Annotated in this window: 54 protein-coding genes, 1 pseudogene and 1 CRISPR repeat array (1 of these 56 running past the window's edge); of the genes and pseudogenes, 8 read left to right on the top strand and 47 right to left on the bottom strand. The window is 34.1% G+C overall.

The window, feature by feature from the left end; translation table 11 throughout:
* From F5ESL0225_RS01130 to F5ESL0225_RS01055, 16 genes are all read right to left on the bottom strand, one after another.
* Positions 1 to 672: the 5' end (the start) of an MMPL family transporter gene (locus F5ESL0225_RS01130; protein WP_122047697.1), read on the bottom strand. The gene continues 2,193 nt to the left of window position 1, outside the view; only the first 672 of its 2,865 coding nucleotides appear in the window; it begins with the start codon at positions 670 to 672; its stop codon lies off the left edge, out of view.
* A 14-nt stretch (positions 673 to 686) separates the two neighbouring features.
* A complete protein-coding gene (locus F5ESL0225_RS01125; protein ID WP_122021271.1) occupies positions 687 to 1,250 on the bottom strand; it encodes a TetR/AcrR family transcriptional regulator in 564 nt (187 codons plus the stop codon).
* Between the two features lie 136 nt (positions 1,251 to 1,386).
* Positions 1,387 to 2,289 carry a serine hydrolase gene (locus F5ESL0225_RS01120; RefSeq protein ID WP_122021270.1) on the bottom strand — a complete coding sequence of 301 codons (903 nt, stop codon included), beginning with the start codon at positions 2,287 to 2,289 and terminating at the stop codon, positions 1,387 to 1,389.
* A gap of 14 nt (positions 2,290 to 2,303) precedes the next feature.
* Positions 2,304 to 3,221, bottom strand: coding sequence for a magnesium transporter CorA family protein (locus F5ESL0225_RS01115; protein ID WP_122021269.1), 918 nt, complete (start codon positions 3,219 to 3,221; stop codon positions 2,304 to 2,306).
* Between the two features lie 108 nt (positions 3,222 to 3,329).
* The gene (locus tag F5ESL0225_RS01110; protein ID WP_122047696.1) at positions 3,330 to 4,634 is read right to left on the bottom strand and encodes an extracellular solute-binding protein; all 1,305 of its coding nucleotides are present in this window, start codon (positions 4,632 to 4,634) and stop codon (positions 3,330 to 3,332) included.
* 296 nt (positions 4,635 to 4,930) lie between these two features.
* The gene (locus tag F5ESL0225_RS01105) at positions 4,931 to 6,241 is read right to left on the bottom strand and encodes an extracellular solute-binding protein (RefSeq protein WP_122047695.1); all 1,311 of its coding nucleotides are present in this window, start codon (positions 6,239 to 6,241) and stop codon (positions 4,931 to 4,933) included.
* Between the two features lie 49 nt (positions 6,242 to 6,290).
* Complete coding sequence (locus F5ESL0225_RS01100) at positions 6,291 to 7,586, bottom strand: MBL fold metallo-hydrolase (protein ID WP_122047694.1); 1,296 nt, start codon at positions 7,584 to 7,586, stop codon at positions 6,291 to 6,293.
* Positions 7,570 to 8,394 (bottom strand): carbohydrate ABC transporter permease, encoded by an 825-nt coding sequence (locus tag F5ESL0225_RS01095; RefSeq protein WP_090093678.1) that lies wholly within the window; start codon positions 8,392 to 8,394, stop codon positions 7,570 to 7,572. Before F5ESL0225_RS01095 ends, F5ESL0225_RS01100 begins: the two co-directional genes overlap by 17 nt.
* Positions 8,394 to 9,260 carry a carbohydrate ABC transporter permease gene (locus tag F5ESL0225_RS01090; RefSeq protein ID WP_122021265.1) on the bottom strand — a complete coding sequence of 289 codons (867 nt, stop codon included), beginning with the start codon at positions 9,258 to 9,260 and terminating at the stop codon, positions 8,394 to 8,396. The genes F5ESL0225_RS01095 and F5ESL0225_RS01090 overlap by 1 nt, the downstream gene beginning before the upstream one ends.
* Complete coding sequence (locus tag F5ESL0225_RS01085; RefSeq protein WP_122024403.1) at positions 9,260 to 10,345, bottom strand: ABC transporter ATP-binding protein; 1,086 nt, start codon at positions 10,343 to 10,345, stop codon at positions 9,260 to 9,262. Before F5ESL0225_RS01085 ends, F5ESL0225_RS01090 begins: the two co-directional genes overlap by 1 nt.
* A 348-nt stretch (positions 10,346 to 10,693) precedes the next feature.
* On the bottom strand, positions 10,694 to 11,557 hold the full coding sequence (locus F5ESL0225_RS01080) for a DNA/RNA non-specific endonuclease (protein WP_122047693.1): 864 nt from the start codon (positions 11,555 to 11,557) through the stop codon (positions 10,694 to 10,696).
* A 95-nt stretch (positions 11,558 to 11,652) separates the two neighbouring features.
* Complete coding sequence (locus tag F5ESL0225_RS01075) at positions 11,653 to 12,606, bottom strand: exonuclease domain-containing protein (protein ID WP_122021262.1); 954 nt, start codon at positions 12,604 to 12,606, stop codon at positions 11,653 to 11,655.
* Positions 12,606 to 13,433 carry a Sir2 family NAD-dependent protein deacetylase gene (locus F5ESL0225_RS01070; protein ID WP_118898279.1) on the bottom strand — a complete coding sequence of 276 codons (828 nt, stop codon included), beginning with the start codon at positions 13,431 to 13,433 and terminating at the stop codon, positions 12,606 to 12,608. Before F5ESL0225_RS01070 ends, F5ESL0225_RS01075 begins: the two co-directional genes overlap by 1 nt.
* 13 nt (positions 13,434 to 13,446) lie before the next feature.
* A complete protein-coding gene (locus F5ESL0225_RS01065; protein WP_199688754.1) occupies positions 13,447 to 14,082 on the bottom strand; it encodes a DUF421 domain-containing protein in 636 nt (211 codons plus the stop codon).
* Positions 14,083 to 14,094: 12 nt separating this feature from the next.
* Positions 14,095 to 14,544 carry a DUF3290 domain-containing protein gene (locus tag F5ESL0225_RS01060; RefSeq protein WP_118898278.1) on the bottom strand — a complete coding sequence of 150 codons (450 nt, stop codon included), beginning with the start codon at positions 14,542 to 14,544 and terminating at the stop codon, positions 14,095 to 14,097.
* Positions 14,545 to 14,737: 193 nt separating this feature from the next.
* The gene (locus tag F5ESL0225_RS01055; RefSeq protein ID WP_122047692.1) at positions 14,738 to 15,424 is read right to left on the bottom strand and encodes a PAS domain-containing protein; all 687 of its coding nucleotides are present in this window, start codon (positions 15,422 to 15,424) and stop codon (positions 14,738 to 14,740) included.
* Between the two features lie 161 nt (positions 15,425 to 15,585).
* Between F5ESL0225_RS01055 and F5ESL0225_RS01050 the strand changes: the two genes are divergently transcribed.
* Positions 15,586 to 16,500: a proline-specific peptidase family protein gene (locus F5ESL0225_RS01050; RefSeq protein ID WP_122024401.1), complete on the top strand. Its 915-nt coding sequence runs from the start codon at positions 15,586 to 15,588 to the stop codon at positions 16,498 to 16,500.
* A gap of 103 nt (positions 16,501 to 16,603) precedes the next feature.
* A CRISPR array of direct repeats spans positions 16,604 to 17,761; the repeat unit is 36 nt; unit sequence GTTCTAATCATCATTGATCTAACAACCATCTAAAAC.
* Positions 17,762 to 17,793: 32 nt separating this feature from the next.
* Here F5ESL0225_RS01050 and csn2 read toward each other — a convergent pair.
* The 4 genes from csn2 to cas9 form a co-directional block, all read right to left on the bottom strand.
* Positions 17,794 to 18,462, bottom strand: a complete 669-nt coding sequence (gene csn2, locus F5ESL0225_RS01045; protein WP_122047691.1) for a type II-A CRISPR-associated protein Csn2 — start codon at positions 18,460 to 18,462, stop codon at positions 17,794 to 17,796.
* Positions 18,459 to 18,764: a CRISPR-associated endonuclease Cas2 gene (gene cas2 / locus F5ESL0225_RS01040; protein WP_199692567.1), complete on the bottom strand. Its 306-nt coding sequence runs from the start codon at positions 18,762 to 18,764 to the stop codon at positions 18,459 to 18,461. Before cas2 ends, csn2 begins: the two co-directional genes overlap by 4 nt.
* Complete coding sequence (gene cas1, locus F5ESL0225_RS01035) at positions 18,742 to 19,653, bottom strand: type II CRISPR-associated endonuclease Cas1 (protein WP_122047690.1); 912 nt, start codon at positions 19,651 to 19,653, stop codon at positions 18,742 to 18,744. The genes cas2 and cas1 overlap by 23 nt, the downstream gene beginning before the upstream one ends.
* A gap of 228 nt (positions 19,654 to 19,881) precedes the next feature.
* A complete protein-coding gene (cas9, locus tag F5ESL0225_RS01030) occupies positions 19,882 to 24,072 on the bottom strand; it encodes a type II CRISPR RNA-guided endonuclease Cas9 (RefSeq protein WP_122047689.1) in 4,191 nt (1,396 codons plus the stop codon).
* Positions 24,073 to 24,260: 188 nt separating this feature from the next.
* On the opposite strand from cas9, the gene F5ESL0225_RS01025 reads away from it, so the two are divergent.
* Positions 24,261 to 25,202, top strand: coding sequence for an aldo/keto reductase family oxidoreductase (locus tag F5ESL0225_RS01025; protein ID WP_122047688.1), 942 nt, complete (start codon positions 24,261 to 24,263; stop codon positions 25,200 to 25,202).
* A 51-nt stretch (positions 25,203 to 25,253) separates the two neighbouring features.
* On the opposite strand, the gene F5ESL0225_RS01020 is transcribed toward F5ESL0225_RS01025, so the two are convergent.
* Positions 25,254 to 27,818, bottom strand: coding sequence for a sigma 54-interacting transcriptional regulator (locus F5ESL0225_RS01020; RefSeq protein WP_122047687.1), 2,565 nt, complete (start codon positions 27,816 to 27,818; stop codon positions 25,254 to 25,256).
* Between the two features lie 525 nt (positions 27,819 to 28,343).
* Here F5ESL0225_RS01020 and F5ESL0225_RS01015 point away from each other — a divergent pair.
* The 3 genes from F5ESL0225_RS01015 to F5ESL0225_RS01005 are packed head-to-tail and all read left to right on the top strand — an operon-like array spanning position 28,344 to position 31,035.
* Entirely contained in the window at positions 28,344 to 29,309 is a 966-nt protein-coding gene (locus F5ESL0225_RS01015) for an ABC transporter substrate-binding protein (protein WP_122021256.1), read from the top strand.
* Positions 29,310 to 29,336: 27 nt separating this feature from the next.
* Positions 29,337 to 30,239: an ABC transporter permease gene (locus tag F5ESL0225_RS01010; RefSeq protein ID WP_122047686.1), complete on the top strand. Its 903-nt coding sequence runs from the start codon at positions 29,337 to 29,339 to the stop codon at positions 30,237 to 30,239.
* Positions 30,232 to 31,035, top strand: coding sequence for an ABC transporter ATP-binding protein (locus F5ESL0225_RS01005; protein WP_122024397.1), 804 nt, complete (start codon positions 30,232 to 30,234; stop codon positions 31,033 to 31,035). Before F5ESL0225_RS01010 ends, F5ESL0225_RS01005 begins: the two co-directional genes overlap by 8 nt.
* Positions 31,036 to 31,130: 95 nt before the next feature.
* Here F5ESL0225_RS01005 and F5ESL0225_RS01000 read toward each other — a convergent pair whose 3' ends face one another.
* From F5ESL0225_RS01000 to rsmG, 14 genes are all read right to left on the bottom strand, one after another.
* On the bottom strand, positions 31,131 to 31,877 hold the full coding sequence (locus F5ESL0225_RS01000; protein WP_122047685.1) for an aspartate/glutamate racemase family protein: 747 nt from the start codon (positions 31,875 to 31,877) through the stop codon (positions 31,131 to 31,133).
* An 11-nt stretch (positions 31,878 to 31,888) separates the two neighbouring features.
* Positions 31,889 to 33,460 (bottom strand): UDP-N-acetylmuramoyl-L-alanyl-D-glutamate--2,6-diaminopimelate ligase, encoded by a 1,572-nt coding sequence (locus F5ESL0225_RS00995; RefSeq protein ID WP_122047684.1) that lies wholly within the window; start codon positions 33,458 to 33,460, stop codon positions 31,889 to 31,891.
* A 50-nt stretch (positions 33,461 to 33,510) separates the two neighbouring features.
* The gene (locus F5ESL0225_RS00990; RefSeq protein WP_090093715.1) at positions 33,511 to 34,659 is read right to left on the bottom strand and encodes a cell wall metabolism sensor histidine kinase WalK; all 1,149 of its coding nucleotides are present in this window, start codon (positions 34,657 to 34,659) and stop codon (positions 33,511 to 33,513) included.
* 4 nt (positions 34,660 to 34,663) lie between these two features.
* The gene (locus F5ESL0225_RS00985; protein ID WP_090093716.1) at positions 34,664 to 35,350 is read right to left on the bottom strand and encodes a response regulator transcription factor; all 687 of its coding nucleotides are present in this window, start codon (positions 35,348 to 35,350) and stop codon (positions 34,664 to 34,666) included.
* Positions 35,351 to 35,740: 390 nt separating this feature from the next.
* Positions 35,741 to 37,102, bottom strand: a complete 1,362-nt coding sequence (locus F5ESL0225_RS00980) for a DHA2 family efflux MFS transporter permease subunit (protein ID WP_233554090.1) — start codon at positions 37,100 to 37,102, stop codon at positions 35,741 to 35,743.
* 259 nt (positions 37,103 to 37,361) lie between these two features.
* On the bottom strand, positions 37,362 to 39,191 hold the full coding sequence (locus F5ESL0225_RS00975) for an ABC transporter ATP-binding protein (protein ID WP_122021278.1): 1,830 nt from the start codon (positions 39,189 to 39,191) through the stop codon (positions 37,362 to 37,364).
* A 36-nt stretch (positions 39,192 to 39,227) separates the two neighbouring features.
* Positions 39,228 to 40,952 carry an ABC transporter ATP-binding protein gene (locus F5ESL0225_RS00970; protein WP_122047682.1) on the bottom strand — a complete coding sequence of 575 codons (1,725 nt, stop codon included), beginning with the start codon at positions 40,950 to 40,952 and terminating at the stop codon, positions 39,228 to 39,230.
* 151 nt (positions 40,953 to 41,103) lie between these two features.
* Positions 41,104 to 41,886 carry a DUF1129 family protein gene (locus tag F5ESL0225_RS00965; RefSeq protein WP_122024392.1) on the bottom strand — a complete coding sequence of 261 codons (783 nt, stop codon included), beginning with the start codon at positions 41,884 to 41,886 and terminating at the stop codon, positions 41,104 to 41,106.
* Positions 41,887 to 41,895: 9 nt separating this feature from the next.
* Entirely contained in the window at positions 41,896 to 42,996 is a 1,101-nt protein-coding gene (gene ychF, locus F5ESL0225_RS00960; RefSeq protein WP_118898266.1) for a redox-regulated ATPase YchF, read from the bottom strand.
* A gap of 25 nt (positions 42,997 to 43,021) precedes the next feature.
* Positions 43,022 to 43,297 carry a DUF951 domain-containing protein gene (locus F5ESL0225_RS00955; protein WP_090093727.1) on the bottom strand — a complete coding sequence of 92 codons (276 nt, stop codon included), beginning with the start codon at positions 43,295 to 43,297 and terminating at the stop codon, positions 43,022 to 43,024.
* Complete coding sequence (locus F5ESL0225_RS00950) at positions 43,290 to 44,177, bottom strand: ParB/RepB/Spo0J family partition protein (RefSeq protein WP_090093728.1); 888 nt, start codon at positions 44,175 to 44,177, stop codon at positions 43,290 to 43,292. The genes F5ESL0225_RS00955 and F5ESL0225_RS00950 overlap by 8 nt, the downstream gene beginning before the upstream one ends.
* Entirely contained in the window at positions 44,155 to 44,934 is a 780-nt protein-coding gene (locus F5ESL0225_RS00945; RefSeq protein ID WP_118896590.1) for a ParA family protein, read from the bottom strand. Before F5ESL0225_RS00945 ends, F5ESL0225_RS00950 begins: the two co-directional genes overlap by 23 nt.
* Positions 44,935 to 44,949: 15 nt before the next feature.
* Positions 44,950 to 45,798, bottom strand: a complete 849-nt coding sequence (noc, locus tag F5ESL0225_RS00940; RefSeq protein ID WP_122021248.1) for a nucleoid occlusion protein — start codon at positions 45,796 to 45,798, stop codon at positions 44,950 to 44,952.
* Between the two features lie 17 nt (positions 45,799 to 45,815).
* Complete coding sequence (rsmG, locus tag F5ESL0225_RS00935) at positions 45,816 to 46,538, bottom strand: 16S rRNA (guanine(527)-N(7))-methyltransferase RsmG (protein WP_122021247.1); 723 nt, start codon at positions 46,536 to 46,538, stop codon at positions 45,816 to 45,818.
* A 156-nt stretch (positions 46,539 to 46,694) separates the two neighbouring features.
* Here rsmG and F5ESL0225_RS00930 point away from each other — a divergent pair, with 156 nt between their 5' ends.
* Both F5ESL0225_RS00930 and F5ESL0225_RS08540 read left to right on the top strand, forming a co-directional pair.
* Positions 46,695 to 47,231: a CvpA family protein gene (locus F5ESL0225_RS00930; protein ID WP_122021246.1), complete on the top strand. Its 537-nt coding sequence runs from the start codon at positions 46,695 to 46,697 to the stop codon at positions 47,229 to 47,231.
* 293 nt (positions 47,232 to 47,524) lie between these two features.
* Positions 47,525 to 48,457 (top strand): C39 family peptidase, encoded by a 933-nt coding sequence (locus F5ESL0225_RS08540; protein ID WP_370466376.1) that lies wholly within the window; start codon positions 47,525 to 47,527, stop codon positions 48,455 to 48,457.
* A 67-nt stretch (positions 48,458 to 48,524) separates the two neighbouring features.
* Here the strand turns inward: F5ESL0225_RS08540 and F5ESL0225_RS00920 are convergent, their stop codons facing one another.
* The 11 genes from F5ESL0225_RS00920 to yaaA form a co-directional block, all read right to left on the bottom strand.
* Positions 48,525 to 49,448, bottom strand: a complete 924-nt coding sequence (locus tag F5ESL0225_RS00920) for an FAD:protein FMN transferase (protein WP_122021244.1) — start codon at positions 49,446 to 49,448, stop codon at positions 48,525 to 48,527.
* A 7-nt stretch (positions 49,449 to 49,455) separates the two neighbouring features.
* Complete coding sequence (locus F5ESL0225_RS00915; RefSeq protein ID WP_122021243.1) at positions 49,456 to 50,247, bottom strand: tyrosine-protein phosphatase; 792 nt, start codon at positions 50,245 to 50,247, stop codon at positions 49,456 to 49,458.
* Between the two features lie 85 nt (positions 50,248 to 50,332).
* Positions 50,333 to 50,881: an NADPH-dependent FMN reductase gene (locus tag F5ESL0225_RS00910; RefSeq protein WP_122021242.1), complete on the bottom strand. Its 549-nt coding sequence runs from the start codon at positions 50,879 to 50,881 to the stop codon at positions 50,333 to 50,335.
* Between the two features lie 11 nt (positions 50,882 to 50,892).
* Positions 50,893 to 51,432 (bottom strand): NADPH-dependent FMN reductase, encoded by a 540-nt coding sequence (locus F5ESL0225_RS00905; RefSeq protein WP_122047681.1) that lies wholly within the window; start codon positions 51,430 to 51,432, stop codon positions 50,893 to 50,895.
* A gap of 139 nt (positions 51,433 to 51,571) precedes the next feature.
* Positions 51,572 to 52,192 carry a TetR/AcrR family transcriptional regulator gene (locus F5ESL0225_RS00900; protein WP_122021240.1) on the bottom strand — a complete coding sequence of 207 codons (621 nt, stop codon included), beginning with the start codon at positions 52,190 to 52,192 and terminating at the stop codon, positions 51,572 to 51,574.
* Between the two features lie 128 nt (positions 52,193 to 52,320).
* The gene (locus F5ESL0225_RS00895) at positions 52,321 to 52,542 is read right to left on the bottom strand and encodes a hypothetical protein (protein ID WP_122021239.1); all 222 of its coding nucleotides are present in this window, start codon (positions 52,540 to 52,542) and stop codon (positions 52,321 to 52,323) included.
* A gap of 473 nt (positions 52,543 to 53,015) precedes the next feature.
* Entirely contained in the window at positions 53,016 to 53,690 is a 675-nt protein-coding gene (locus F5ESL0225_RS00890) for an ABC transporter ATP-binding protein (RefSeq protein WP_122047680.1), read from the bottom strand.
* Position 53,691: 1 nt separating this feature from the next.
* The gene (locus F5ESL0225_RS00885; RefSeq protein WP_122024386.1) at positions 53,692 to 54,753 is read right to left on the bottom strand and encodes an ABC transporter permease; all 1,062 of its coding nucleotides are present in this window, start codon (positions 54,751 to 54,753) and stop codon (positions 53,692 to 53,694) included.
* The gene (locus F5ESL0225_RS00880) at positions 54,753 to 55,274 is read right to left on the bottom strand and encodes a TetR/AcrR family transcriptional regulator (RefSeq protein WP_122021236.1); all 522 of its coding nucleotides are present in this window, start codon (positions 55,272 to 55,274) and stop codon (positions 54,753 to 54,755) included. The genes F5ESL0225_RS00885 and F5ESL0225_RS00880 overlap by 1 nt, the downstream gene beginning before the upstream one ends.
* Positions 55,275 to 55,365: 91 nt before the next feature.
* The gene (locus F5ESL0225_RS00875) at positions 55,366 to 55,971 is read right to left on the bottom strand and encodes a histidine phosphatase family protein (protein WP_122047679.1); all 606 of its coding nucleotides are present in this window, start codon (positions 55,969 to 55,971) and stop codon (positions 55,366 to 55,368) included.
* 25 nt (positions 55,972 to 55,996) lie between these two features.
* The gene (gene yaaA / locus F5ESL0225_RS00870) at positions 55,997 to 56,764 is read right to left on the bottom strand and encodes a peroxide stress protein YaaA (RefSeq protein WP_122021234.1); all 768 of its coding nucleotides are present in this window, start codon (positions 56,762 to 56,764) and stop codon (positions 55,997 to 55,999) included.
* 62 nt (positions 56,765 to 56,826) lie between these two features.
* Here yaaA and F5ESL0225_RS00865 point away from each other — a divergent pair, with 62 nt between their 5' ends.
* A complete protein-coding gene (locus F5ESL0225_RS00865) occupies positions 56,827 to 57,486 on the top strand; it encodes a hypothetical protein (RefSeq protein ID WP_122024385.1) in 660 nt (219 codons plus the stop codon).
* Positions 57,487 to 57,531: 45 nt separating this feature from the next.
* Here F5ESL0225_RS00865 and araD read toward each other — a convergent pair.
* Positions 57,532 to 57,671, bottom strand: a pseudogene (gene araD, locus F5ESL0225_RS00860) (L-ribulose-5-phosphate 4-epimerase); the annotation flags it as partial.

The raw sequence follows: 57,671 nt of genomic DNA, 5'->3' as shown, positions 1-57,671 counted from the left end.
GACTAAGTTAGTTACAATTGAAAAAGAAGTAATAAAGGATACGCCAACTGTTAATAATGAGATTAACGGTACAATTGGTGACCTAAAGACAATAATCAACACGATAAAAATAAAGACAATCGTAATTGCTTCAGTCTTTTTAATTCCTTCTTGAATCGAATTAGAAAAAGCATTTTGTAAGACATCTGCACCAGTGATATAAGTTCTAACGCCATTAGTCTTAACTGCACTAGTCAATTCTTTTTCTACTTCATTAATTGGCGCGTGATTTTTAGCAACATTAATCTGCATAATCCAAGTTTTATTATTCTTAGACTTCAGTTTATTCTTAGTTGCAATGTTATCATCAGGAGCCAATATTTGCTTAATACCATAGTCATCCTGGTTGTTTTTAAGCTTGGCTACAGTTTGATTAATCGCATTTTTATCATCCGCTGATATCGTGCCCTTCTTTTTATTGAAAACAACCGCAATTTGATAGGTATTTTTTTGTTTTGGACCCCAGTCATTCTGAATTGATTGAGCTACTTCACTTTGAACGTCTTGTGGCAGGGAAACATTCGAGTGCTCGCGCGTTAACCCAGTAATATCTGGCAAAGCCACAACAGAAATAATTAAAATTAAAATCCATGCAATTAATGAAAAAATATGATTTTTTAGTAGTTTTTGCACTCTACTTTTCCTTTCTAATTTTGTAAAATATTTTTCGGCTGAACTAACTGTAAAACTAATTCATGATAACCTTGATCAGCTTGGGCACTAGTTTCACCAACAAACGATGCCGAAACATCCAGAAAAACATAACCCAAAACTGCGCCAATTAAAGAATGGAGTGAAACTGTACTGTCACTGCGTAAATGTAATTTATCAGCCAATGCAATTACATTCATAATTTCTTGTGTAATCGCATCGTCTTGTTGATATTCATTCAAATGATACAAGATACTAAATAGTGCTGGGTCATTTAAAATAAAGTTGCGAATAATATCAGCAAATTTAAGCAATGCTTCCTTACCCGATAGACCTATTAAACTATCTGTTAACACAGTAATCATAACTTTAATTCGGTTCGCACCAACTAAAGATAACAATTGCTTACGTCCTGATACATAGTGATACAAAGATTGTGAACGAACACCTAATTCATTAGCTAAATTAGGTAAGGTAGTAGCAGATAGACCCCGCTGAGCAATTAATTCAGTTGCCTTAGCAATTATTTTATCCAGGTCAAGACTTCTTTTTTTTACCAATTTCACTCCTCCTTTTACGGCATAGTGAATAATATAGCACTACACATTGAAGAATACAATCTACAAGCTGTAAATTATTTTTAAGATCCTTAATAACATAAAAAAGAATTCAAAAACTGAATTCTTTTTTATTAAACTATTTAAAAAATTTATTAACTACTTTACCTAACTGACTAAAATTATGATCACTATTACTTAAAATAGCCATACAGTATGTATGCCCACCCATTTGAATCAGAGCAACATTAGCTTTTTTGTCACCGATAGCATAAATTAAGCCACTACCTGTTGGTCCAATTTTGGGCTTATTTTTAACTGAACTTAAGACACCTAAAACCCGGTTAGAGTATTGCCTATTCAAGGTCTTATTTTGATAAAGATTTATCATAATTTGAGCCAGATCTTTAGCTGTGGTTATTGCAACAAACTTGGGTTTCACTTTAGTATCCACTAAACCCATTTTTTTGATAACAAAATTAACTTGGGTTAGTTTTACCTTTCTTAAAAGTACATTAGTGGCTGTTTGACTGCCATTCATCATTGCCTGTCTTAAATAGGTAATGCCATAGCCGATTCCTGGTTGCAATATTTTTTCATCTTTTACCACATCTGCTTTCTTTACCTTAATAACCGTTTTACTAGATAATTTATGGTGTTGCTCTTGATAATAAATAGTTAATAATAAAAACAAGCGACTAACCGAATTAACACTGTGGGCCTTGGAAATGTTAGCAACTTGAGCAAATTGATTATTATTAAGATCCTTTAAATAAACTTGGTAACTTTGCTTTTTACCCATTGTCTGCTTTATTTTTTTAGCCCAGACCAGCTTACTACCACCCGTAATCTTAACTTCGCGCGGATATTCTATTTCTGCAGTATGTGGTTCTTTTATCGACTTAGACTTATTACCATTTCTTTTTTGACTTTGTCCAATAATTTTAATATCTGCATTTTTAGTTTGTTTTAAATTAACAGTATAAAGCATAAAGGCTAGTAAAGTTGTAATAATTGATCCAACAAATACTTTATTTTTCATAAATTTACCTCAATTTAGAAAAAATGATGACGTTTCATTAGAACAATTAGCCAAACCATCAATAAAACTGTCAATACGATAATTATTACCCAGTCCAAAGAACTATGCCCTACTGGTAAACTGACATTCATGCCATAAAAGCCCGTTAAAATTGTTGGAATCGTTAAAACTAATGACCAGACAGTTAAAAACTTCATCGTATCATTTAAATTATTATTCATCATATTATTGGATGTAGCTGACAAAGTTTTTGTTACTTGCTGCGAAATTTTAACCATTTCGGCGGCTTGATTTGATTCAATTAAAACATCGTCAAGACTTTCGCGTGCTTTTTTAGTGAATTCTAATTCTGATAATTTTAAGCTATGAATCATCATTGAATTAGTTTGGATTGAACTAGATAAATAGACTAAACTCTTTTCAATATTTGATAATTCCACTAAGTCCTTGTTATTAATATCTCCTGATAATTTTTTATCAAGACTATTGCGCTCATCATCAAGCTGCGTGATTGCTCTTTGAAAATATTGTGTGGCATATAACATAAATTTCATTAATAACTCAGTCACATCTTGAGAATTGGATAATTCTCGTCGCATTGCATAATCATTAAATTCGTCAAATACATAACCAGTTGCTTCAGTATGGAAAGTAAAAATATTTTCTCCAGATACTAAAAAAGTAATGGGATGCGCCGTAAAATGTTTAATTACTTGCGTAGGCCAAATTGGTACGTCATAGATTAATAAATGGATTTTTGTATAAGTGTCGTAGTCATAATGTGGTCGCTCATGCCGATCAGAAATATATGAAATCATATCAGAAGTAAAATTGAAATCATCTTGTAGCTTTTCACTATCATCTTCACTTAAATTATTGATATCAAACCATTTATATTTAGTTGCTACTGGAAATTTTTGCTCTTTTATCATTTTTCACCCCTGGCTATTTAGTTAAGCAATTAGTAGATTTTTATAACAATATTATCTTACCATTCAAGTAAAAAAACACTAAATAAAAAACAGGCATTAGCCTGCTTTTTATTGCTGCCAAGCAGCATTAAATTTGATTTTACCGGTTCTAATAGTCTGTTCAACATTTCGATTTTTTTGACCAGCAACTAAAATCGATTGCATAATTGGTGTTAACTGACCAAAAGTTGCATTTGCATTTTTAATTACAGGAACACTATATAAGGAGTTGGTATTCATAAGCTCATTTAAATGGGCTGGTAATTTAAATTCACTATTAGCTTGATAGCTATCAGCCTGAACCGCCTTTTGATTAACTGGAATATATCCAGTTGCTTTAGCCCATTTTAATTGGCTATTTTTAGCAGTTAAAAACTTCATAAATTTAAAGGCGGCTGCTTTTTGCATTGCACTAGCACGGCTGAACATATAAATATCTGTTCCTTGCTGCAAAGTATACTTTCCCGGCCGAGCTGCTATATCATAGGTTAAACCCTTTTTACTAGCCTGCTTAATCCAAGTTTCCGTAGATGATGATGTTATCAGCATTGCCAATTTTTGATTAGCAAACGGAATATATAGATACTTATCCGAACCGGGCATTCTAAAATAACCCTCTTTTTCACCAGCAACTAAGTAATTGATAACTTTACTTGATTCTTTACCTGTAAAATCAATTTTACTTGAAAAAGCTTGTCCTTGATTTTTCATTCCTAATACATAGTAATTATTTAAATTATCAAAGCCTGCCCCAACAACTTGGTGGTGACTCTTTTCATAAACAGTCTGGGCAGCCTGCTTTAATTCAACCATCGTTGTTGGCACCTTATTAATGCCATATTGTTTCAGCAGTTTTGGATTATAGACAAGCACTTCAATTGATTTGTTAAATGGAATTCCATATTGGATGTTATTAATTTTGGCACTATCCAGTAATTCTGGCTTAATTTCAGAAGCTTGGCTACTGCCCCAACCAACATCTTTGTTATTTATATATGGAGCTAGATTCTGAAGCATTTTATTTTGGGCAGCGCTTTGTAACCAACCTGGATAGGCCTGAGTAATTGTTGGTAAATTTTTAGGAGATGGCAAAGTTGCCGTTAATTTAGCTTGCAAATCATCATAATTTCCTTGTTGTTCAAGTTTTATTTTTATTTGGGGATTCTTTTCTTCAAAATCCTGAACTAAACTTTTTAAAGTATTTTCTTGTGCTCCCTGCATCCCATGCCAAAAGGTTATCGTAGTCTTTTCTGTTATTTTCGGAATTTTATTGGAATCAACGGTTGAGGATGGCTTATTGCTTGAGCAAGCTGTAGTTACAAATAAAGCTAAATTAGCAACGATAAAAGTCGCTAGCTTTTTAGCAAAGTTCATATTATTTCCTCCAAAATTTATCTATATTTAATTAAACTTAGTAAAATCCAAGTCTTGTTTATTGTAAAGCAATAATGGTTAAATTACAATTAAAAGCACAATAAAATTCGTATTTATTTGTATTTAATACCCTTAGCCAATAATAAAGTTCGCTTTTTATGCGTTTACATAAAATATATCTTTTATACACCATTGCCTGTTCATCTTAATAATTAAGTATTTAATTACAAAAATAAGCCCTAAAAGTGAGACACTTTTAGGGCTTATTAGTTTTTAAATTAATTGCTATTTAATTTTTATTGTTTCCAAGCAGCCGCAAATTTTGCTTTACCCGAATTAATTGCGTTATCTACATCTTGCTTCTTCTGCGCAGCAGCTAAAATATTTTGCATAATTGGATTAAGTTGACCATATGCAGCCCCGGCATCTTTAACAACTGGAACGCTGTAAAGATTCTTCATGGCATCTTCTAACTTAGCCGGAAGTTTAATCTGCTTATTATCTTTGTATTCAGTTGCATCAGCAGCTGCATGATTAACTGGAATGTACCCAGTTGCATTAGCCCACTTAAGTTGACTAGCTTTAGAAACTAGAAACTTAATGTATGTAAATGCCGCAGCTTTTTGTTCAGCTGTTGCATGATTAAACATGTAAATATCTGTTCCTTGTGACATTGTGTATTTTCCAGGACGAGGAGCAACATCATAAGTAAACTTATCGCCAACACCTTGCTTAACGAAACCTTCACCAGCCGAGGTACCAATAAACATTGCTACCTTTTGGTTAGCAAATGGACCTGAAAGATAGTGTTCTGAACCAGCCACTCTGAAGTAACCAGCCTTAATACCGTCAGCATAGTAGTTAATTACCTTCTTTGAAGTAGGACTGGTAAAATCAATCTTACTTGAGAAGTCGACTCCTTCATTTTTCATTCCCAAAGTGTAGTAGTTTGACAATGAATCAAAACCAGCACCAACAACTTTGTGATTACTCTTTTTGTAAATTATTTCAGCATCCTGTTTCAATTCAACCATTGTTGTCGGTGCCTTTTTAATACCATATTTTTTAAAAATATCTGCATTATAAGTCAAAGTTTCAATCGATTTATTAAATGGGATGCCGTACTGCGTACCTGCGATTTTGGCACCATCAAGTAGGGCTGGCTTGATATTAGAAGCTTTGCTACCACCCCAACCAACAGCTTTGTTATTAATGTACGGCGTTAAATCAACCAACATTTTATTCTTAGCAGCTGTATAAAGCCAATCAGGATAAGCCTGGGTAATTGTTGGTAAGTTATTAGGTGATTGCAAGGTCGAATTAATCTTGGCCTGCAAGTCATTATAGGCACCCTGATTTTCCAACTTAACCTTAATCTTTGGATTTTCTTTTTCAAACTCCTTAGTTAAACCCTTAAGCGTTTCTTGCTGGACACCTGTCATTCCGTGCCAAAAAACAATATTAGTTTGCTTAGTTACTTTAGCAATTTTTTCAGAATTATCGGTGCTAGATGACGAAGACGAATGACTACCATTAGAACAAGCAGCAGTCCCGATCAAAGCCATACCAGCAGCAAAGGCTGCTATAATTTTTTTACTAAACTTCATTTGGTAAACCTCCCCAAAAATAAAAATTAAACAACAAGTTTTTGATTAACTAAAGCGTAATTGTTTGATTACGCTTTGGTAAAATCCGTTTTCCAAAAGGGTTCTTCTCAAGCTCCGGATGCAGTGTGTGCACCGGAATAAGTGCTTTAGGTTGAACCTCGCTAATAATTTGCTTAAGCTCTTTTTCATCCGCATGACCTGAGCAACTTAAAGCTTTAAATTCAATCTTTCTATCCATTAATGTCTGTATAAAAGGCTCATATGCTGGATCAAAATCACCTAGTGGTTCAGCATTAGAATGAATATATAAACCTCCTACTTGCAAATCACCATAATTTTTAACTACTTGCCAGAGATACTCATGATCATCAGCGAGCAGTTTCTCATAATCAACTGCCAACTGCGGATTTAAATTTGCAATTTTCTGCTCTCCTGGCAAGTAATAATACAAGTAATCTTGTTGCAAGCTTTCCTTTAGTAAATGTGCTCTCTTAGCATGCAGCACTACCTTGCGCGATGAAAGTTCAAGCAAACGTAACAACCGTTCTACATTAGTTGGATAGGTATTAAAAGTTAATTGCCGTTTTTCATTAACTCGTTCAAGCTGGATGATTTGGTCAGTTAACTCAATTTCAGTTCTGGGACCAGTAAATTCTGCACTAGGTTGAACCTGCTTTTCCTCAGGCCAAGAAACTCCAGTCCCTTCAACAATTAACGCATCACAGCCCCGAGCAGCAGCTAAAAATTGATGTACCCAATCAGGATGATAACCATGCAATCGGATATCCCCCGTATAAGCCAAGGTCTGATTGGGAGTAGTAATAATTAAACCAGTTGCACCATATGCATCATGATCGCTGGGCCAAATGGTTAGTGTTATTTCTCCGATATGAATTGGTACTTGATACTTAGCCGCAATAATTGGCCTAGTATAATTAGGTTTGTGCCCTGCTGCTGGCAAAAGAAAATCTCCATTTTCATTTAAAACAGGTAATAACCGGGCTGTAAGTGGACCAGCATAAAGCGGAATTTCTGGAGCTAAAAAATTCAGAGCTTTACTATGATCAAGATGTAAATGCGACATATATGCTGCAGCGTGCTCCCAACGTTGATGATTAATTGGCTGGCCAGTAAGTAATGGATCATAGAAGTTAGGCACATCCCCAATCAACTGATTTTTAATTAGCGTTGAATAACTTTCATCCGGCAATTCTAATTCCGGCCGATATACTTCACCCAAGTCAAACAAAACATGTGACTTGTTATAAGCAACCTCAATCATCGGTCCGCCAATTGTTGTTAACCCATTATAAAAAGTAATGGTTGTTTTATCCTTTAAGGTCATTACGCACCACCCCTTTAATAATCTGTTTTCTAAAAATGAAATACAAAACTAAAACTGGCAAAACAGTTAAAGTAGCTGCAGCTAGTTGCAATTGCGTCTCACTACCTGCATCTGAAGCAAAAGAAGATAAGCCATTATTGAGTAAGCGCATTGTATCTTCATTAGTTACTAATAATGGCCAAAGAAAGGAATTCCAACCAGAAATAAAACTTAATAAGCCAACTGTGAACAAACCACTTTTAGACATGGGCACAAGAATTTTCCAAATATAGTCCCAATCGCTTGCACCATCAATCATTGCCGCCTTATAAATAGTTGTTGAAATTGACCCAAAATAGCTTTGTAAATAATACATATAAAAAATCGAAGTTAAAAAGGGGAGGACCAGGCCTATATAAGTATTAAGTAAGCCCATTTTTGCAATAGTATTGTAGTTAGTAAAAATTATTGCTTCTCCTGGAACCATTAATAATGACAGTAAAATCATTTGCACAAGGCCTTTACCCTTAAAGCGCAAATTAACCATCGCAAAGGCACCTAAAAGTGAGTTAAATAAACTAACCAAAGTTGTCACACTTGCAGTTAAAATTGTATTAAAAAAGTACCGAGCAAAGGGCGCTCTAGCAAAAACTTTCGCATAATTATTCCACTCAAAATGATGCGGAATTAAGGTCGGGGGAATTGAAGTTGTTTCCTGAAAGCTCATTAATCCACCCAAAATCATATAAACAAAAGGAAAAACAGTAATTATTGCAAAGATAAACAAAATGAGGTAACTGATCAAAACCCCAAAACGAATTCGTTTCATTAATTTTCTCCAATCTTCTTCATCATTTTCCGTTGCAAGAACGTAGCAAACAAAATGAGGAGAAATAAAATTACTGTTGCTGCCATTGCTACACCAGGAGTACCGACAATTTGAAATTTATTATAAATATAAAAAACAGCTGTAGTACCTGAGTTACCAATTCCTGCTTGACCATTAAATAAGGCATAAACCGAAGTATAAATTTTAAAAGCACCAATAATATTCATTGTTAGTAAAAATGCTAGAGTGGGTACCAATTCTGGCATAGTTATCCGCCAAAATTTATCTTTGTCGCTAGCACCATACATATCAGCAATGGTATAAAAATTAGGGTCAATATTACGTAATGCTCCCATTAAAATGACAATATTAAAGGCTAGTGATGTCCAAATACCAAAGATAATAATCGTTACCAATGACCAAGCAGGATCATCAATCCAGTTAGGAGCTGGTAAATGCAATAAGCGTAAAATAAAGTTAAGCATGCCATAATCACCATTAAAGATATAACGAAATACTATCCCAATGGCAATTGTCGAGGTAACATAGGGCATAAAAAAGGTGGTTTCAAAAAATGATTGGTGCTTAACTTTATCAAAAATAATCCAAGCCAGCATAATCGAAATAACCAAACCAAGTGGGACAGAAATAATGGCATATAAAGCAGTGTTTCGAAGTGCAAGCCAAAATTCAGGATCATGAAAAATATACTGATAATTATTTAAACCGCTCCAATGTAAGTCAATCAATGAGCCGCTTTGAAAACTCATTCCCAATGCACGCAGAATGGGATAAATACTAAATAGCGTAACAAAAATAATGGTTGGCGCTAAAAATAGCCACGCTTTTTTCTGATTTGTTTCCATTAGTAAACGCGCTCCCCATCTGGTGTAAAGATAAATATGCGGTCAAACTTCAGCTGTAAGGTCACCTCATCACCCGGTTGAATCGACTCTTCTAAATTAATCAATGACCGAGCTTGCACTTGATCATAGGTGAACTTTAAGATTCGCTCCCGGCCAATTAATTCAACATCATCAACTTTAACATGCAAAAATCCATCTTTTTGGGGCGTAATATTTTCAGGACGTACTGATAATATATATTCACCGTTTGGCAAATTGCGCTTAAAGCGGGAGGCATCAAGCAAAGCAAGTGGGATGGTGAATTGGCTTGAACGCAATTCCTGATCTGTTTTAATAACTTTAAAATTATCAATTACTGGGTTGCCGATAAAATTTGCGACAAAGTAATTATTTGGTTCCAAATAGAAATTTTGCCCTAAATCATCTTGTTGAATGACCCCATCATTAAATAAGATAATCTTATCGCCTATTGACAATGCTTCTTCTTGATCATGAGTTACAAACAAGGTAGTAATGCCAACTGATTTAACTAATGAGCGAATTTCCTCACGAATCTTTAAACGTAATCTAGCATCTAAATTACTTAATGGCTCATCCATTAAAAGAATCTTTGGTTCTTGAACTAAAGCACGAGCTATAGCTACGCGCTGCTGCTGTCCACCTGACAAATTACCTGGCTTTTGATCAGCAAGATCCATAATCTGCGTCAATTGCATATACTTTTGTGCTACTTTTTTAGCTTCAGCTTTAGAGCGCTTGTTCTTGCCAACTGTTAAAGGAAACATTACATTTTGTAAAACTGTCATATGAGGATATAAAGCATAGTTTTGGAAAACATACCCAATATGGCGATCTTTTGGTGCAACTTTAACCATCGATTTACCATCAAAAAGAATCTCACCAGCAGTTGGATTAAGTAAGCCAGCTAACATATTTAAGATAGTAGTTTTCCCACAGCCTGAAGGTCCTAGAAGACAGACCAAATCACCTTTTTTAACAGAAAAGCTTACGTTCTTAATCGCCTCGTGACCATTATCATAAACCTTTCTCAGATTTTTTACTTCAACGAATTTGTTGTTATCCATAAATTTGTACCACTATCAATTTGTATCATATTACTTCTCTTCTTTACTTAATTTTAAAATAAAATCGGTTTTAATACAACTAAGGCTTTGCATTAATAGTTCGTTTTATACCCCAAAAATTGCCAACACCTATTAATAATATTCGTTTTAACTTCTCAAACAGGGAGTTATTAATATTTTTTTGGAGTAAATGTTCTGATTTTTGCTACATGAAAATACACAAAAAAGCAACATCCCATAATGCTGCTTTAATTTTTACGCTTATTTATTATTAGTCAGATTATCCGAACAATTACCATCTTTTTATTATTTTCACAGAAATTAGCAAAAATAAAATTATAAAAATAATTAATATACCTGTCTCACTTGCATTTCATGATTTATCCTTGCTCGTCCATCGCTATAATCAAAGGAGTAGCCAGGTTCAACATTAAACAAATAAACGTTAAAATCTAAACTGTTATCGGTAGAAATAGCTTGTAAATTAATACCACGAGCCATTAATTCTTCGCCACGAAAAATCGGCGTTGCTTGATATATAACGCGTTTTCTTTGTCTTAACGCCTGTCTAACCTTACTTTCAAAAATAGTTTGCACTTTTTGATTTGAAAAAGCCGATTGGGTAAATAAATTTTTAGGGTTATTTTGATCACCAGTCATAGTATCAGGATTATAATTTCCCTCTGCGTCAATTCCAGCAGAAATTGAATAAGCAATCAAGTGCCCCCGATTATAAATTTGACTGCCGTTACGGCGATTGTAATGCCAACCGGTTGGCGCCACAAATTGCCGCGTCCGAAATTCACCATTGGCAATGTTTCTTTTTTCTAAAAAAGCAGTATTAGAGTGGGAAGTTCGATTTAAATCATCTAAATTTGAATAAATGACTCGATTAACCTTCCAGGACTCCTTAATTAACGTCGAATGATTGCCGTTGACAGGTATATAAGCTGCTGTGCCACTTTTAAAATCAATCCTTGCTAACTTATCATAATCTTCTTTAGCTAAACCTCCATATGCCTTTGCTGCGGGTTTGGTATGGTCAATTTTATTATCACTTGGTTGCTCATTTTGAGTAAATTGGTTGATTGTCTGGTGACCACTAGGATCGGTCCCACCCTTAGTTATAACAAACCAAACTAAAAATAAGATAATAATTACTAGAGCCCAAAAGTCATTATTACTACTATTTTTTTTTCGCCTACGTGCCATTCAAATACTCCTTGAACTAATAATAGTTAAGTATATCTAATCGAACTTTTGTTTGCAACAGCAAAAAAGCAAAGCTGCAATGCTTTGCTTTTCAGTTAACTTCTAGCCCATTCATCAATCATATTTAAAAAGTAGCTTTCAGACAAGCGCTTAATTTTAGCTCCTGCTCGATTATATTTCTGTGCTTGCTGCCACAAAAAATTATTTTTACTAAAAAATCCTTCATCTGCTAAAACTAAATAGTTCGTATCAGCTTGAACTGCAATTTGCCCTTGGCCACCCAAATTATTAACCATCTGGATAGCCTCAGACTTACTCATACTCATCTCGTCACTAAATACAATTTTTTTATTATTAATTGGAGGATGAATTCCTAGATCCGCTGGTGCCAATTTAGGTCCTAATAAATCAATATTTTTTAGCTTAGCTTGTGCCTTCATTAATAATTGATCAGTAAAGTGCATGCGAAAGTCATCATAAACTTTTTTGGTAGCAAGCGAATCAGCCAAACCGTGGTGCTCTTCAACTTCTGCAATTCCTGCTCGCTGCATACAATCTAGCAATCGATTACGTTTAAAGGGATAATAAACACGAGCTAAACGTAAAACATCAACATAATCATTATTGAGGCGCGGCAAGTTAAACTTTTGGGTTAAATCATACAGAAAATTTAAATCAAAATTAACATTGTAGCCCACAATAATGTCCTCACCAATAAATTGTCGAAATTCCGCCATCGCTGTCTTTACTGGTACACCTTTACTACATAGCAATTCTTCGGTAATTCCATTTAAATTAGTAATAAAAGTGGGCACATGATTAGACCGCGGATAAACCACTAATTGGCTAAATTGATTAACGACTTTGTTATTTCTAACTTTAATTGCCCCAAGTTCGGTTACATGATCACGGTATGGATTAAGCCCGGTGGTTTCAATATCTAGTAAAGTATAATCATCAATAAATGCTGGCTGTTCTTGCCCTTTAGCGCGCAATTTGTTTTGGGCATCTGAAACATGTAAAATACCATTCGCAATAAAGATACTCATTACTTGTTCCCCTCAATTAAAGCTTGAACTAAGCTAGCTGAATCAGTATTAACAGCGGCACTACGGTTTTGCAATGTTAACGGCAACATAGCTTGAGTATAATCTGCTGCAACATATGACCATTGCTTATATTCGTCCACTAAGTGGATAATTGGTTCAAATAATTGCGGACTTGTTTCATCAACGCCGAGCTCTAAAAAAACAGTTTTTGTAGCTTCATTCCCAGTTAAAAACCAACGAAAACGAGCGTTAGCATCACTATCAGGATAAAAATGTGAAGTAATTGGCAGATGAATTTCCAGCGGTTGACCACAAACAGCACACTTAGGTATAAGTTTTTCAATATCTGTTAAAACTGTAGTTGCCGCAATTTGGGTAGCAACTTTGGTCGCATTTTTTAAACCATGATTAATTCCACTAGAACACTGCATGTTAGTCCAATTACCAAAAATGTTAAAGATTCGATTTTGATTAAAACCCGCTTTTTCAAAAAAATTACCAAATGAAGCAGTAGCGATAAAGTACTTTTTCTTGTTCAGAAGCTCTTTTAATTGTTTCATTGTCGCACTTGGTTTATACATGAGCGAATACTTATTGATTAACTGACTCCAAATAAACCACTTTTCAGACCAGGCTAATTCCTTTAAATCTAATGCTGAACCAATTGAATGAACGTCATACTTTTTGGCAATTAACGGAAAGTCTTGGTCAAAGCTATCTTGTCCTAACAAATCCAGTCCTTCTAATTTAGCAAACTTATTTCCAGCAATAACAATTATTACTTCGGCCTCGTTAACTAGCTGTTGCGCTTTAATCAAATTTTCCATTCAGAGCTCTTTTCTATTTTTGCTTGTAATCAGTAAAAGAAACCTCACCATCTTCAATATCAGCTAAAAAGATATCACTAAAGTCCTGGTAGCCTGCTGCTTTAATCTTTCGTTTTAACCAAGCTTCATCCTTATTCAAAAATTCTAATGCATCTTCATTAACTTGGCCATCATTGATAAGCGGAAAATGAAGATTTTTTTCATCCTTTTTAATTACAGTAAGCTGTCCATTTTTTTCAAAGATACAGTTTTTAACCTTATCCACAGAATATATTCCTTGACTACGGAGCTTAAACATTAGCTCATTGGCAGATATTCCAACTGTCAAGCAGTTTTTAACCAGTACTTTGCCATTTTTGATGATTTGGATAGGTTTGCCATCAATTATTGTTCGCACAAAGTTACTATGCTCACGGGCAAATTTTAAAATAAAGACTACTAGTGTCCATACGATTAAAACTAATAAAAACTGCAATACACTAATATTGGCATTATAAATTACGCCACCAATAATGCCACCTAAAACATAATTCTGCAGTTGATCTAAGGCAGTAGTTGGAGCAATGTTACTTTTACCGAAAACATTAATTTGAAAGATTAATGTTACCACACCTAAAACAAATTTAATAAAAAGTTGCGTATAATCCATCCTGATTGCCTCCTAGTCTTTTATATTAACGTCGTGGTTAATTACATGAGCTTGTTTCAAAGAATATGTATTGTTATCATTATTCAGTTCTAACTGATAGTCAATATCTTTAGAATTAATTCTTACAATTATGCCATCTTGCAATGTTGTTGAATTTACCAAAACATCAGAAACAGCCACACCATTATCTTTAGCTACAGACTTAATGAATGGAGCAATTTGTTCCGACTGTGATTTAACTAAGTTAGTTTGTACGTATTCTTCATATTGAGTACCCACAAATAATAAGAGAAACAATAAAGCTATTATCCCCAAATCACGATAACGCGTATCAAAACGATGTCGCAAATAAAGTGCAGTAAAAGCAATTAAAGTAAGTGCTGCAATCGCAATCAACGCATATAAGATTGTTTTATTAGTATTTTGATTTTGTTCAATATACTTAAGCGTGTAAAAAACCATAATAATTCCACCTCTGCTAAAATTTTCTCTAGATAACTCCCAATAATACGCTTAAAACTAATCTTACTATTTAACCATCTCTAAAAGCCTATAGTTATTTAAGTTTGATTAGCCAAGTTAATAATCACATATAGTAATAGTATAACAAAAAGTGAGCAGACAGGTACTGCTCACTACTCAGAAATATTTAATTTTAATTACCAGCCTTAGTTGATACACCGGTATGACTATCTGGCTTTGAATTATTCCGGTAAGTTGCACCTGTATTTGCATCTTCATCAATCACTAATTTTTGACCAGTAGTTTCACAAAAGTATTTAACTAAGGGGTATATATCTTGTACCCATTCATAAATGCCGACGTAGTGCCCTTCATCATCCTCAACTCGTTTATAATAGTGCAAAATAAGTTCTTGCAAATTACCAGTCGGTACAGGCATATAAACCGTATCATGTCCAGCTTGTTTATGACGTAAAGCATGAACTACTTTTTTAGCTGCAGGAATTACCTCACCAATATGCGGATGCACCGCACCCATTGAACTCCCTACTTGTGCTGGTACTCGTTTAGCCTTCATCTTAGCCTGCTCATCAACTGGACGGTTATACCATAAAAATTGGTTGTTATCATCAACAAAAGTTAGTTCACCAATCGTATTCCGCAACATCCAATTAAGTTGATTAACTGTTAATAAACCACAATCAAGTTTGACGTAATCGTCACCACTTGCCGCATTAATTTTTGCTGCTGCCTTTTCTAACCAATCTGGATCATCTTTATCAATTCCACTGACAGTATACCTACTCTTACCACTAGCCGCAAAATCTTCCTCTAAATATTCAGCTCTATCCATGTCTTTAAGCCATTTGGGTTCGGTCATTTTTTCCTTTTTCCTCCCGACAAGTAACTATTTTTTTAAAACAATTATAGCATGAAAGCGCTAATATATGGTATACATAGCACTTTAATTTGTAGCTTCGTGCTTTTTATCTTAATTATGATAAGCTTAAAAGTAAAATTATAAAAATAAAGGAGCAAACTATGAAAACTGGCACTAAAATTATTACGTTAGATAATGGCTATCACTTATGGACCAATACGCAAGGACAAGGCGATATTCATTTATTAGCTCTACACGGTGGACCGGGCGGTAATCACGAATATTGGGAAGACACGGCTGAGCAACTGAAAAAGCAAGGTCTTAATGTACAAGTTACAATGTATGATCAATTGGGCTCGCTTTACTCCGATCAACCAGATTATACAGACCCCAAAATTGCTAACAAATATTTAACTTATGAATATTTTTTAGATGAAGTAGAAGAAGTTCGCAACAAATTAGGCTTAGATAAGTTCTACTTAATTGGTCAGAGTTGGGGCGGTCTGCTGGTTCAAGAATATGCAGTTAAGTATGGTAAACACTTGAAGGGAGCAATTATTTCGTCAATGGTAGATGAAATTGATGAATATGTTGCCGCTGTTAATCGCCGTCGTCAAGAAATTTTGCCCCAAACTGAAATTGACTTTATGCATGAATGTGAAGCTAGCAATGATTATGACAATCAACGTTACCAAGAAGATGTTAATATTCTTAATATTAATTTTGTTGATCGGCGGCAGCCATCAAAACTTTACCATTTACAAGATATTGGCGGTAGTGCTGTTTATAATGCTTTTCAAGGCGATAATGAATTTGTCATTACTGGAAAATTGAAAGACTGGCACTTTAGAAAGCAATTAAAAAATATTAAAGTACCAACTTTACTTACTTTTGGTGAGAATGAAACAATGCCAATTGCAACAGCCAAAATTATGCAAAAAGAAATTCCTAACGCCCAACTTGTAACTACGCCAGATGGTGGGCACCACCACATGGTTGATAATCCAGATGTTTATTACAAGCACCTGGCCGACTTTATCCGTGAAGTTGAAAGTAATCAGTTTTTAGGTAAATAAAATCAGTTAAAAAAACTCAATTCCGTCATTGCGAATTGAGTTCTTTTAATATGCTCTGACTACCATTTAAAACGTTATTTAAACTACAATCAAAGTATTGCAAGTTCTAATCATCATTGATTTAACAACCATCTAAAACGTGGTGTGCCAGCAAATTCAACTTCTGTCAGTTCTAATCATCATTGATCTAACAACCATCTAAAACAATCCATTTTAAAGGTAAATCGACAGCTGTGTTCTAATCATCATTGATCTAACAACCATCTAAAACTACCTCGCTTGTTCTTTAATTGTTTTATTAGTTCTAATCATCATTGATCTAACAACCATCTAAAACTGATGTATTGATGAGCTAAAGCATTGAATGGTTCTAATCATCATTGATCTAACAACCATCTAAAACAGTCTTAGGTACCGCAGATGTAAATGGCGAGTTCTAATCATCATTGATCTAACAACCATCTAAAACCTAAAGTCAAATGCTGTTCTTTAGCTAATTGTTCTAATCATCATTGATCTAACAACCATCTAAAACGCTCTAAGCGGTTTGTTAGTTAAACATATCGTTCTAATCATCATTGATCTAACAACCATCTAAAACCAACCTTTTGTAGATTTTCTGTAGAAGGTGGTTCTAATCATCATTGATCTAACAACCATCTAAAACTATAAATGCCACTAGATTTTGAGCCAAAAGGTTCTAATCATCATTGATCTAACAACCATCTAAAACAAGCAGTTAAAAGACTTGAAAATCCAACAAGTTCTAATCATCATTGATCTAACAACCATCTAAAACAATTCTTGCGTTTTTTGTTCTAAATCCATTGTTCTAATCATCATTGATCTAACAACCATCTAAAACTCATAATTATTACTCCTTGCAAAAACCATAGTTCTAATCATCATTGATCTAACAACCATCTAAAACTTTATATTAATCCCAATCAACTTTTAATTTGTTCTAATCATCATTGATCTAACAACCATCTAAAACGAAAAAACAAAAGATACAAGCTTGGGTAAAGTTCTAATCATCATTGATCTAACAACCATCTAAAACTATTATTTGAGATTTTTTTGTTTTACAAAAGTTCTAATCATCATTGATCTAACAACCATCTAAAACAACTGTTGGGGCTGTAAGGTTAATTTGACTGTTCTAATCATCATTGATCTAACAACCATCTAAAACTATATATTCTATTTATTATTTCTTACGTCTGTTCTAATCATCATTGATCTAACAACCATCTAAAACCGATATTTTATAATAAAGTTTTAATATAGATGTCAGTACAAATCGATTAGATCCTGATCAATATAATAAAATTGCACACCCTCAGGTACAACCAATAAATCTGGGGAAGCAAACTCTAAAAGAACTACCATCATCTTCATTTGCTTGGCTAAACTTGATAACTCTAGCAATTGATCCTGTTCTAAATAGTGTGTTGAATTACACATCACAGGGATCGATTTCAAGTTACATGATTGATGAATTTTAAAAATCATTTCTATTATAGCATAGGGACTCTTAGTAATTTCATAATCTATATGTAAATCAAAAAATTTCAATAGTTTTTTCAAATCATCATCAAACTTAATTATTAATGGTAAGTCTTCCAGCATTAGTGAATCATCAATAGCTACTTCTAAATTTTGTAATGCAGTAAAAATTCGGTTTCGATTATTTTCATTAATATTAGCAATATAACTATTCAAGATATTTGACATATATTTTTTAATTATGTCGCCACTCAAAAGTGGATCACCAACAAAATCAAATGTTTTAGCAATATCAAGTGAATCATAACTATCATTCGTACAAATTATCATCTCATTCTGACACTGAAATGCCTGCACTAAATCACGAAAAGCAATTGGACTTTGCGTGGCAATGATTTTTATGCCTGAGTTAGTCAATATCCATTTCTTGTGCGTCGAATACGATAAAATCATAGAATCACCGTCCTATCCGACAGATTGCGCACATCTTCTATAGGTTTCCCTACCAAAAAATGCATATCATTATATTGCTTTTCCGTAATCATTAATGACTGTACTATACCACCTTTAGGCAAAAATTTTTTAACTCTCTTTTCTAAAAATTGGGCAGTCTGCCGCGTTACACAAACGCGAACATAAACAGAATACTGTATCATCAAGAACCCCTCATTAATTAACTTCTTACGAAATTGTCGGTATTCTTTTCTTTGTTGCGCTGTTTCCGTTGGCAAATCAAACATTATCATTAAACGCATTATTCGGTACCTCATTTGTTAAGCTCATCTCCATTTCTGGTAACCCGCAATCATCATTACTTAGAAAAGTTAAACAATGGCGAGTATAGTCTGCAATTGCATTAGTTAACAACGTCTTTTTACCATTAAAATTAATTTCCAAGCTCAATAGTTCAACTAACCCATACTTAATATCTGGCGTTAACTCCTTGATTTTCTCATTAGCCTTAACCCAATAATCGACAAATGGTCTAAAAGGCTCCATTAAATCTGATGCCAAATTAAATTGATTTTCTTCAGAGCAGTGATGAATTCCTAAATAAGTAGAATAACCATTAATTGCAATTTCACGATTAAAACTCGACAGTAGAATTGCATAACCATAATCAAGAGCAGCATTAATTGCACATGGATTACGGCGAACAAAGGTCTTGTCAAACAATATCATAAAATATTTTCTTGCAGCAGCCGCTTCACGATTACTGCAATCATTTAATTCCAATTGATTCAGTTCATCATAAACAGTTTGGGTATTCAAGTGATAATTTTCTAAAACCTTTATCTGATTTGTGATTTTTTTATTAACAATCATTGTCCAAAGTTTTTCTTTGCGATCCTTATCCCAATTAACTTGTTTAACCAATTTTTTCATTTTTCTAGCACCCGGATAATAATCAACTGTCTCAGTTACTGGATTACTCTTCTCATCCACAAAGATTACTTTTGCCTGATTTTGAGCTAGTTTACTAATCAATGCGCTTGAAATTACTGCTTGTGTCGTTGAGACTAGTAGTAAATTAATATCCTCAATTGGTATTTGATTAATACCATCACGCGTTTGTACAACCATCATGTTCATTGTATAAGTTAATTTCGCATGTTGGGTAATAATTACGGAACGCCATCCCATAGAAGTCCTCCTTGCATCTTTTACCAAAAATGTTATAATTTATCTGTCAGGTAGCTCCTGACAGATGATTTCTGATCATCATTGATCTAACAACCAAATTTTAAAATCAAACAAGCATCATTTGATGTAAGTTTTAACGCGATATTTATCGTCCTACCTCAGCTCTATAGCGGAGGCTTTTTTATACACAAAAAAGGGAACCGGATTTTTCGGTTCCCTTTTTTTGCTTTATAAATCCGTAACTTTAACTCTCTTTTCAAATAAACCAGTTGGTGATTGAAAAATTAGCTTAGCATTAGATGAAAGTATAATACCATTCGCTATTTGCATCATACCAAATGGAGTTTTAATTCCAATTGCTTTAAGATTACCAAATTGAGAATTGTCATGTAATCCATTCAACAATTCTTTCAAAATTTTCGCTTTATCGTTAGTTTCGAGATTAATAAATTTTTCGCGCCCCTGGTCTAAACCTTCTATAAACTTATTAATATTATACAATGGTAAATATTTATGAACTTTTGCTAAAATTTCATCATAAGCAGAGATAAATAGTGTATCTTTGTCTTCAGTTTTCTCAATGTGGCCGGAAACAATCCGCATTGTTTCTTGCGACAAAGTTAATTGTTTTGCATTATACATATACGCCGAACTTGACAGTGCAAATTTTCGATCACCATCAATGACTACTTGTTTATTTAATAAATGCCCAGCAAGAATGGTAAAGCTTTTCACACCACGTTTAGGTTTTCCTTTTTTGTCATACATTATTAAGGGCTCTAAGATTTGCTTAAGAACCTCATTATAATTTCCAACTTTTTTAGCCTTCTTAAGATTCGCAAGACCGCGCATTGGTACTCCTACTACCCGATAGATAGTATCTTTTATACTAGTAATTTTAACAAGAGCCATGTAGGCATCAGTATTGCCACTATAACCACCATAAATTTTAGTATCTAATCCTTCACCTTTCGGAATTAGGCTTCTAGTTTTAGCAGTATCGCGCTCAGCACGTGGATAAATAGTCATATTAAACATTGCTTGATCTTCTGAAGTGGTTTCACGTGATACTAACATATATTTATAATTATAAGCTTTTCGTAATTTGTCAAAAATATCTGGATGTTTATAAAAGACTATCTGATTGCTGTTGTTTTCTCGAATCTCTTCCGGTGCTTTTCGCTCTTTAGTATCTTTTTGCAATAATGGCCAAATGAAACTAAAAGTCTTTACCTGTTCAATAGTTTCATCTTGTACTTTTTCACTTTCTTTAAACTTTTTGAATTTTCCATAAACAAAGAACGGTCGTAATTTTGGATAAACTTGATACAAGAAGTTAGCGCAAATAACTGACAGATAAGCATCAAGTGCATGATGATAATCATTAACCGCTCTACTCTTATATAACTGTAACCTTTTACGTAAAGCAGAATTATAACTGGCCTTAACCACAACAATTTCAGAATCAGGATATTTACTTTGCAATATAACTGAAACCAGTTTAATAATTTGGCTTGTTTCAACTAATTGTCTATTAATAAATCCAGAACGTTGATATTTATTCATATGGTCAGGATCTAGTAAAAGGTTTCCTAGCTTACGTTTAGTAATTAAGCCATCTTCCTGCCATTTTTTCCACATTTCACCTACGGTCATGTTAAGATCGGCTATACTTTTATTAGCAAAATGCTTATATGGCACATCATCAGATTTTGCTGCATTTAATGCCTTAAAAGTTAAAACACGATTGTCTAGTGAATCATCTTTGACAAATGACTGCGGTAAAATATGATCTATTTCATAGCGTGATGTAATTTCATCAATATTAATTTTTTTACCAGTGTATGCATCCCTGCCACCCTGCATGAAATAGAGGAAATACTTATCCTGATCTAGTTTACGATCCGTCATGCTATTTTTCAAAGAATTAACTAGATCTTTATTTACAATTTCCCTTGCAGTATCTTGATAAGCTTTGAGTAATTTACTACCTCTTAATTGGGATAACCTAGGATTTTTATCGGGTTCACGTGCAAATTCAATTGCAAACTGTGCTGGAGCCCTGCCGCCAGCTGCTTTGACAACATCATCAACTACTTTTATTACTTGTCTAATCGCCTTCTTATTAGCCGGTGAGGTATATGCATCAGCTAAAATAGCTTCAATACCATTATCTTTAGTAACTTGCTCATTTTCTTTAACAATTGCCACTTTAAAATCTGGTTCTGTAACAACTTGCATAAAGTTCTTTTGACTATTCCACAATGATTCAATGATATTTTGACCATTGCTATCATGCAGTTCTTGTAACAATCTCTTTGAGAGACGCCCCCATCCTTTTAGACGCCATTTGGCTAAAGTCTTAATTTGTTCTTCTGTTAACCACTTAATTGTATGCAGTTCTGCTTGGTATATCTTTTTATCTTCAAAAATCGAAGATAATTCAATTATTTTTTCAAAATCTGCTTGATAATTAGGGTCATCAAGTTGCTTATCAAAAAGCTTCATTTTTTTAAGCTGATAATAACTAGATAAACTAGAATTAAATTTTTTAGGATCGGCTAAGCCTTTAATTTCAATGTATTCAAGATGTTGATTTTGTTTTAAATAATTAGTTAATTCTTCAACTTTAACTATTTTGTTTTGCATAAACAAATCATTATAAATAGCCTGCTTTAGTTGGGGATCAAGTCGCTTTTTATTGATTTTAACATTATTAAGTTCATTCAAAACTTCATATTTTTGGTACAACAAACTATTAGCAGGTAAAACATCTTCACCAAGTAAATAAGTATCCTTAATTGTCATCCGCGTGATAAATTTTCTGGCTGATTGATGAGTATCTACTACTTGTTCAAAATTCCACGGTGTTATCGTGTCATCGCTTTTGCGAATCATCCATGCAAAATTTTTACCTGATGTTTCTTTTTGTTGATCAGTAGTGATCATTGGGCCAACATAATATGGCACTCTGAATCTTACTAACTCATCAAGTTTATAAGGAGCCTGCTTTAGATGCTCTTCAACTGGATTTGATTCAGCCAAAAATGGATAGTATTTACTCTGCATTGCAATAATTTGATCAAGCTCAATTTGATGAAGCTGATAAGGAATTACACCATTACTGTTAATTCGCTGTTTAGGCATAAACTTATCTTGTTCAATTTCTTGGATAATTTGGGTAGATGCTTCAGAATCATCGAGATTATCTTGGACTATTTTATAAAATTCCTCTTTACTTAAAACACCACTACCCTTATGCCATTTTTTTAATGTTGTTTTAGCTTCAAGTAATCGTCCATGACGATAATTAACGTATAAATCATAGGCAAGCTTTAAATTTTCCGCTTTTTGCTTATCATGATGATTCTTAGCCACACTTTTAAGTAGCTTGTAATCACTACCATGCTGTTTATATTTTTCCACCATGGATTCTGATAAAGTCATCCCTTCATAAACAATGTTACTTAATGTAATTGCGCCAAACAACTTACGAATTTCAGCAATAATTGTTTCCTCTTGCTCATTTAGCTCAGTTAAAAGCGATTCCAATTTGTCATCTGCATCTGCGTCGGTTAGTTTAAATTCCCAACTTCCTTTATCGATTTTATCAATTTCTTTATTTAAAATTGTCTCAAATTGTGTCTTGTAACCCATTATGGCATTGGCAACTTGCTTAGCAACATTCTTAGCTGCTTTGTCACTTGAATCAACTAATAACTGTGCAATCTTCTTAACCTTATCTGACTTATACAGAGTACGCTCATCATCTTGACCGCGAATCACAGCTTCAATTTGTCCTGCATTTTCAATTTTAAACTGAATTGAATCCAGATTCTCATCTGTTAATTGACGATAACTATTATTTAAATCACTTAAAACAGGGCCCACATCAATCTTTGAAGCATTAAAGTTATTAATAGACGTGTCTTGCAAGAAATTACCACGATATTTAACAATATGATGAATCGCTAAGAAAATCTCACGCAAATCAAAGCGCTTATCCTCAGTCATTAAAGCATGTCGTAAATGATAAATCGTCGGATATTTCTTATAAAACTCGCTATCTTCCTCTGCCGTTGGAAAAACAATTGCTGGGTACTTGGTACGCATTTTATCTAATGGTGAAATCCAAGATTTATGTAATCGTACAAAAAAGCTCGGATCTACTTGTACCATTTCGTCAGCAAATATTTCTTCTAATAGTCCTAAGCGCCACTTTCTACGTTTAAGTCGTCTCCTAGTTGTTCTAAAACTACGCCGATCAGCTGCTGAATGACCTTCCTCAAATAAGTGCGAACCCAAAGCAGTTTTGCCGCGCAATTTCAATAAGTTATTATTTTTATCACTAGCAGCCCAACCACAAGAATTAGTCCCGATATCGAGACCTAAAATATAATCATCATTTAATTTAGTCATTACAAGACTCCCTTCTAAAAATAGCAAATTCAAGTTATTGTTTTTATTATATTAACTCTAAAAGATAATATATTCACTATTAATTTTTGAAAAACGGCAACTATTTTTACTTTACTTGGATATTTGTTTGCAATCGTTTCCAAATTATTTAAGCAAATTTGTCGTATACTTAAGAAAGGAGGCAAATTATGAAACAAATTAAAATTGGTAATACGGAGTTTTCTAGTTCAGCGCTTGCACTAGGAATTATGCGGATGAACAAATTAAATATTGATAGCGCGGTCAAGACATTAGAAACAGCGCATGATGTTGGTATTAATTATATTGATTCAGCTGATGTTTATGGTCATGGAAAGTCGGAAACAGTTTTTGGAAATGCCTTAAAGAATTCTTCCCTTAAACGAGAAGATTTTTATATTCAATCAAAGACTGGTATTTATGAAGAGCCCACGCTTAATTACAAAACTACACGTTATGATTTCTCAAAAAAATACATTATAAAGTCAGTCGATGGCATTTTATCTAGAATGCAAATTGATTATTTAGACAGCTTACTTTTGCATCGTCCTGATGCCTTGATGGATCCTGCAGAAGTCGGGGCTGCATTTGACGAATTGCAACAAGATGGGAAAGTGCGTCATTTTGGAGTTTCAAATTTCAATCCCCGCCAAGTTGACTTATTACAAGCTGGTATCAGCCAAAAATTACTAATCAACCAATTACAATTCAGTATCATGCATACCGGACCGATTGATTTTAATATTCATACTAATATGACCGACAATCGCAGTATTGACCATGACCGCGGTATCTTTGATTATTCAAGACTGCATCAAATGACTATTCAAGCTTGGTCGCCCTTTCAATACGGTCAAATCGAGGGTAACTTTATTGGTAATTCAAAATTTCCGCAAGTTAATGATACCTTAGAGAAATTAGCCAAGTTAAAAGGGTGTTCTAAAAATGCAATTGCAGCCGCCTGGATTTTGCGCTATCCCGCTAATATTCAAGTAATTATTGGTACCATGACACCCGAACATATTATTGATAGTGCCAAGGGAGCCGATATTGAACTAAGTGCCCAAGAATGGTATGACCTTTATTTAGCTGCTGGCAACGATTTACCATAAATAATTTTTTAAAAAAGTCATAGTCAAATTCGACTATGACTTTTTTAGTAATCAAACATCATTATCATCTATGTTAATATATTGCTTTAACAAATCATATAATAAAGAAATTTCATAATTTGAAATTGTGACGTTATATTTTAACTCAACTGGTTGGAAAATGGTACGCGTTATTTTAAAGAAAGCTTTTTCTTTTTCAGATTTAGGCTGAACCTCAATTACATTATTCCGCATGACAGCACGTTCAATCATCAGGGCAACATGCATATAAAGATTCAATTTAATTTTGCCATCTAATTCCAAATTATAGAAATCTTCATATTTTTTATTAATTTCTTCAACCTCTTTTATTACTACACTTGGATTCAAGAAATTTAAGCGTTCAGCAATTCCTTCCTTAGAAAAGAAACACAATAATTTATTATTTAAATCTGTTAATTGTTGTTGGTTTAAATATGGTTGCAGCCAAAGTTTTAATTTTTTTTCACCACTAATCGCTAAAATATCGTATAAGTTCATATATTTAAACTTGATTTTTTCTGTTATATCAAAAGTGGTTAACAAAAATAATGTTTGCTCAAAATAAGCCCACTGCTTAGTAACAATTTTTTCCTTCAAGTCATTGTACCCTAAAGGAATTATTTTTATATCCGCTGGCAAATATTGTCGCAGAATTTCACTTATTTGTTCAGCAACTTTTAAACCAGAAATGCAAGATACCAGAATATTTTTTGTTTGGGAAAAACCATTATAGTACTTTACATTTATTTGGTATTCCCGTTCAGCACTACTGGCAATTCTAGTAAAATCTAAATTTTGCTTCATTTTAGAAGCTAAATCTAATGCGGTTACAGTTGTTAATTTATTAACTACCAGTAAATCACAATTTAAATTCGAACCAACTTCACTATATAACTTATTTAAAGAGCCCATATCGACCATTAAGACCAGGCCATTTATCGCATTATAATTTAAAACCAAGTTATTAATCGCATTAATCATGGTAGTTGTATCAGCATCAATTGCAACATCAATTGCATCAAAAATATAGTTACCACAAAGCGAATTAACAACTGCTTGAATACTGGTAGCTGTATTTTCACCATGACCAACTAACAGACCATGTAATTTAACATTTTCATCGATATATTCGCTTAATAGAATAGCAAATATATATGTTAGGCCTTGATGACTATCCTTATCTAAGATTGGCAATTTGCTATAAAAACTTCGAGCCACATGATATGCTCGTGGTAGTTTTTTGAGAACAACTGCTCTTAATTTCTCAATATCACAATCTGGTTTAAAATGATGCTCATATAAATAATAAATTGTTAATTCTAAATATGCAGCCTTAGCCAGCCCATATTTCTTTTCAATTATTTCAGCAAATAGTTGTTTATGTTGCACATGTAGTCCTGACGCTTGGGAACTTGATTCATTTAGCTTGTTTATTGCTTCAATTCTTAAACGGCAATTACTTAAACTTGTATCGGAAAATGCATTAATCACCTTTTTTAATTCTTGAGAAATATTGGTTAATTTTTTATTTAAGCTTTTACTTTCAGAATATCTAATAACAAGTGCAGGATCAACAACAATTGAACCATAGTTTTTAAATGGTGGTAAATAATCAAGAATAAGGTTCTTTAGCTTTAAATACATTGTATTCGAACTAAACCAATCATGATAAGCCGCCGAACATGACGCCCGAACTATATTCTTTATATAGCTAACATTATCTTTATGATTAATTTGTAATAGTGCTGAAACAACCTCTTCATCGACTACTATTTTCTTATTAATTCTCTGTCCTTCATCGTAAAAAAATGACCGTAATATTTCTAAGCGCTCATCAATTGGTCTTTTAGCATAATCAGGCAAATTAACCTGAACAGGTATTTTTCTTAAGAAAGAATGCAACAATACTCTTTCTGGATCTTTTGTTGTTGCCATTATTAAGCGAACATTAGATTTAACATGGTGAACATTATCGCCCACTTTATAAAATTGCCCAGAATCAATAAAATTTAGAATTTTTTCTTGATTAACATTGCTTAATCGATCAACTTGATCTAAAAATAAATAACCCCCATTTGCCTTTTCAATTAAACCTTTTGCTTGTGTAGCACTTGCTTTAGCAGACCCAAATAATAAAGTAGTAATTTGTTCAGGATTACCAGCATAACTAGCACAATTTAGGCATAAATATGGTGCATTAGCTTTGATACTTCCTACTTCTTTGGCATACGCGACCAATCTTTCAGCTAAATAACTTTTACCTACGCCAGTATTACCAGTAATTAATACATCTAAACCATTTGGTGGATAAATTACAGCAGCACATAACTGTTCTACTACTCTTTTTAATGATCCCTGACTACCGATAACACTGGCAAATGATAAATCAGTCGTTTTATTAATCGAATTTTTGCGCCATTTAACTGGTCGTTCTTTGATTTTTTGTATTCTATTTTCTTTGGCAAGTTGATTTAGATAATGGCTAACAACAGATCTAGATAAATTTAATTCTGCTGCCAGTTCACTAGTACTAATTACATCATTACCAGGTAAATTCTTTATCTTATTTAAAACTCTTTCTTCAGCCCAACTCATTATCCATCTCTCCAAAATTGTTCTCTTTATTTATAATTATAGCTAATTATAAATTTATTTTCTATACAATTTTGTGTTCTCGTCTAGGTTTGCATAATGAAATATGCTATACATGTATTATTTAAATAATATACTACAATTTGCTTTTTCTTATTATTTATTGACTTTAAAATATAAACATTAGGCTTGACAATATTCTAAAGTTATTTTATACTTTTCCTTAAAGTTGGAGGTATTTTTTAATGAAAATTAATTTAAATTGTAACTTACAGCTGAATAACCGTTATTACTTTAGCTATTTTAGATAAAGTTTGAATTCATCTAGATGAATTCAAACACAGTTCTAGTTTGAATTTATCTATGATGGCTAAAGCCCTTTTAATTACGGTTAGCCACATAACTTCTGAGTGGTTAGCCGCAATTGATTGCTTAATAAAAGATAATTAATGTATACCCACTCGGAATTGGTGGGTATTTTTTATTGTTTTATTGTCTTATTTTTGATTATTATTCGGAGGAAATCAGATGAAATTTAAAAAAATAGTAGTAGGGATTAGTTTAGCCGGACTTCTACTCTTAGGTGGATGTAGCAAAAAAGCTCATAATCATTCACAAATTAAGCATGTTGGTGTACTACAAGTTGTTCAACATCCCTCGCTAGATAAAGCTTACAAAGGTTTCAAAAAAGGACTAAAAGAGGGCGGCTACACCGAGGGTAAAAATCTAAAAATTGATTATCAAAATGCACAAAATAGTCAAGATAATCTTAAAAGTATGAGTGAAAAATTGATTAATGACAAATCTGATTTAATTTTAGGAATTGCTACTCCAGCAGCACAAAGTATTGCCAATGCCACTGAAGATATCCCAACAGTTGTCACCGCAGTAACTGATTTAAAGGCAGCCAAACTAGTTAATTCTAATTCTAAGCCTGGCAGAAATGTTACTGGCACAACCGATATGGTTTCAATTGACAAACAAATTGAGCTATTACTATCAATTGTGCCTAAAGCTAAAACAATCGGAGTTATGTACAACGCTGGTGAATCAAATTCAAAAATTCAAGCTGATTTAGCCATTGCTGCCTTAAAGAAAGCTGGCGTTAAAGTTTTAGTTAAAACTGCTAATACTACTAACGATGTCCAACAAGTTACTGAAACATTAGCAAATAAAGTTCAAGGAATTTATGTCCCAACAGATAATACTTTTGCTTCTGCAGCTTCAATCATTGGTAAAGTAGTAAAAGAAAAAAAGATTCCACTCGTTGCCGGTTCGACTGATCAAATTAAGCATGGTGGCTTAGCTTCAATCGGTATTGACTATGAAGAATTAGGTAAGCAAACGGGAAAAATGGCAGCTAAAATTTTAGATGGTAAAGCCAAGCCAAGTGATATGCCAGTGGAAAAAGCCAATCAATTGAATTTAGTCGTTAATAAAGAAATGGCTAAAGCTTTAGGTATTAATCCTAAATCTATTAAAGCTCCCAAGTAATTAGGAAGGTAACGTGAACGTATAATTATGTTAAATACTTTTTGGGATTTATTTCTCTCATCCACCTCACAAGGTTTGCTCTGGTCATTAATGGCAGTTGGTGTTTATTTAACTTTTCGAATTTTAGATTTAGCTGATATGACGGCTGAAGGGAGTTTTCCCTTAGGCGGAGCAATCGCCACAATGTGTTTAATTAATGGGATTAACCCAATCTTAGCTACAATTGCTGCATTTGCTGGTGGGATGATTGCGGGTTTTGTCACAGGATTTTTAAATACTAAATTAAAAATTCCTTCCCTATTAGCAGGGATTATTACCATGACGGGGCTCTATTCTATCACTTCTCGCATAATGAACAATGCGGCCAATGTATCACTTTTAGGTAAAGAGACCCTCTTTACTATCGCCCAGAATTGGGGCCTATCTCGTAATAATGCTGTTATTGTTATGGGGCTAATTATCGCATTAATTATTATTAGCCTCTTAATTATCTTTTTCAAAACTGAGATTGGTCTTGCCATGCGGGCCACGGGTGATAACCCTGAAATGAGTGCAGCTAACGGGATTAAAACACAAAGAATGAAAATTTTAGGTTATATGATTTCCAATGGCTGTATTGCTCTTTCCGGTGCTCTTTTAGCTCAAAATAATGGCTTTGCCGACCTTAATTCAGGAGTTGGAACAATTGTTATTGGACTTGCTTCAATTATTATTGCTGAAGTTATTTTGCACCACTTGCCACTGGGAAAGCGGCTAATTACATTGGTTTTAAGTGCCATTATCTACCGCTTCATTTTAGCACTAGTCTTTCAAATGAATGTTGAACCTTCTGATGCCAAACTGGCCTCAGCATTGGTTTTAGTAATTTGCTTAATTTTGCCTAATTTTCACTTGCCACGCAATCTTAAGGGGGAAAAGAAAAATGCCTAAAGTATTACAAATTAAGAATCTTCATCAAACTTTTGGTCGCGGCACTGTAAATGAAAATCCGGTCTTACGTGGCGTTAATCTTGAATTGAATGCTGGTGATTTTGTAACTATCATTGGTAGTAATGGTGCTGGTAAGTCAACTTTACTAAACAGTATTGCTGGAACTATACCTGTGCAAGAGGGACAAATTATTCTAAATGATATTGACATCAGTAAGCTAACTGTAACTAAGCGTTCAAAAAATATTAGCCGTGTTTTTCAAGATCCCAAAATGGGGACAGCAGTTAGGTTAACGGTTGAAGAAAATCTCGCTTTGGCAATGAAACGGGGAAAACGTCGCGGTTTTCATAATGGAGTTAACAAGCGAGATCGTGAATTTTTTAAAACACAACTTGCACAACTTAATTTAAACCTTGAAAATCGACTCGAAACTGAAATTGGGTTACTTTCTGGGGGACAACGACAAGCCATTACCCTTTTAATGGCTACCCTGCAACGTCCTGATTTGATATTATTAGATGAACATACCGCGGCTCTTGATCCTAAGACTTCAATTACAGTCATGGAACTTACCAAAAAATTAATTAGCGAACAAAAATTAACTGCCTTTATGGTGACGCATAATATGGAAGATGCTATTCATTATGGCAATCGATTAGTCATGCTCCATCAAGGACGTGTAGCTTTAGACTTAGTTGGACCAGAAAAACAAAGTTTGACTGTTTCCAAATTAATGGACCTGTTCCAAAAGCAAGTTGGCTCTAAACTAGAAGATGATGCAATGTTACTTAGATAATAAACTTAGATAAAAAATAGCTCCTAAAAGTAATACTTTTAGGAGTTATTTTTTGTTGTTAAAGCTTTTATGGATGCCTTATCTATCTTTTTTAATTAATATAAATATTTTTGAATAACCTGTTTAGGATCCTTACCTGCTCTGATTTTCAGTTCAAGTTCAATTACGACATCTGCCATAATTGATTGCGGATCAATTACCTGATATGGATGATTGGGAGCCTGTTCCTGTGCTAAAGAAAGCTCGGTACAGCCCAGTAATATAACATTACAACCATATTCATCATGCATCTTGCGCAAGATGGAATGATACAATTCAGCATCAACTACGCCCTTTTGTTTAATATTAGAATAAATTAGTTTCGTAACTAGAGGCTGAATCTCAGGACCACCAAGTTCAGCACTACGATTCACTTTATTTAGCTCATCTACATACAGATGATCATAAATTGACCCTTCAGTTGCAATAAGTCCAATCTTCTTTTGCTCAGGAAATTTTTCCACGAAATTGTGTACCGCAATTCTCATCATATGCAAAAATGGAATATCAGTTAAATTAGCTAAGTCATCATAGAAATAATGTGCCGTATTACATGGCATTACGAAAAAATCGGGTTGCAATGTGACCTGTTGCAAAAAGTCTTCCCGCAAAGCAGTAAAGAAGTTCGGTTTAGTATGATCCTTAATATAAGTTGTTCGATCAGGGACTTGCGCATCATTAACTAAAATATAATTCAAATAATCCTGATCACAAGTAATTTCCATTCGATGATTAATTGAACGGATAAAGCTTTCTGTTGCAATCGTTCCCATTCCACCAATAATTGTAAAAAAATGCTTCATTTTACTATTCTCTAACTATAAAAGTGACCATTCTGGTCTTCTAATTCATTAATCACTTGCTGAGCAACCGTAATATCCGATGGATAAGGCGTATTCACACCTCGAATTTTTTGAAAACCATCTTCTCCTTTACCACAAATTAGCACGACATCACCTTTGTTTGCCATACTAATAGCATCATTGATTGCTTTAAGTCGGTCTAATTCGATTGTTACATCTACTTTGGTATGATCAATTCCTGCATCAATCTCTTCAGCAATTTCCTTAGGATCCTCAAATCCAGGATCGTCAGTTGTCAAAAATACTTTATCAGCAAACGCATTTAAGCTATTACTAAAACCTGGTCGTCTTGATACTCCTTTATCTCCAGGAGCTCCAACTACCACAATAATCTTAGGATTATTAAATTCTCGGCGCATAAAGCCCATTAAGGCCATCATTGATGCCTCATTATGCGCATAATCAACCACAACCACACCATGACTTGCAGTAATTTCCGTTTGCATTCTTCCTGGAACTGTTACAGTACTAATTCCTTTAGCAGCGTCATCATGTGCCATCCCAGCTAATCCCGCGCCAATTACAGCTGCTGTCCCATTCGACTCATTAAAATCACCTAACATCTTTAACTGATATTCACCAGCAATTGGTAATTCTTTAGCCTTATCACTAACACAAAGTACTTTAAATTTAGTCCGAGCCATATCAATTTCTTCCGAAGAGTAACGAAAATCAATCGGATGTTTTAATTCTGGATTAGTATAATTTTCATCAGCAAATAAATAAATACTATCTGGTGCAGTAGTAGTAGTGGCTGCTGCATATACCTCATTAAAATTGTTGGTCTGGGCATTAATAATACATTTACGCGCGTTAACCAATAATTGTAACTTACAGTGTAAATAATCTTCAAAATTAGGATGCTCGTTGGGACCAATATGATCTGGCGAAATATTTAAGAAAAAGCCTAAATCATAGGTTAAACCAAAAACCCTGTTCTTCTTATAAGCCTGACTAGAAACTTCCATGACTAGATGAGTCATCCCATTATCTACTGCTGTGCGCATATCACGGAATAAATCTAAAGACTCTGGAGTTGTTAAGCTTGATTTAAACGTATCAACTTTTTTTTGACCCACAACGTTGTTAACAGAAGAAATTAAAGCCGTTTTGCCATCATTAATTTGATCTAGCATCCCTTTTAAAAAGTAGGCAGTAGTAGTTTTACCCTTTGTACCAGTTACTGCAACCACATATAAGTCATCTTGCGGAAATCGGAAAAAAGCAGCAGATAATAATGCCATTGCCTTGGAAACATCACGTACAATTAATGCGTGCATGCCCTTGCCTTCTGGGTAAGGTTGTTCAGCTACATAACAATTAGCCCCATTAGTTTTAGCCATTGATAAATATGTGGGACGAAAACCTGCCCCCTTACAGAAAAACAAAGTGTCCGTTTTAATGTCACGTGAATCATAGGAAACATATTCCATCTTGGTTCTAACCGTATCTTGAACTGCACTTGATTTAAGTAAATGATGTTCTTTTAAAATTAAAATACAGGTATTTAAAGAAATACTCATGTTATGCCCCTTCATTTTTGTCTTAGTCAAAATTATAACACAGCTAACTATCAGTTTTTTGTATTCTTTGGATTTAATGGTAAATAAATGATAAATCGCGTCCACTTATCATTAGATTCGCAAACAATTTTACCATGATGTAAATCAACAATACTCTTGGTAATAGATAAGCCTAACCCAGTGCCACCAGTCTGTGTATTACGTGAAGGCTCTACCCGATAAAATCGTTCAAAAATTTTTTTCAAGGAATCTGCAGGAATTGCTGCACCATTATTTTCAACACGTAACTCAACTTCATTATTGTTAACTAAATTAGCAATCAAATTGATTTGAGTTGCATCTGTACCATATTTTAAGGCATTAGCAATTAAATTGTTATAGACCCGTACCAATTTTTCTGGGTCTGCCTGAATTGTCAAATCTTTAGGTCTAGTTTCAATATTAAAAGTTATGCCCTTTTCGTGCGCTTCAAATTCAAAGCCAGCTGCAACTTGTTCCAACATTGAATAAATATGTAAGGGCGCAAGTTGCAGTTTAATATTAGTTGATTTCAACGTTGTATACTCAAGTAAATCATGTGCTAATGATTTCATTTGTTCTGCTTTCATATAAGCAATATTTAAGTATTTTTGTTGGTCGGCTGGATTAGCCACACCTGACTTTAAAAGCCCTAAATAGCCAATAATAGATGTTAAAGGCGTTCTAATATCATGAGATACATTACTAATCAATTCATCTTTTGAATTTTCGATTGCTTTTTCTTCATTAATTGCGTTAACCGTACTAGCTACTAATGAATTTATGGAATCAATTACTTTTTGTAAATCTGTTTTTACCTTAAATGAAATCGTATGATCAAAATGACCTTGAGCAATATAATGCAGTTCTGAAATAACATGACGCAATTGCATTTGGTGATAACGTCTGATTAAACGCCAATATAATACTAATAAATCACCCAGACCCATAATAACCAAAAAAGTATTTTGCCAAGACCACAAATGACGACCACCAGCAAAGGTGACGGTTTTTTTTAAAAAGTAAATGCCATTAGCCAAACTTTTATTTTGTAAAATCGTTAAATTTATTAAAATATCAACTGACAGATTTAATAATAGTAACAAGACTACTGTTATTACGCCTTCAGCAAACAACTCACTTTTTTCTGTGGCCGTCAGCTTAACACGTTCTTTTTTCATCTACTTAAGCCTCAACCTTATAGCCAACGCCCCAAACTGTTTGAATCACATCCTCACCATCAGTTGCTTTTTGAATTTTATCACGTAAATGTGACACATGAACCATTACAGTCTTAGCTGAAACGATTGATTCCTGTTGCCAAACTCGTTCAAAAATTTCATCAGCAGAAAAAACACGATTAGGATGACTAGATAGCAAATATAAAATGCCAAATTCTAGCGCAGTCAATTGAATATCCTTACCCGCTATGGTCTTTACCTCATGGGAGTCGCGATTAATAACTAGCGGACCAATTTCCAACACATCTGGTTCATCGTCTTTAACTTGCTTTTGACTACGCCGCAAAAGCGAACGTACCCGTGCCATTACTTCAAGTGGATTAAATGGTTTAGAAACATAATCATCAGCACCAGTTATCAATCCTTGAATTTTGTCCATGTCGCCTGTCTTAGCTGAAACAATAATAATAGGAATATCGGAATCTTTACGAACTTCCTTAATTACGTCAATTCCACTCATATTGGGCATCATTACATCTAAAATCATTAAAGAAATATCAGAACTAGTGGTGAGTTTAGTTATCGCTTCTTTACCACTATAAGCAACAATTGGCGTATAGCCTTCATTTTTAAGGTAAATACTTAATAATTCAACAATTTCTTTATCATCATCAACTACTAAAATTTTCATCAGGGTCATTCCCTTCTCTTTTATGCATAATTATTCTTATTTAATTCATACTCACCTATAGTGTAGCAGAATTTGGCTAATATTTTAGCTTATTTAACAAGAAACATCTAATTATTCATACTTATCTTTAGCTTTTTATAAAATTCTTTAAATGATACTCAAAATTTATAGCAAAAGCAACTTATACCTAAGCTATAAATTGATAATAATTTAGTTACTTATTCAATAATCCTTAAAAGTTAACCTATTAAGTAGTTTAAAGTATTAAAAAACGGCAAATTATTAAATAATCTGCCGCTTAATTAGGTTAAGACCAAAGTATAATTAACTTTAACAGTTACCATGTAATTATAAAATTTAATAATTAACCCTTAATTTTTATAATAGGTATTAATTTTTATTTTCAACATGCCGAGTTGACTTTAGAGTAAATGCGACAACTAAGCCAATAACTGCCAAAATCAAAGTGAAATATAGGCCATAATGTACACCATTAGTAAATTGTGCGGCTTTATCAGTGCCTTGGTAAGTATTTTGACCCCAACTTAAAAAACTAGTCGCAAGAGCGGTGGCAACGGCGCCAATAATCTGTTGCATAGTATTTAAAATAGTACTGCCATCAGCTGATTCTGTCCCTTTTAAAGCATTCAAAGCATGGGTTTGTGCTGGGGACATCGCTAAGGGACAACCAATCATTATAATAATATGAGTTACAATAACATAAATAATACTTGAAGTGGGATTTGAAAAAATTAACATGATTAGCCCAATAATAGCAATAGTAAAACCTGATACAGCAGGTATTTTTGCTCCTACAGAATCATATAGTCGACCTGCAAAAGCTGACACTAAGGCGTTGATAATTCCACCAGGTAACATAATAATTCCTGTCAGGGCAACAGGCAACAATAGACTTCTTTGCAAATATTGTGGCAACAAATACATTGCTGATAAAATAATCGCAAAATCCAACATAACACAGATTGCCCCCTGTGCAAAAGCTAATTTCTTAAAAACGTGAAGATTAATAATTGGTTGTTCTAAATGTAATTTACAATATGTGTATAGAAATAAAACAATCGCAGCAATAGCTAACATTAATAAAACAGTTGGCGCCGTCCAGCCCATATTTGAAGCAAAGCTGACTCCCATTACTAAACTAGCAAATCCCACAACGGATTCAAGTAATGAAAGAATATCTACCTTTGGTCGAGTAATTTTACCAGTATTGGGTAAGCCAATAATAGCACAAATTAAGGCTACTACTAAAAAGGGCATAAAAAACCAAAAAATCCAATTCCAAGTTAACTTACCCAAAATAACACCAGTAATAGTAGGGCCAATCGCTGGCGCTAGCATAATGACTAGGGCACAAACACCCATCGCAGTCCCCATTTTAGATGGCGGGAAAATTAGCATCGCTACTATAAACATTAAGGGCAAGATTAGCCCTGTCCCTAATCCCTGAATCATTCGACCTATTAATAAAATTATAAAATTAGGTGCTGTAGCAGCTATGATGACGCCAAATATAAAATCCAGCAAACCAATAATTACGATTTGTCTGGTAGAAAACCACTTAGTTAATAAACTTGAAAAAGGCAAAATGACACCAATTACTAACATATAGCCGGTAACCAGCCACTGAATAGTACCTGAATTTAACTGAAATGATTTCATTAATTGTAGTAGTGCAATATTTAATGAGGTCTCTGATAGCATGCCCACAAAGGCGCCTATCATCATACTCATCATTGCCAACCAAGGGCGCTGAACTTTGCTTGATTATTTTCCATAAAAAACTCCTTTTACATTTTGTGCTTCTAAGCGCAACTTGATTATCTTATCAAAAAGAAAATTTCTTCGTAAGTTTTTTATTTAATTAAAAATCATATTCTAGCATCAAAGTCAGGCTTTACTAGCTAAAAATTACTTTTAACAAGATAGTAAGATAAAAGCCACTATAAAAGGATCAAACTCTTAGAGAGCTGGACCCTTAATTAAATAATTTTTATTCTATTTCCTTTTTACCAGTATACAATTCGTAGTAGTAGCCCTTTTGCTTCAGCAGTTGCTCATGATTACCTGCTTCAATAATATGACCATGATCAAGTACTAAAATCAAATCAGAATTAACGATTGTAGATAATCTGTGCGCAATAACAAAACTTGTTCTACCAGCAAGAAGATTGTCCATCCCCGATTGAATCAACTGCTCTGTCTGTGTATCAATGCTTGAGGTTGCCTCATCTAAAATCATTACTGGCTCATCTGCAATCATTGCTCGCGCAATACTTAATAATTGCATCTGTCCTTGCGACAAATCTCCGCCTTCACCATCAATAACAGTTTGGTAACCCTCATCTAAGTGATGAATAAATTCATCGGCATGAGACAAATGAGCTGCTTGATAGACATCATCATCACTAGCATTCATATTACCAAAGCGAATATTGTCCATTACCGTTCCTGTAAACATATGCGTTTCTTGTAAGACAATCGATAAAGAATGACGTAAATCATCTTTTTTAATCCGTTTAATTGGAATACCATCATAAGTAATAGTTCCTGAATCAATTTCATAAAAGCGATTGACCATATTAGAAATCGTTGTTTTACCTGCACCAGTTTCACCAACTAAAGCGACCTTCATCCCTGGTTTTGCATCTAGCGAAATATCATATAAAATTTGTTTGTCAGGAGCATAGCTAAAGTCTACGTGGTCAAAAACAATGTGGCCTTTAACAGTTACCTGCTTAACTGTTCCATCATTTTGTGGCACATTCCAATACCAGGTGCCCTTAACCTTTTCATCTTTAGTTATTGTTACATCGCCATCATCTAGTTCAACTGGTTGATCTTCTAAATCAAAAATTCTTTTTGCACCAGCTAAAGCCATAACTATTGAATTTAACTGCTGAGAAATTTGTGCAATTGGCATAGCAAATTGTTTAGATAGCTGTAAAAAGGCCCCAATAACACCTAGTGATAGAGGTGCAATATGGTTAATGGCAACTGCGCCGCCAATAACCGCAATTAGTACATATAACAAGTTGCCAATATTACCCATAATTGGAAATAAAACCGTTGAATAAGTATTAGCCTTACCAGCTGCATTTTCTAGCTCTTTATTATAAACTTCAAAATCTGCTTCTACCTCTGGTTCATGACTGAAAACTTTGATAACTTTCAAGCCGTTAAGCATTTCTTCATTATAACCATTAACTTGACCTAATTCTTTTTGTTGTAATTGGAAATAATGCGCTGACCTTGACGTCAAAAATCGTACAACACCAATTGATAATGCAAAAATTATCAAAGTAAAAATCGTTAACTGCCAACTCAAGCTAATCATTGCTGCTAACACGAAAACAATATTTAATAAGGAATTCATAAATTGTGGAATTGATTGCGAAATCATTTGCATTAAGGTATCAATATCATTGGTATAACGACTCATAATATCGCCAAAATCATTTTCATCAAAATACGCAATTGGTAATATTTCCATATGCTCAAACATTTCGTTACGAACGCGATATTGCACCTTTTGAGCTAAAACTCCCATTAACATCGTAAAAAAGTAGCTAGCAATAAAGCCAATGGCATAAAAGCCAAACATTACTACAATTGCCTGCCATAAAGGACCAAAATCAGGATGAGATTGTTTAAGTAACGGCATTATGTATTCATTAATTAAACGTTCAATGAATAAAGAACCCATAACGGTTGATCCAGCTGACAAAATAATCGCAATTATTGACGTAATCAGCATCCAGGGACTGGTATTGGCAACTAATTTAAGCAACCGTAATAAGGTGGTTGAGCGCTTACCAGTCATCTTCTTAGTTTCTACTGCTTTATCCAAATTTATCACCTACTTTTTCTGTTCTTCTTGGAATTTTGCAATTGAACTGTATAAATCATTACGTTCCATTAATTCATCATGCGTGCCAATATCCTGAATTTTACCTTCATCCATTACTACAATTCGGTCTGCATCTTTAATTGAAACAATTCTTTGTGAAATAATAATCTTGGTAGTATCTGGCATATTTTTAGCTAGAGATTCTCTGATTTCTCGCTCCGTTTGAGTATCAACTGCTGAAGTTGAATCATCCAAAATCAAAATTTTGGGTTTTTTAAGGAGGGCACGAGCAATCGTAATTCTCTGCTTTTGTCCACCAGAAACATTGCTACCACCTTGTTCAACCATTGTATCGTATTGATTGGGCATTTCACTAATGAAATCATCTGCATGAGCAATTTTCGCAGCAGCTAAAATCTGCTCATCAGTTGCATTTTCATTACCCCACTTTAAATTTTCTTTAATCGTTCCCGAAAACAGAACATTATTTTGTAAAACCATCGCTACATTATCACGCAGTGTTTTTAAATCATATGATTTAACATTGTGCCCAGAAACTCTGACAGCTCCTGAAATTGTATCGTAAAGCCGCGGTATCATTGCCACTAGCGTGGATTTTGAAGACCCTGTTCGACCGATTATACCAAGAGTTTCGCCTGACTTAATATTTAAATTAATGTCACTTAAAGCTAAATTTTTATCTTCTTGATCATATTTAAAGTTGACGTGATCAAAGATTACTTCACCATTAGTTAAATGCGTTAGTGGTTTACGTGGATTTTCAATTGATGGCTTTTCATTGATTACATCCGCAATTCTTCGCCCACTAGCTGCCGAAATAACTAATTGGGTAAAAATCATTGCTAAAATATTTAAACTATTTAAAACTGAATTGGAATAGGAAAACATTGAAATAAGTTGTCCTGGTTGTAAGCTACCGCCAACAATTTCTTTCGCTCCAAACCAACAAATAGCTAAATTAGAAATATTCAAAACGGCCATAACAATCATTGAATTGAGCGACATAATCTTTTGCGCTGTAGAAAATAATTTATAAATAAAACCTGACGTTTTTTTGAACTGGTTTGTTTGTTGCTCTTCTTGCACAAAAGTCTTAACTTCTCTAATGCCCCGAACATTTTCACGCACAACTTCATTCATCCGATCGTATCCCCTAAATATTTTGGGAAAATAAGGATTAACACTTTTGATAACCAAGGCCAGTAGAAGAATAAAAATTGGAGCAATTACCACAAAAATTAATGATAGCCGTGGACTAATAATTAATGACATAATTATGGAAACGACTAGCATCATTGGTGCTCTAACTGCAATTCTAATTAATATTTGATATGACATTTGGACATTATTAACATCAGTTGTCATTCTCGTTACTAAACTCGCACTAGAAAATTTGTCAATATTTTCGAACGAATAATCTTGTACATGATAAAACATATCTTTGCGCAGGTTAGCAGCAAACCCAGCCGCAGCATGGGCCGAAACATAGCTAGCACTCGCTCCTAAAATAAGAGAAGTAATTGTAATTGCAAACAGCACCAAACCCCACTTAGTTATATATGGCATATTACCCTTCATAATTCCATTATCGATTAAAATACCAACTAAATATGGAATCAGCATTTCTATAATAACTTCTCCGGTAACAAATAGCGGCGACAGCAAAGACAATTTTTTGTATTGCCTAATAGATTTACGCAGCGTATTAATCATTAAATACCTCTTTCTATTAAGTCAAAATGACATTTATACTTTTTCTAAGAGCAATTTATTTTAAAAAGGATAAACAGACTCATCGGTGTCTGTTTATCCTTTTTATATATAAAGTTATTTAAGTATAGCTCTTTTCTTGACAAAAAGCACTCTATTTGTTTCTGGCTACTGGTGAAAAGACCGAACCAATCAGTTCATAATGTTTTCTAAATAACCAACGAATGCCATAAACAACAATTGCAATAATAATATTAGCTGCACCAGGTAATATTGGATTTATTACTTTTAGTGCAGGTAGCGACAATAGCCACATCAAAGCTAGTAACCCTAAAATCATTGTCACTAGACCTAAAATCAACTTAGACCAAGGAATTTTATTGCTTTTACCAGTTGCAGGCAAAATTAATTCATTATATTTGGTCATCAGTGCTCCCATACCAGCGCCGACACTAATTAAAGTTAAAATGCCCATTTGTGCATTGGCTTTAGAATTAGTCTGAAAGAGTGCTAGTACCCCAAAGATACCAACAAAAAGTACCACATAAATTAATGCACCATCAACTGCATATTGCCAAAAGGGAATATCTGCAGCTGTTTTCTCTTTTGGCTTAATTAAATCAGCTGCTTTTAATTTTGGCGACATCGTATAAAAATTAGAAGCCGGTCGCCCATGGTGTTGCGCTAGCACTATTTCAGGCAACAGTAAGTCAATACGCTTTTGCGCTTCTTCTTGGCTCATTTTACCTTGGGTTTCTAACTCTTTTTGTAAACGAAAAATATAATCAGCATTCTTTTTACTAAGTTCTTTTCGCAGTTCCTGGGAACTCATCTGTTTAATCTGGTCATCTTTATTTTGAACCGCAACTTTTTCTTTTAATTTTTCTTGCTGATTTGCATCAATTTTTGTTTGCTCAGCATTTTTATTTTCAGCCATTATCTTTTCCTAAACGTTAAATCTAAACTCAATAATGTCACCGTCTTGCACTTCGTAATCTTTCCCCTCAAGACGCAACCTACCAGCTTCCTTGACCTTCTGCATGGTCTCATATTTATTTAAATCAGCAAATGAGACAACTTCTGCCCTAATAAAGCCTCGTTCAAAGTCAGAATGAATTACACCAGCAACTTGGGGCGCCTTCATTCCTTCATGAAAGGTCCATGCTCGTGTCTCTGGTCCACCTGCTGTAAAGAACGTGCGCAATCCCAAAAGATGATAAGCTGCTCTAATTAGTCGATCCAATCCTGACTCACTCACACCCTCGGCTTCTAAAAATTCAGCTTTTTCATCCTCATCTAGACCAGCAATTTCTTCTTCAGTTGCTGCAGAAACACCAATGCAACCAGCATTTTCACTGTCAGCATGCTTTTTTACAATTTGGTAATATTGGTCAGCTTCAGGATTAGCCATTGCTTCTTCTGCAATGTTAGCAACGTAAATTACCGGCTTAGCGGTTAACAAAAATAGACCCTTTACTATTTTTTCTTCTTCATCATTAAAACTAATTGAGCGTACCGCTTTACCTTCTTCTAGAACGGGCTTAATCTTTTGTAAAACTTGTAATTCAGCCTTAGCTTCTTTGTCTTTTTGCTGCGCTAACTTTTTAACTTTATCAATGCGCCGATTAACTGCATCTAAATCTGAAATCGCTAATTCTAAATTGATTGTATTAATATCTTCTTCAGGATCAACTTTGCCAGTAACTGAAGTAATATTATCATCTTCAAATGACCGGACTACATGGATAATTGCATCAGTTTGGCGAATATTTTCTAAAAATTTATTGCCTAGTCCTTCACCCTTAGATGCGCCTTTGACCAGCCCTGCAATATCAGTAAACTCAAAAGTAGTATGGACAATTTTTTTAGCAGGAACTAATTCTTGGATTCTAGCTAATCTTTTATCCGGTACCTCAACCATCCCAACATTTGGTTCAATGGTAGCAAATGGGTAGTTAGCCATCTCAGCACCAGCTTTAGTAATTGCATTAAATAAAGTAGACTTCCCGACATTAGGTAAGCCAACAATTCCAGCAGTTAATGACATATTTATCCTCTTCTTTTTATCAAAATCACTTATTATCTTGGATTAAATTTGGTTGAACTATTGTATTTTTTAGCTCATATTGTTCATTTTTCAAATTGACCGGATCATTAGCCTTAGCCAAAATTTTTTTGAAATTATGGACAAATTTTGAGCGTGGCATCAAAACAATATGACCACAGCCCATACATTTCAAACGAATGTCCGCACCTAATCGCAAGATTTCCCAGTTATTAATCTTACAAGCATGTGGCTTCTTCATCAATACAGTATCAGCTAAATTGTATTGAATATTTTTATTCATCAAGATCAACACCTAAAATATCAAGAATTCGATTCAATTCATCAACAGAAGAAAAAGAGATAGCTAAACGTCCGCTGCCCTTTTTACTTTCAGAAATATTAACATTCGAACCTAACTTATCAGCTAAACGATGTTCGCTAGCCTTAATAAACGCTGATTTTTGCACTGCCTTTTTATGCGTTTTTTGTGAGTTCAATTTGGCAACAAGTGCTTCAACTTTACGCACAGGCATGCCTTCTTTAACAACCTGTTTGGCTACTTCATCAATTTTGTCCTTATTCTTTAACCCGAGCAAGGTCCGAGCCTGCCCCATTGATAAATCACCATGCTGTAACAAATGCTTAGTTTTATTAGGCAAGGTCAATAAGCGTAAATAGTTGGCAATATATGGACGTGACTTACCCATACGCTTAGAGACTTCTTCTTGTGTCAAGCCGAGATTTTTTTGAAGCATATCGTACGCTTGAGCTTCTTCAAGCGGGGTCAAGTCCTCACGTTGTAAGTTTTCTAAAACAGCAACTTCCATCATCTGGCTTTCAGTAAAAGCACGAACAATTGCTGGAACCGTAGTCTTTTTAGCAATCTTAGATGCCCGACAACGTCTTTCACCTGCAATAATTTCATAGCCATTTACAGATTTACGCACAATAATCGGTTGAAAAACTCCATTTTCTTTGATGGAATCAGCTAGTTCCTTCAAAGTTTTTTCGTCAAAATTACGGCGAGGTTGATATGGATTCGGTCTAATCTCACTTAAGGCAAGATCTTGAATTTCCTCTTCAGCTTCTTCAATCTGCGGCTCATCCTCAAATAAAGCCTCGATGCCCCGTCCTAAACCGCCATGTCTTTTGGTTTCCTTACTTTTTGAGTCTCTTGCCATGGTTATTCAGCACCTCCCTAGCCAAATCATCATAAACTTTTGCCCCCCGTGAATTAGGGGCATATTCAGTAATTGCTTCACCATAGCTGGGAGCTTCAGCTAGCTTAGTAATTCTTGGAATAATCGTCTGATAAACTTTATTTGAAAAATACGACTTAACTTCTTTAACTACTTCTGCTCCCAAGTTGGTTCGCGCATCTAGCATTGTCATAAGTACGCCTTCAACACCCAAATCTTTATTAAAATGCTTTTGAACCAATCGAATTGTATTTAGCAGCTGGCTTAAGCCTTCCATTGCATAATACTCACTTTGAACGGGAATCAGAATAGAATCAGAAGCTGTGAAAGCATTGATTGATAATTGCCCTAAAGACGGGGGACAATCGATAAAAATAAAATCATAGTCTCCACTTACTGTATCTAAAGCGGACTTCAGGCGCGTTTCTCGAGCCATCATACTAATCAATTCAGTTTCGGCTCCTGACAAATTAATTGTAGCCGGAACCAAATCTAGTTTGGCAGTTGAAGTATGGAAAATCGTGTCTTTTAGTGGTACATCGTTAATTAAAACACTGTAGATATCTTCATCGATTTCTGACTTTTCAATTCCTAACCCAGAAGTTGCATTGCCTTGAGGATCAATGTCAACAATTAATACGTGATAGCCACGTTTGGCAATCGAAGCTGCCAAATTAATGGTCGTCGTCGTTTTGCCAACTCCACCTTTTTGGTTAGCCACCGAAATCACACTTACCATATTCTCCATGCCTTCCTACTTTCTTTTTAATTCGATTGTAATTTTATAATCATCAGGATTATTATTTTCTTTAACTTTAACTTTAATCCCTGAGTCTTTAGCTAATTTTACCGCTTGTTTGATGGTATTAATTTGGACCTTCAAATCTTTAGGGATTCGGTTAACTGCCCGCTGCGTTTTTTCAGCTTCATCCTTTTCCTGCGCTTTAACTTTTTTACTGGCAAAATAGCCATCAACATCTTTTATAATCTTTTCGGTATCACTAACATTCAAATTATTAGCTAAAATTTCGTCTAAAACCCGACCCTGGTCTTTTTCACTCAACCCAACTAAGCAACGGCCATGCCGCGGCGTTATTTCTCCACTTATCAAATAACTTTGGACTTTAGGCGTTAATTTTAATAAGCGCAATTTATTAGCTACATAAGATTGCGACTTACCAATATTTTGCGCTAAAGTAGTCTGTGTTAAATTATTCATCTTCATTAGATTATTGTAAGCCTGTGCTTCATCAATCGGGTTCAAATTTTCACGTTGTAAATTTTCAATTAAAGCCAGTGAAGCAGCTTGACTATCAGTCATATTATTAACAATAGCTGGTATGGTATTCCAATCTAATTGTTGCGCCGCTCTAAAACGCCGCTCGCCAGCAATTATTTCGTACTTTTCACCTTTTTCACGCACAATAATTGGCTGAAGTAAGCCGTCTTTAGCAAGCGTTGCCGCTAATTCATGAATTGATTGATCTGAAAATTCATGCCGCGGTTGGTACGAATTAGGCTCAATCTCTTTTAATGTAATATCTTGAATTTGTTTATCTTTAGGAATCTCATCATGATGCCGTAAAGAAGAAAAAAATGACATGTAATAATCCTCCCTAATCAGTGAATCGGTTTGCGGTGTGGGGTCCCCGCCTGTCGTGGATATTTTTTAGGTGTTTCCTTCGTTTTTTGTACTAGAATTAAGGTTCGTTCTTCACTACTATTGGGTAATTGTAAATCTTTTACTTCTAGCAATTTTCCTCCTAATAAAGCAATAGCTTTTTTAGCCGCACTTAATTCACTTTCAGCTTTTGGGCCTTTTAATGCCACCAAGTAACCACCTTTTTTGACCAATGGTAAACAATATTCACTTAAAACTGCCATATTAGCCACTGCTCTTGCCGTTACAATATCAAACTGCTCGCGATAAAGCTTGTCTTGACCAATATCTTCGGCGCGACTATGAACAAGAGTTACGTCTTTAAGCTTCAATTGTTCAATCAAGTTTTGTAAAAAAGTTAATCTTTTACCTAATGAATCAACAATTGTAACTTTAATTTCTGGTTGCACTATCTTAAGTGGAATTGATGGGAAACCTGCTCCGGCACCTACATCACATATCTTACTTTCATTTTTGAAAATATTGTTAAAAACCAACAATGGCGTAATACTATCAAAAAAGTGCTTCAAATAAACATCACTTTCAGCAGTTATCCGCGTGAGGTTAACATGCCGATTAGCAGCAACCAAGTTAGTAAAGTATTGCTTAAATTGGTTGATTTGCTTTTCATTTAATTTACAATTACATTTTGATAATTCTTGGACAAATTGTTCAGGATTCATTTTTCACCCGTGAAACCTTGTTTCACACCCTATAAATTTAACGCTAAAAACGACTTATTGTAAAGCCATACATCCCTATAATTATGGAATATTTTTTGACTGTCGTCAAAGTCTAAACACATAAAATAAGCTATAATAGCTTCAAAGGAGAAAAAAATGATTGTTACTTTAATTGTTCTGACTTACTTAGCCTTTAAGACATATAAAGGTTATCAAACTGGGTTTACCAAGCTAATTATTAATTTAATTTTTGCGGCCATCGTTTTTATCATGGCTATTCTTTTTCAAAATCCTTTAGGCAATTGGATTTATGGTCAGATTACTGGACAAAATATTCAAACAACTTTAACCCCAGCAACCAACTTAATGTTATTTCGTTTCTTAGCCTTTTTCATCATTTTATTCGTTGGCAAATGGATTAGTAAAATCTTTAAAAGTTGGGTTCCAAATAAAAACCCGCATTCAACTAGCTTTGGTACTATTTTAGATGGCGTCTTAGGCGGGATCGCTTCTTTATTTGCTAGTTATTTCTTTGTTTACATTATTTTATCGATGATAAATGCGCTCCAAAATCCTTGGTTTATTCAGCAAACGCTCGATTCAGCATTTATCCGGTTTATTATTTACAATACTCCAATACTATCTAACGGAATGTTTAACATGATTTTTAGCATTAGTCGCACGGCAGCATAATGGAGCACTATGCTTTTCACTCACAGAATATTAAACTCATAAATATGGCTAGCTTATGACAGAGCAAGTAGTTTTTCTACTTGCTTTTTATATACTTTAACTACTAATGCCCCCAAGACTTTTCTTATAAATTTTTAGCGTATTTAGCAGTAGCACTTTTATAAAATTCACCTTAATTTTTTGCACTATTAGAATGGATCCAAGTATTTATGATTTAAAACAAACGAACAATAAAGTTTTTATGCATAACTCAAATAATTAAGGTAAACTACATATAGAAAGGATAGAGATTTATGATGAATAAAAAGCAAATATTAAAAAAGATTATTACTATCAGCGTAGCTTTACTGCTATATGTTCCAGTTGCTAATGACAGTTTAATCTCTAAAGTTAGTGCCGATTCAGTAGCTCCAACTACTGAACTAGCTTCTAAAAAGGTTAAACCTTTTAACGTGGCCGTTATCAAAAAGAACTATGGCGTATATCAGGGATTATTTGAAAATAAAAAATCCAGTGCCAAATACTTCCACCAAAATTTTGTAGTTTCGCATGTTTCTACTCATAATGGTAAAAAGTATTACTGGATTAGCAAAAAAAATCAGCCCGCAATTGGTTATATTAATCAAAACGCTGTAGCTAAACCTAACCAAAGTAAACTAATTAAGGTTCCTTATGTAAGCCAGTATGTCCCCGTTAAAACACCTTGGGGATGTGCTGGTGCTTCAATGGCAATGCTCTTAGGCTCACAAGGACAAGAAATTACTACTAGTTTACTGCAAAAAATTCAGGATAATTTACCAATGCAACCAACAAAAGGTGGTCAAAAAGGCAATGTATACACTGGCGTAGGCTTTGGCTATGTAATTCAACCAGGCGCATTAAGTAAGTATGCTCGTACTTTTGATAAAGGCAAGAATGTTATTAATATTTCTAAAAAAAATCTAACTCTTAATGATATTAAAATGTATCTTCAAGCTGGAAAACCTGTTTTATTTTACGGCTTTTCTTCATACCAAAAGCCTGGTGATTATGTCCGTAATCACTGTAAGGTAATCACTGGCTATCGTCATGGGGATTTTCGTGTCTATGACCCTCTCTACTATTCTAGAAATGATGGTGCTGGTAGTGGTGGCAAAAACATGACATATGACCACGGTGCGATTGCCTGGGTACCCAAAGCCGCTTTACAAAATGAATTCTGCCATAAAGCAATTACACTCAAATAATTATTATTTTACAAAAAAGCCTAGGATTTTAAATATCCTAGGCTTTTTCAACATAAAAATTACTACTTTAAAAATTGTCACGTTCAAGATGTCCGTCATTATAAACAAAAATTGCGCCTATTCGACTAGGGTCATCGTGCCACTTGTCAATCGGGTGCTGCGCAAAAAATAATCGCTTACATTCAATTTCAGCTTGAACTGAAGTTTTGGTAAAAGTAGTCACTCCCGCTAAATCAGTTTCAACAGGGTAACCAGTTCGTGGATCAATTAAATGATGATATTTATGTCCATCAACTTCAAGGTAACGTTCATACGTACCACTTGTTACAGCTGAGCATTCTGGTACCATTTCCGAGGTAATATTTTTACCACGAGCTGCTTTAGGATCTTGTACCCCAACTACCCATTGTCCATTAGCCCGTTTAGGTGATTTACCTACCAATAAAATATTTCCACCTAAATTAATAATACCTGCATGTACACCAAAAGCACGCCAATAATCACGAATGCGATCTGCAATCCAACCTTTGGCTATCCCACCTAAATCAAGTTCCATACCAGGTTGCTGTAAAAATATAGTTTGATCAGTATCATTTAAGTCAACATTAAAAGGATTAATCAACTGTTTTTTTTGTGTAATCTGTTCCTTCGTCGGTACATGCGCATTTTTAAAGCCAATTGACCATAATTTGACAAGTGGCCCAATTAAGGCATTGAAACCATAATTTTGGCGACTTTCATTTACCGCCAACTTAACTAAATCGTAAGTTGCACTAGATACTTGCACCGCACTTTTTCCTGCAGCATGGTTGATACTCATTACCTCAGACTTATCCCGATTAACTGTTAATAAATCTTCATAATAATCAATTAAATCAAAGGATTTATCGATAATATTAGTTTTTTTGGTACCAAAAATTTGTAAAGTAATGGTTGTGCCTAAAGCATGATGCTGTCCCACTGCTTGTTCTAATGCCAATTCTTCAATCATTTTATTCTTATTTCTCCAAATATTTTTCTCTAAGCAGTTCTTGCATCTGATGATCAATGCCTAATTGGTTAACGATGTATGAATCCAAACTACCATATTTTTTATTAATTGCGATTAAACTAGTGTCAAAATATGTATTCGCCACTGACCCTAATACACGCATATTGGCTCGAAACATTTCATTTTCGCCATTTTCTTTAAAGCTTTGATCACGTACTGCCCTATATTCATTAAGTAAATAGTTTGAATATAGGTAGTCACATCTAATCGTTTCCATATCTACGCCTAAAATATATAAAAGTAAAATCGTAACTAAACCCGTTCTATCTTTACCTTCTGAGCAATGATATAAGACAGCCCCTGTGTCTGTTTTACTGATAGTCTGTATAATCTGGTGAAAACTAGCTTGCGCTCTTTTAGTCAGCACGTGATTATGATAACGCTGACACATCAATTTAAAACCAGCATATTGATCACAGCGATACTTAGCAAATTCTTTTTGCATATCTAACTTACTGCCACCAGAATTAGCTTCATCAGAAAGTGGAAAATGATAATGTTTGACACCTGGTAATTTCCGGTCAGGATTTTTTTTACATTCAGTCGGTGATCGCAGATCAATTATTTTTTTTAAGCCGTAGTTCAACAAAAACTGTTCGTCCTTTAAAGTTATTTTACTAAAATTACCTGCTCTTAATAAACGATGAAACTTGATTTTTCTTCCATCAATTCCAACGTATCCGCCTAAATCACGTGGGTTGCGAACAGACTTGACTGGTAAAACAACTGGATCAGACATACTAATACCTCTACTAATAAAAAAATAATCGGATAGTTACTTCTATCCGATTATTTTACTCTCTGCTAATCAATCTAGCAAAAAATTATTTATTTGCTTGTTCAACAAACTTAAAGAAACTGTCCATCATACCATCTAATTGCTTGATAGTCGCTTCATCAGTCAAGTTACCAGTTTCTTTATCAAACTTACTTGCTGCTTGACCAATTAAAACTTCGTTTCCTGGTAAAACATTAGCACTCATATCAGGAGAAAGAAGAATTTCACGGATATCTTCTTGCGCACGACTACTACCTTGGCCACCTACTGAAGCCCCAACTACAGCAACTGGCTTCATTTTCATTACATTTGGACCAGCATGTGAACCCAGCCATTCAAGACTACTCTTTAGAGCAGCTGGAATAGTATGATCATATTCCGGCGTAGTAATTACAATACCATCAGCGCTCTTAATGTCCTCAATCCAAGCTTTAATTGATTCATCAGCCATTTCTGTTCTACAAAATGGGGTTAGCTTATCAATTTCTTTTACTTCAATATCAGCTTTATCACCATAATGCTTAGCAATAAATTTAGCTAAAAAGCGATTATATGAAAAAGGTGCATTTGTACCAACAATTGCTAATAATTTCATTCTTGGTCCTCCTACTTAGTAATTTGTGCGTACCATTCGTCAACTTCATCGAAGAAGTGACCTAAGAATTCAACAGTAGACTCATTAGTTAAGTCACCATTTTCATCAAATTGGCTTGGTGCAGTGCCCATCATAAACTCATCACCATTAAACACTAGGGCATTGAAACCTGGTGCAGACAACAAACTCTTTAACCGGCTTTGGGAACGAGCAGCACCTTGAGGCATTGGTGAAGTTGACACAATAACAATTGGCTTACCGTTAAAAGGACGTGTAGAACTCGATAACCATTCAAGTGCACTACTCATAGCGCTAGTTACCGAGTGTTGTTGCTCTGGTGAACCGATTAAGACTAAATCAGCGGCCTTAATTTCTTCACTTAAACTTTGAATAGCTGCGGGGAGCTCTTCACCCTCTTTAAACATTGGTAATCCTTTAACTGTCACCAGTTTAAAATCATATCTATCAGCAAAATGCTTAATAATATACTTAAGCAATGCCTCATTAAACGAATTATTGGCATTTGAGCCAGATAATGCAAGGATTTTCATAAAAAACCACCTTTCAGAAAACTAACTTCTATTAGATAATTGTAACATTTTTGATATTGATTTTACATAAACTTGCACTCAAATTACTGCATTTTAAAGAAATGCCAAAAATTAAATATTCACGTTAACGCTTGTCTAATTATCTTGCCTTTTTCTCCGTCTTAGTGTCATCAACATCAAATAATGAAATATTATCATTTCTGCTAAGCCAATCATTCCGAATTGCGTCATTGACTTGTGCTTTTAAGACGTTAACAATCTGAGACTGTGAAAAAGCAGCAATTTTATTAACAATCAATGAAGCAAGACCTATTGTAGTAATCCAATTAGCAATCACGATATTTTTAATTTTAGTCTTACTGTAACCATTATCATCATATTGTTGCTTAAATTTTTCAATTCCTAGATTAATTAATGTATCAGAAATAATTTTACTACCAAATTTCCCATCAACAAACATTGCCCGAAACAATTTTTCATGGTCTTGAGCAAAATCAATATAAGATAAATCCATATCAACTAAAGGCTTATTAGTATATTCCTTTTGTAAAATATTGTTCTTTAAATTATTAGCTATTTTTCGCAAAACCTCTTTACGTAGTTCTTCCATACTACTAAATTCTAGATATATTGGTTGCGTTGAAAAATGGCCCGCTTTTGCAATATTACGGGCAGTAAGACATTCTATGCCATCTTTGACAACCATCTTATAAGCAACATTTAATATTTTATTTCTTCCTATTTCTTTTTTTCTCGCCATTTTGGTTTTCCCTTAATTAACCCAAGTGACTGTTCTTTTATTTTTTGTCCTGTTTCACTTATAAAAGAAAATTATAAAACAAATACTGAAACAGTATAATTAAATTATTTCAGCAATGTAACGGGAGTTTAGGCATTATTTTTTAAAAACTCATCATAATAAGATGAAACCATATCGATTATTTCAGACTTGCTTAATCCTTGAGATGCGCAAAAGGAAAAGAAAGCAGCAGATAAAATATAACCGCGTTCACGATCATCAGTTAAGTTTTCCGAAAATCTCATATTAATACTTTGATTTTCATAATCAGTTGATACTTCAACTGATTTATCTTCTGGAATTTCATTCATTGTTATACCTCATCAAAACAAACTCAAATAAACTTTTCATCCCGCCAAACTATACAAGCTACAGTTCAATAGATAAAAGTACAAAGTAACACATTTAACACAAACACACATTTATAATTTCTTGTTATTTTGGCATAAACTTTAATTCTATGCCTTTTTAATCACTAATAGATTGCTTACCGTGAAAGTTTGCCTTTTTACAGCCTACTATCCATATGATTTTAAAAAATAACAATTAATTATCTAATACTTAGAATAGTAAACTTTAAACTACTTTGTCAAGAACAAAACACGTTTTCTGAATTGAAATAGCGCCATTTATCATAAAGATAAGCGCTTTCTAAAATTGATATCTTAACTAACAAAATTAGCCTCTCATTTTATAAGTAATCTATATATGTTATTAAACAAAAAAGCCCTAGTTTTTAATCATTAAAAAACTAGGGCTTTTTTGTTTGAATACTTTTTATTGCCTATTTATTATTTACTATTTTTCCATCCATCATTTCATATATATAATCTGCATATTTCTTTAATCGCGGATCATGAGTTACCAAAATGACTGCTTTATGATAATCCTTGGCTAACTCTTTAAATAATTGGCCCACTTCATCAACATTTTCACTGTCTAGTGAGGCAGTTGGCTCATCAGCTAATATAATTTCCGGATTCGCGTATAGTGCGCGAGCAATAGCTACTCGTTGCTGTTGTCCCCCAGATAATTCATTTGGATACTTATTAACTAAATCACTAATTTTTAATCGCTTTAATAATTTTTTTAGCACTACAAGACTAATATTATTATCTTTTTTAACCCGATCAACTAGTTGAAATTGCTCTTTTACCTTTAAAAAAGGAACTAAGTTATATGCCTGTAATACAAAGCCTATACGCGTTAATCTTAAATTATTACTTTGCTTAGCTGAAAGATGAGAAATATCTTCTCCGCCTACTATAACTTGACCAGAAGTAGGCTTTTGTAGCGAACCAGCAATTGTTAAAAAAGTACTTTTACCTGCACCAGAAGGACCCATGATAAGGACCACATCGCCTTCATCCGCTTTAAAATTTATATCTTTAAGAGCTACAACTTTAGCTTCCCCTTTGCCGTAAACCTTTTGTACATTATTTAATTCAATCACTGCCATCTTATTCACCTATTGCTTTTACTGGATCAACTTTCAAAATTGATCTAATCGGAATCAAACTACCAATCAAGCCTGTTATCATCATTCCAATAGTACCACTTAACACAATTTCAGACGTAAAGCTCATTGGTACAGCTGCAGGGAGCAGTTTAGCTGTTAAAGTCATTGCCAAAAGCCCTAGTATAACGCCGATGATAACTAGCATTAACGCTTGGCTAATGGTTGCTTTAATTAAGGTAGCACTTGGAATACCCTGGGCCCGCATTACCGCAAAGTTATGCATTTTTTGCATGGTTAAAATATATAAAAAAACGGCAATAATAATAAGAGAAATAACAAATAAAAAGCCAATCATCAGTTGGAAAGTCATATTCTGGGCCGTATAGCCCGGTAATTTATTAATGAAGTATTTAATTGTATATGTCTTATTGTTGCCATGATCATTGCGGTAATCAGTGCGCCTTGACATAATTGCTGACGCTTGCATATTAGGCATTCCTTGACGCAAAGTTTTCCACGTTGCCAAAGTACCAAAAATTATAGGGGCAATGTTAATCTTCGCATTTTTAGCAAAACCAACAATTTGATATTTTTTCTTTGAATTATTTAACTGTAAATAATCGCCTAGCTGATAGCCTTTAACTTTAAATGCTTGATCAACAACAACTTCACTACTATTATTAGCTTTTCGACCAGCAATAATTTCTTGGTCTTGATAAATAAACTGCGCTTTTTTAATCCCAATAAACTGTGCTGAAACTTGTGGTCTATTTTTACTTTTGGCAACTACGGGGGTTTGTCCTAGTAAAGCTTCATCTTTAGTTAAATTAGCATGTTTTAAATCCGTTTCATTTAAAACAGACTGACTCATATTGACATTGGCATTTTTATTCAAAACCACCTGCCTAATATCCCATGATTCTAAAGCTTGAGTATTTTGACTGGCTAATCCAACTGCTAAAGAAGATAATATAAAAATTAAATAGCTGATTAAAAAAATCATCAAAATAATTAAGCCATATCGTAATTTTTCTCGCTTAATTTCCTTAATTGCTAAAAACACTAATTTGCTCCTTTTTCTAATAATTCAAGTCCAGACCTAAAGCGTTCTAATACTACCTTTTCTTGCTGCGGATTTTCAAAAATCATTCGAATTGCTCCATGACTTAAGACCATTGCACTCCAGTTTTGTGCACTTAATTGACTTAGTAGCGCACTAGGAAAAGGGTGATTGACCATACTTTCGTTATATAGAATATGAATTCTAATTAAATTAACATATTTACTACATTGTGTTTGCTTAATGAAATCTACCACCATATTATAAATAAGTTGTGGCTTGTAAGCTGAAGTATGTTGGATCGGTATATGTAGCTCCGCCATAGCACAAAGATAAAGATACTGATAGGCATCCTTTAAATCAATAAAGTACTTATAAAAAGTTCCCCGTGCAATGCCGGCATCTTTTACAATTCGAGCTACTTGTGCTTCTTGCAAGGGATAGGTACCAAACTCATTTAATAAGGCCTGTTGAATTAAATCTTTTTTTGCCTGTGGCAAATTGATAAAAGTTGACTTGACCATTTGTTGACACTTTCTTTTAAAAGTGACACAGTGTCACTTTAATAATTAGCATACTTTTAAATTTAATTTACGTCAATTAAAATGCACGGTCTTATTGTGGCGCTAATAAGCGATTATAATAATTTATCCGTGGCGTTTGATTACAATAAGAAATTTTAGCTAATGCGCAATTATCAATGGTCTGAAAGTAATTCAGATCACCAGCTGTAAAGTAATGAGCAAACATCATCCGAATTAATGTACCATGGCAAATAACCAATACCTTCTTATTAGCGTATTTTTCCTGCATTTCAGTTAAAAAACTTGCGCACCGTTCATTTAGCTCAGCAAAAGTTTCACCACTAGGTGCATATTTAACATAACTAGCACTTGCCTTACCCCAGGGATCAACAGCATCAGGGTACTTTTTACCTAATTCAGACAGCAGTTGCCCGTCCCATTCACCAAAGTTATGTTCAACTAGCCGTTGGTCGATATTAATTTCCTTTTGTCCCTTAGTAAAAATTTTAGCAGTTGTCAATGCTCTTTTCATTGGACTTGAAAAAACCACATCAAAATTACCCGGATTAAAAACAGCAGCGGCTTTTTGGGCATAAGCTTTACCTTGGGAATTCAAGTCATAGTCAAAATAAGCACCTTGAATCTTACCTGTTTTATTTAATTCTGTTTCACCATGACGTATAAAAACGATTTCCATGATTGCGATTACCTCCGTTTTTTACTTAACGTCGTTTAAAATCAAATTCTGTTCTAAAAACATATGTAGTTGGACTACTAACTTCTGGAACAAATTCAAAGCCAAAATCGTTAAAATTTTGTAAGTCGAGGGGATCAGTTAGTTGATGTTCTGCAATAAAGCGAACCATCTCGCCCCGCGCCATCTTGGCATGAACCCCAACAGTCTGCCATTTTCCCTGTTTCTTTTCTTGAAATTCAATGGTAATCATTTGTCTTAGACTAGTTAAATAAGGCTTAATACTTAACCAGTATTCTTTAGAAGCTAAATTAATCACTACATCATCATTGCTAAACAGGTTATCAGCTAAGGTACTACCCCAAAATTTATAAAGATTAGGCTCACTAAAGCCGCGAACTTTATTTTTCATTTCTAAACGATAAGGCCAAACACCATCAAAGGGGCGTAATATGCCATAAAGTCCTGATAAAATTCGCACATTTTTCTGTAAATACTTAAGCGCTGGCTGAGTAAACAAGTCTGGTGCCATATATTGATATTGAATACCGGAGTAAGAAATAATTGCCGGAGTTAACTCCGTGTTTTGCTTTAGGTCGATAACTTTTAACTGTTCTTGTCCTTCTTTGGTTGTATTTTCACTAGCTTGCCAAATTGCTTTCAACTCCAAAAAACTGCACTGCTTAAGAAAATCAACTAATTCTTGAGCCTTTTTGATCATGCTTGGCTGCGACTGAGCTAAAAAAGCTTCATGGTCAACTTTCATTTTCATTGCCGGGGAAATAATAATTTTCATCTTTCGTATTTACCTCCTTTTAGGTTAAACTTAATACTATATATACTAAGGAGAGAGAATTAATGAATCCTGATTTTGCTATCATCCTAAATTTTAAACTAAAAAATGCCCAAGAGATAGATATGGACTTTTTAGTTAAAACGGCCCGTAATATTGGTGTGCGGGCAATTGCTGCTGACCGCTTAGAAAATGAATTACAAATTCCTTGTGCCAAATATTCCATTAACTTAGTTACTATTGCAACTGGTGAAGATTTAGCTACAACAAATATTATTGAAACATTAGTCCAAAACCGTAAAGTTGGTAAAGCATCTATAATCAACATTGCTGTTAATAGTGATGGTAGCTTTAGTGCAGCTACTAAAGAGATGCTTGAACAGATTAATAGCTGGATGCATATTTTTGGGCATGCTTTTAATGAAAGCACACCTTGCAATCTTACGGTTGACGGTAATAGCTTCATTTTACAAAATCGGCATATGCCTTATCAAAATTATATTTATGTCCAAAAATCATTCCCCCAAAAAATTAAAGTTAACGGTCTTACTCAAGAACCTAATCGGATTGAAATGATTGAAAATCGTACACCATTAACTTTTAGTTATCAAAATGGTAGCTTAATTATTAATTTAGAAACCGCAACAAGCAGTAATTTCCCATGGCAGATTATCCGTGTGCAACAACATCGGCCTGAAGATGATATTAAAGAAACTAAATTTTAAACCAAAAAGAAAGGTTAGGTTCACCTAGCCTTTCTTTATTATAGGTTATTTTCTTTTCGCATGGGTCTGCGACTGGGCATTATTTTGCCCGTAATACGCTCCTTGACCATGCTTTCGATAGTAATGCTTATCTAATAAATACTGGGGCACATGACTATCTGCTCTAGTTAACATAAGGGTGTGGT

The sequence above is a fragment of the Lactobacillus sp. ESL0225 genome, from assembly GCF_003692905.1.
GTDB classification, from domain to species: Bacteria; Bacillota; Bacilli; order Lactobacillales; family Lactobacillaceae; genus Lactobacillus; species Lactobacillus bombicola.
Note: the sequence above shows the minus strand (reverse complement) of the source record. Positions and strands in the feature narration are given on the sequence as shown.

Coding starts and splice junctions, on each gene's coding strand:
- F5ESL0225_RS00975 (WP_122021278.1), bottom strand. CDS start 39,191: ATGACTGGTAAGCGCTCAACCACCTTATTACGGTTGCTTAAATTAGTT.
- F5ESL0225_RS01110 (WP_122047696.1), bottom strand. CDS start 4,634: ATGAACTTTGCTAAAAAGCTAGCGACTTTTATCGTTGCTAATTTAGCT.
- F5ESL0225_RS01025 (WP_122047688.1), top strand. CDS start 24,261: ATGAAACAAATTAAAATTGGTAATACGGAGTTTTCTAGTTCAGCGCTT.
- F5ESL0225_RS00945 (WP_118896590.1), bottom strand. CDS start 44,934: ATGGTAAGTGTGATTTCGGTGGCTAACCAAAAAGGTGGAGTTGGCAAA.
- F5ESL0225_RS01065 (WP_199688754.1), bottom strand. CDS start 14,082: ATGGATTATACGCAACTTTTTATTAAATTTGTTTTAGGTGTGGTAACA.
- F5ESL0225_RS01085 (WP_122024403.1), bottom strand. CDS start 10,345: ATGGATAACAACAAATTCGTTGAAGTAAAAAATCTGAGAAAGGTTTAT.
- F5ESL0225_RS00970 (WP_122047682.1), bottom strand. CDS start 40,952: ATGATTAATACGCTGCGTAAATCTATTAGGCAATACAAAAAATTGTCT.
- yaaA (WP_122021234.1), bottom strand. CDS start 56,764: ATGAAAATTATTATTTCCCCGGCAATGAAAATGAAAGTTGACCATGAA.
- F5ESL0225_RS01105 (WP_122047695.1), bottom strand. CDS start 6,241: ATGAAGTTTAGTAAAAAAATTATAGCAGCCTTTGCTGCTGGTATGGCT.
- F5ESL0225_RS01020 (WP_122047687.1), bottom strand. CDS start 27,818: ATGAGTTGGGCTGAAGAAAGAGTTTTAAATAAGATAAAGAATTTACCT.
- F5ESL0225_RS00995 (WP_122047684.1), bottom strand. CDS start 33,460: ATGAGTATTTCTTTAAATACCTGTATTTTAATTTTAAAAGAACATCAT.
- F5ESL0225_RS00985 (WP_090093716.1), bottom strand. CDS start 35,350: ATGAAAATTTTAGTAGTTGATGATGATAAAGAAATTGTTGAATTATTA.
- F5ESL0225_RS00890 (WP_122047680.1), bottom strand. CDS start 53,690: ATGGCAGTGATTGAATTAAATAATGTACAAAAGGTTTACGGCAAAGGG.
- cas2 (WP_199692567.1), bottom strand. CDS start 18,764: ATGCGTTTAATGATAATGTTTGATTTGCCAACGGAAACAGCGCAACAA.
- F5ESL0225_RS00915 (WP_122021243.1), bottom strand. CDS start 50,247: ATGTCTGATCCAGTTGTTTTACCAGTCAAGTCTGTTCGCAACCCACGT.
- F5ESL0225_RS08540 (WP_370466376.1), top strand. CDS start 47,525: ATGATGAATAAAAAGCAAATATTAAAAAAGATTATTACTATCAGCGTA.
- F5ESL0225_RS01000 (WP_122047685.1), bottom strand. CDS start 31,877: ATGAAGCATTTTTTTACAATTATTGGTGGAATGGGAACGATTGCAACA.
- F5ESL0225_RS01095 (WP_090093678.1), bottom strand. CDS start 8,394: ATGAAACGAATTCGTTTTGGGGTTTTGATCAGTTACCTCATTTTGTTT.
- csn2 (WP_122047691.1), bottom strand. CDS start 18,462: ATGATTTTATCGTATTCGACGCACAAGAAATGGATATTGACTAACTCA.
- cas1 (WP_122047690.1), bottom strand. CDS start 19,653: ATGGGATGGCGTTCCGTAATTATTACCCAACATGCGAAATTAACTTAT.
- F5ESL0225_RS00880 (WP_122021236.1), bottom strand. CDS start 55,274: ATGGTCAAGTCAACTTTTATCAATTTGCCACAGGCAAAAAAAGATTTA.
- F5ESL0225_RS01115 (WP_122021269.1), bottom strand. CDS start 3,221: ATGATAAAAGAGCAAAAATTTCCAGTAGCAACTAAATATAAATGGTTT.
- F5ESL0225_RS01050 (WP_122024401.1), top strand. CDS start 15,586: ATGAAAACTGGCACTAAAATTATTACGTTAGATAATGGCTATCACTTA.
- F5ESL0225_RS00965 (WP_122024392.1), bottom strand. CDS start 41,886: ATGGCTGAAAATAAAAATGCTGAGCAAACAAAAATTGATGCAAATCAG.
- F5ESL0225_RS00905 (WP_122047681.1), bottom strand. CDS start 51,432: ATGAAAATCCTTGCATTATCTGGCTCAAATGCCAATAATTCGTTTAAT.
- F5ESL0225_RS01015 (WP_122021256.1), top strand. CDS start 28,344: ATGAAATTTAAAAAAATAGTAGTAGGGATTAGTTTAGCCGGACTTCTA.
- F5ESL0225_RS01120 (WP_122021270.1), bottom strand. CDS start 2,289: ATGAAAAATAAAGTATTTGTTGGATCAATTATTACAACTTTACTAGCC.
- F5ESL0225_RS00875 (WP_122047679.1), bottom strand. CDS start 55,971: ATGGAAATCGTTTTTATACGTCATGGTGAAACAGAATTAAATAAAACA.
- F5ESL0225_RS01055 (WP_122047692.1), bottom strand. CDS start 15,424: ATGACCGAACCCAAATGGCTTAAAGACATGGATAGAGCTGAATATTTA.
- cas9 (WP_122047689.1), bottom strand. CDS start 24,072: ATGACTAAATTAAATGATGATTATATTTTAGGTCTCGATATCGGGACT.
- F5ESL0225_RS01080 (WP_122047693.1), bottom strand. CDS start 11,557: ATGGCACGTAGGCGAAAAAAAAATAGTAGTAATAATGACTTTTGGGCT.
- F5ESL0225_RS00900 (WP_122021240.1), bottom strand. CDS start 52,192: ATGGCGAGAAAAAAAGAAATAGGAAGAAATAAAATATTAAATGTTGCT.
- F5ESL0225_RS01010 (WP_122047686.1), top strand. CDS start 29,337: ATGTTAAATACTTTTTGGGATTTATTTCTCTCATCCACCTCACAAGGT.
- F5ESL0225_RS01070 (WP_118898279.1), bottom strand. CDS start 13,433: ATGGAAAATTTGATTAAAGCGCAACAGCTAGTTAACGAGGCCGAAGTA.
- F5ESL0225_RS00950 (WP_090093728.1), bottom strand. CDS start 44,177: ATGGCAAGAGACTCAAAAAGTAAGGAAACCAAAAGACATGGCGGTTTA.
- F5ESL0225_RS00980 (WP_233554090.1), bottom strand. CDS start 37,102: ATGAGTATGATGATAGGCGCCTTTGTGGGCATGCTATCAGAGACCTCA.
- F5ESL0225_RS01100 (WP_122047694.1), bottom strand. CDS start 7,586: ATGACCTTAAAGGATAAAACAACCATTACTTTTTATAATGGGTTAACA.
- F5ESL0225_RS01075 (WP_122021262.1), bottom strand. CDS start 12,606: ATGAGTATCTTTATTGCGAATGGTATTTTACATGTTTCAGATGCCCAA.
- rsmG (WP_122021247.1), bottom strand. CDS start 46,538: ATGAATCCTGAACAATTTGTCCAAGAATTATCAAAATGTAATTGTAAA.
- F5ESL0225_RS00990 (WP_090093715.1), bottom strand. CDS start 34,659: ATGAAAAAAGAACGTGTTAAGCTGACGGCCACAGAAAAAAGTGAGTTG.
- F5ESL0225_RS00955 (WP_090093727.1), bottom strand. CDS start 43,297: ATGAATAAAAATATTCAATACAATTTAGCTGATACTGTATTGATGAAG.
- F5ESL0225_RS01090 (WP_122021265.1), bottom strand. CDS start 9,260: ATGGAAACAAATCAGAAAAAAGCGTGGCTATTTTTAGCGCCAACCATT.
- F5ESL0225_RS01005 (WP_122024397.1), top strand. CDS start 30,232: ATGCCTAAAGTATTACAAATTAAGAATCTTCATCAAACTTTTGGTCGC.
- F5ESL0225_RS00865 (WP_122024385.1), top strand. CDS start 56,827: ATGAATCCTGATTTTGCTATCATCCTAAATTTTAAACTAAAAAATGCC.
- F5ESL0225_RS01060 (WP_118898278.1), bottom strand. CDS start 14,544: ATGGTTTTTTACACGCTTAAGTATATTGAACAAAATCAAAATACTAAT.
- F5ESL0225_RS00930 (WP_122021246.1), top strand. CDS start 46,695: ATGATTGTTACTTTAATTGTTCTGACTTACTTAGCCTTTAAGACATAT.
- ychF (WP_118898266.1), bottom strand. CDS start 42,996: ATGTCATTAACTGCTGGAATTGTTGGCTTACCTAATGTCGGGAAGTCT.
- F5ESL0225_RS00910 (WP_122021242.1), bottom strand. CDS start 50,881: ATGAAATTATTAGCAATTGTTGGTACAAATGCACCTTTTTCATATAAT.
- F5ESL0225_RS00920 (WP_122021244.1), bottom strand. CDS start 49,448: ATGATTGAAGAATTGGCATTAGAACAAGCAGTGGGACAGCATCATGCT.
- F5ESL0225_RS00895 (WP_122021239.1), bottom strand. CDS start 52,542: ATGAATGAAATTCCAGAAGATAAATCAGTTGAAGTATCAACTGATTAT.
- noc (WP_122021248.1), bottom strand. CDS start 45,798: ATGTCATTTTTTTCTTCTTTACGGCATCATGATGAGATTCCTAAAGAT.